At 54.9% G+C, this 56,622-nt stretch carries 57 protein-coding genes (2 of these 57 running past the window's edge); 27 read left to right on the forward strand and 30 right to left on the reverse strand.

The features are described from left to right. The 4 genes in view from rph to BM069_RS11750 are tightly spaced (each overlapping or abutting the next) and all read left to right on the forward strand, a layout consistent with a single transcriptional unit that may run on beyond the window. Window positions 1–346, forward strand: partial view of a ribonuclease PH gene (rph, locus tag BM069_RS11735; protein WP_093323898.1) — the final stretch only. Its footprint begins 368 nt before the window's first position; the window shows 346 of its 714 coding nt (coding positions 369–714); its start codon lies off the left edge, out of view; the stop codon is at window positions 344–346. Beyond that, window positions 343–954 carry an RdgB/HAM1 family non-canonical purine NTP pyrophosphatase gene (rdgB, locus tag BM069_RS11740; RefSeq protein WP_093323900.1) on the forward strand — a complete coding sequence of 204 codons (612 nt, stop codon included), beginning with the start codon at window positions 343–345 and terminating at the stop codon, window positions 952–954. The genes rph and rdgB overlap by 4 nt, the downstream gene beginning before the upstream one ends. Beyond that, entirely contained in the window at window positions 947–2,104 is a 1,158-nt protein-coding gene (hemW, locus tag BM069_RS11745) for a radical SAM family heme chaperone HemW (protein ID WP_093323902.1), read from the forward strand. The genes rdgB and hemW overlap by 8 nt, the downstream gene beginning before the upstream one ends. Next, window positions 2,104–2,457 carry a YbaN family protein gene (locus tag BM069_RS11750; RefSeq protein WP_093323904.1) on the forward strand — a complete coding sequence of 118 codons (354 nt, stop codon included), beginning with the start codon at window positions 2,104–2,106 and terminating at the stop codon, window positions 2,455–2,457. The genes hemW and BM069_RS11750 overlap by 1 nt, the downstream gene beginning before the upstream one ends. Here BM069_RS11750 and BM069_RS11755 read toward each other — a convergent pair. The 7 genes from BM069_RS11755 to BM069_RS11785 form a co-directional block, all read right to left on the reverse strand. Further along, window positions 2,447–3,340: a ParB/RepB/Spo0J family partition protein gene (locus tag BM069_RS11755; protein WP_093323905.1), complete on the reverse strand. Its 894-nt coding sequence runs from the start codon at window positions 3,338–3,340 to the stop codon at window positions 2,447–2,449. The two genes, BM069_RS11750 and BM069_RS11755, sit on opposite strands and share 11 nt — an antisense overlap. Before the next feature lie 13 nt (window positions 3,341–3,353). After that, a complete protein-coding gene (locus BM069_RS11760) occupies window positions 3,354–4,163 on the reverse strand; it encodes a ParA family protein (RefSeq protein ID WP_093323907.1) in 810 nt (269 codons plus the stop codon). Then, window positions 4,156–4,779: a 16S rRNA (guanine(527)-N(7))-methyltransferase RsmG gene (rsmG, locus tag BM069_RS11765; protein WP_093323908.1), complete on the reverse strand. Its 624-nt coding sequence runs from the start codon at window positions 4,777–4,779 to the stop codon at window positions 4,156–4,158. Before rsmG ends, BM069_RS11760 begins: the two co-directional genes overlap by 8 nt. After that, the gene (gene mnmG / locus BM069_RS11770) at window positions 4,779–6,641 is read right to left on the reverse strand and encodes a tRNA uridine-5-carboxymethylaminomethyl(34) synthesis enzyme MnmG (protein WP_093324144.1); all 1,863 of its coding nucleotides are present in this window, start codon (window positions 6,639–6,641) and stop codon (window positions 4,779–4,781) included. The genes rsmG and mnmG overlap by 1 nt, the downstream gene beginning before the upstream one ends. A gap of 24 nt (window positions 6,642–6,665) precedes the next feature. Then, window positions 6,666–7,964, reverse strand: a complete 1,299-nt coding sequence (gene mnmE / locus BM069_RS11775) for a tRNA uridine-5-carboxymethylaminomethyl(34) synthesis GTPase MnmE (RefSeq protein ID WP_093323910.1) — start codon at window positions 7,962–7,964, stop codon at window positions 6,666–6,668. A 10-nt stretch (window positions 7,965–7,974) separates the two neighbouring features. Beyond that, complete coding sequence (rho, locus tag BM069_RS11780) at window positions 7,975–9,246, reverse strand: transcription termination factor Rho (protein ID WP_093323912.1); 1,272 nt, start codon at window positions 9,244–9,246, stop codon at window positions 7,975–7,977. Between the two features lie 121 nt (window positions 9,247–9,367). Continuing rightward, entirely contained in the window at window positions 9,368–9,817 is a 450-nt protein-coding gene (locus BM069_RS11785; RefSeq protein WP_093323914.1) for a CopD family protein, read from the reverse strand. A 411-nt stretch (window positions 9,818–10,228) separates the two neighbouring features. Between BM069_RS11785 and BM069_RS11790 the strand changes: the two genes are divergently transcribed. From BM069_RS11790 to dnaQ, 4 genes are read left to right on the forward strand one after another with little or no spacing between them, the layout of a single operon-like run. Beyond that, complete coding sequence (locus BM069_RS11790) at window positions 10,229–10,828, forward strand: Maf family protein (RefSeq protein WP_093323916.1); 600 nt, start codon at window positions 10,229–10,231, stop codon at window positions 10,826–10,828. Continuing rightward, window positions 10,825–11,658, forward strand: coding sequence for a shikimate dehydrogenase (locus BM069_RS11795; protein WP_093323918.1), 834 nt, complete (start codon window positions 10,825–10,827; stop codon window positions 11,656–11,658). The genes BM069_RS11790 and BM069_RS11795 overlap by 4 nt, the downstream gene beginning before the upstream one ends. Continuing rightward, window positions 11,655–12,248, forward strand: coding sequence for a dephospho-CoA kinase (gene coaE / locus BM069_RS11800; protein WP_093323919.1), 594 nt, complete (start codon window positions 11,655–11,657; stop codon window positions 12,246–12,248). Before BM069_RS11795 ends, coaE begins: the two co-directional genes overlap by 4 nt. After that, on the forward strand, window positions 12,241–12,978 hold the full coding sequence (dnaQ, locus tag BM069_RS11805; RefSeq protein WP_093323921.1) for a DNA polymerase III subunit epsilon: 738 nt from the start codon (window positions 12,241–12,243) through the stop codon (window positions 12,976–12,978). The genes coaE and dnaQ overlap by 8 nt, the downstream gene beginning before the upstream one ends. Before the next feature lie 30 nt (window positions 12,979–13,008). On the opposite strand, the gene secB is transcribed toward dnaQ, so the two are convergent. Together secB and BM069_RS11815 are read right to left on the reverse strand one after the other, a co-directional pair. Continuing rightward, entirely contained in the window at window positions 13,009–13,494 is a 486-nt protein-coding gene (gene secB / locus BM069_RS11810) for a protein-export chaperone SecB (RefSeq protein ID WP_093324145.1), read from the reverse strand. A gap of 57 nt (window positions 13,495–13,551) precedes the next feature. Continuing rightward, complete coding sequence (locus BM069_RS11815) at window positions 13,552–14,043, reverse strand: FxsA family protein (RefSeq protein ID WP_093323922.1); 492 nt, start codon at window positions 14,041–14,043, stop codon at window positions 13,552–13,554. A gap of 105 nt (window positions 14,044–14,148) precedes the next feature. On the opposite strand from BM069_RS11815, the gene BM069_RS11820 reads away from it, so the two are divergent. Genes BM069_RS11820 through BM069_RS11830 form a run of 3 tightly spaced genes read left to right on the forward strand, consistent with a single transcriptional unit; the run spans window position 14,149 to window position 16,423 of the window. Beyond that, window positions 14,149–14,805: a Tim44/TimA family putative adaptor protein gene (locus tag BM069_RS11820; RefSeq protein ID WP_093323924.1), complete on the forward strand. Its 657-nt coding sequence runs from the start codon at window positions 14,149–14,151 to the stop codon at window positions 14,803–14,805. Beyond that, entirely contained in the window at window positions 14,802–15,839 is a 1,038-nt protein-coding gene (mltA, locus tag BM069_RS11825) for a murein transglycosylase A (RefSeq protein WP_093323925.1), read from the forward strand. The genes BM069_RS11820 and mltA overlap by 4 nt, the downstream gene beginning before the upstream one ends. After that, entirely contained in the window at window positions 15,836–16,423 is a 588-nt protein-coding gene (locus BM069_RS11830; protein WP_093323927.1) for a Smr/MutS family protein, read from the forward strand. The genes mltA and BM069_RS11830 overlap by 4 nt, the downstream gene beginning before the upstream one ends. Here the strand turns inward: BM069_RS11830 and BM069_RS11835 are convergent. The 5 genes from BM069_RS11835 to hslV all read right to left on the reverse strand — a co-directional run bounded on the left by BM069_RS11835 (window position 16,420) and on the right by hslV (window position 21,688). Next, window positions 16,420–17,634: an MFS transporter gene (locus BM069_RS11835; protein ID WP_093323928.1), complete on the reverse strand. Its 1,215-nt coding sequence runs from the start codon at window positions 17,632–17,634 to the stop codon at window positions 16,420–16,422. The two genes, BM069_RS11830 and BM069_RS11835, sit on opposite strands and share 4 nt — an antisense overlap. After that, window positions 17,631–18,725: an alpha/beta hydrolase gene (locus tag BM069_RS11840; RefSeq protein WP_093323930.1), complete on the reverse strand. Its 1,095-nt coding sequence runs from the start codon at window positions 18,723–18,725 to the stop codon at window positions 17,631–17,633. The genes BM069_RS11835 and BM069_RS11840 overlap by 4 nt, the downstream gene beginning before the upstream one ends. 67 nt (window positions 18,726–18,792) lie before the next feature. Further along, window positions 18,793–20,103, reverse strand: coding sequence for an ATP-dependent protease ATPase subunit HslU (gene hslU / locus BM069_RS11845; RefSeq protein ID WP_093323931.1), 1,311 nt, complete (start codon window positions 20,101–20,103; stop codon window positions 18,793–18,795). Beyond that, a complete protein-coding gene (locus BM069_RS11850) occupies window positions 20,100–21,125 on the reverse strand; it encodes an aldo/keto reductase (RefSeq protein WP_170846740.1) in 1,026 nt (341 codons plus the stop codon). The genes hslU and BM069_RS11850 overlap by 4 nt, the downstream gene beginning before the upstream one ends. A gap of 5 nt (window positions 21,126–21,130) precedes the next feature. Further along, window positions 21,131–21,688 carry an ATP-dependent protease subunit HslV gene (gene hslV, locus BM069_RS11855; protein ID WP_093323934.1) on the reverse strand — a complete coding sequence of 186 codons (558 nt, stop codon included), beginning with the start codon at window positions 21,686–21,688 and terminating at the stop codon, window positions 21,131–21,133. Window positions 21,689–21,727: 39 nt separating this feature from the next. Here hslV and BM069_RS11860 point away from each other — a divergent pair, with 39 nt between their 5' ends. Beyond that, on the forward strand, window positions 21,728–22,693 hold the full coding sequence (locus tag BM069_RS11860; RefSeq protein WP_244503606.1) for a hypothetical protein: 966 nt from the start codon (window positions 21,728–21,730) through the stop codon (window positions 22,691–22,693). A gap of 50 nt (window positions 22,694–22,743) precedes the next feature. Here the strand turns inward: BM069_RS11860 and trxA are convergent, their stop codons facing one another. The 8 genes from trxA to regB all read right to left on the reverse strand — a co-directional run bounded on the left by trxA (window position 22,744) and on the right by regB (window position 34,554). After that, a complete protein-coding gene (gene trxA, locus BM069_RS11865) occupies window positions 22,744–23,064 on the reverse strand; it encodes a thioredoxin (RefSeq protein WP_093323936.1) in 321 nt (106 codons plus the stop codon). Window positions 23,065–23,105: 41 nt separating this feature from the next. Further along, window positions 23,106–26,504, reverse strand: a complete 3,399-nt coding sequence (gene addA / locus BM069_RS11870; RefSeq protein ID WP_093323937.1) for a double-strand break repair helicase AddA — start codon at window positions 26,502–26,504, stop codon at window positions 23,106–23,108. Next, window positions 26,501–29,428 carry a double-strand break repair protein AddB gene (addB, locus tag BM069_RS11875; protein ID WP_093323939.1) on the reverse strand — a complete coding sequence of 976 codons (2,928 nt, stop codon included), beginning with the start codon at window positions 29,426–29,428 and terminating at the stop codon, window positions 26,501–26,503. The genes addA and addB overlap by 4 nt, the downstream gene beginning before the upstream one ends. Next, window positions 29,421–30,113, reverse strand: coding sequence for a nucleotidyltransferase family protein (locus BM069_RS11880; RefSeq protein WP_093323940.1), 693 nt, complete (start codon window positions 30,111–30,113; stop codon window positions 29,421–29,423). Before BM069_RS11880 ends, addB begins: the two co-directional genes overlap by 8 nt. Beyond that, window positions 30,089–31,108: an aminoglycoside phosphotransferase family protein gene (locus BM069_RS11885; RefSeq protein WP_093323942.1), complete on the reverse strand. Its 1,020-nt coding sequence runs from the start codon at window positions 31,106–31,108 to the stop codon at window positions 30,089–30,091. The genes BM069_RS11880 and BM069_RS11885 overlap by 25 nt, the downstream gene beginning before the upstream one ends. After that, window positions 31,101–31,565, reverse strand: a complete 465-nt coding sequence (tsaE, locus tag BM069_RS11890) for a tRNA (adenosine(37)-N6)-threonylcarbamoyltransferase complex ATPase subunit type 1 TsaE (RefSeq protein ID WP_093323944.1) — start codon at window positions 31,563–31,565, stop codon at window positions 31,101–31,103. The genes BM069_RS11885 and tsaE overlap by 8 nt, the downstream gene beginning before the upstream one ends. A gap of 37 nt (window positions 31,566–31,602) precedes the next feature. Next, window positions 31,603–33,090, reverse strand: a complete 1,488-nt coding sequence (locus BM069_RS11895) for a PAS domain-containing protein (RefSeq protein WP_093323946.1) — start codon at window positions 33,088–33,090, stop codon at window positions 31,603–31,605. Window positions 33,091–33,180: 90 nt separating this feature from the next. Next, the gene (gene regB, locus BM069_RS11900) at window positions 33,181–34,554 is read right to left on the reverse strand and encodes a sensor histidine kinase RegB (RefSeq protein WP_093323948.1); all 1,374 of its coding nucleotides are present in this window, start codon (window positions 34,552–34,554) and stop codon (window positions 33,181–33,183) included. Window positions 34,555–34,638: 84 nt separating this feature from the next. On the opposite strand from regB, the gene BM069_RS11905 reads away from it, so the two are divergent. Then, window positions 34,639–35,265, forward strand: a complete 627-nt coding sequence (locus BM069_RS11905) for an SCO family protein (protein WP_093324149.1) — start codon at window positions 34,639–34,641, stop codon at window positions 35,263–35,265. Window positions 35,266–35,333: 68 nt separating this feature from the next. Beyond that, on the forward strand, window positions 35,334–35,888 hold the full coding sequence (locus tag BM069_RS11910; protein WP_093323950.1) for an ActR/PrrA/RegA family redox response regulator transcription factor: 555 nt from the start codon (window positions 35,334–35,336) through the stop codon (window positions 35,886–35,888). Between the two features lie 147 nt (window positions 35,889–36,035). Here the strand turns inward: BM069_RS11910 and BM069_RS11915 are convergent, their stop codons facing one another. Further along, complete coding sequence (locus tag BM069_RS11915; protein ID WP_093323952.1) at window positions 36,036–37,082, reverse strand: Glu/Leu/Phe/Val family dehydrogenase; 1,047 nt, start codon at window positions 37,080–37,082, stop codon at window positions 36,036–36,038. A gap of 145 nt (window positions 37,083–37,227) precedes the next feature. On the opposite strand from BM069_RS11915, the gene BM069_RS11920 reads away from it, so the two are divergent. Then, complete coding sequence (locus tag BM069_RS11920) at window positions 37,228–37,683, forward strand: Lrp/AsnC family transcriptional regulator (protein ID WP_093323953.1); 456 nt, start codon at window positions 37,228–37,230, stop codon at window positions 37,681–37,683. Here BM069_RS11920 and BM069_RS11925 read toward each other — a convergent pair. Both BM069_RS11925 and BM069_RS11930 read right to left on the reverse strand, forming a co-directional pair. Then, window positions 37,680–38,171, reverse strand: a complete 492-nt coding sequence (locus BM069_RS11925; RefSeq protein WP_093323955.1) for a GNAT family N-acetyltransferase — start codon at window positions 38,169–38,171, stop codon at window positions 37,680–37,682. The two genes, BM069_RS11920 and BM069_RS11925, sit on opposite strands and share 4 nt — an antisense overlap. Before the next feature lie 48 nt (window positions 38,172–38,219). Further along, window positions 38,220–38,783, reverse strand: coding sequence for an HD domain-containing protein (locus BM069_RS11930; RefSeq protein ID WP_093323956.1), 564 nt, complete (start codon window positions 38,781–38,783; stop codon window positions 38,220–38,222). Between the two features lie 328 nt (window positions 38,784–39,111). Between BM069_RS11930 and BM069_RS11935 the strand changes: the two genes are divergently transcribed. Further along, entirely contained in the window at window positions 39,112–39,444 is a 333-nt protein-coding gene (locus BM069_RS11935) for a hypothetical protein (RefSeq protein WP_093323958.1), read from the forward strand. Window positions 39,445–39,502: 58 nt separating this feature from the next. Then, window positions 39,503–40,885 (forward strand): adenosylhomocysteinase, encoded by a 1,383-nt coding sequence (ahcY, locus tag BM069_RS11940; RefSeq protein ID WP_093323959.1) that lies wholly within the window; start codon window positions 39,503–39,505, stop codon window positions 40,883–40,885. A 72-nt stretch (window positions 40,886–40,957) separates the two neighbouring features. Here ahcY and msrA read toward each other — a convergent pair whose 3' ends face one another. Continuing rightward, window positions 40,958–41,620: a peptide-methionine (S)-S-oxide reductase MsrA gene (gene msrA / locus BM069_RS11945; protein ID WP_093323961.1), complete on the reverse strand. Its 663-nt coding sequence runs from the start codon at window positions 41,618–41,620 to the stop codon at window positions 40,958–40,960. A 163-nt stretch (window positions 41,621–41,783) separates the two neighbouring features. Here msrA and BM069_RS11950 point away from each other — a divergent pair, with 163 nt between their 5' ends. The 7 genes from BM069_RS11950 to rfbA all read left to right on the forward strand — a co-directional run bounded on the left by BM069_RS11950 (window position 41,784) and on the right by rfbA (window position 47,589). Next, window positions 41,784–42,698, forward strand: coding sequence for a D-amino acid aminotransferase (locus BM069_RS11950; RefSeq protein ID WP_093323962.1), 915 nt, complete (start codon window positions 41,784–41,786; stop codon window positions 42,696–42,698). Window positions 42,699–42,751: 53 nt separating this feature from the next. Continuing rightward, on the forward strand, window positions 42,752–43,465 hold the full coding sequence (locus BM069_RS11955) for a sulfotransferase-like domain-containing protein (protein ID WP_093323964.1): 714 nt from the start codon (window positions 42,752–42,754) through the stop codon (window positions 43,463–43,465). A gap of 116 nt (window positions 43,466–43,581) precedes the next feature. Continuing rightward, entirely contained in the window at window positions 43,582–44,139 is a 558-nt protein-coding gene (gene rfbC / locus BM069_RS11960; RefSeq protein ID WP_093323965.1) for a dTDP-4-dehydrorhamnose 3,5-epimerase, read from the forward strand. A 5-nt stretch (window positions 44,140–44,144) separates the two neighbouring features. After that, window positions 44,145–45,194, forward strand: a complete 1,050-nt coding sequence (rfbB, locus tag BM069_RS11965; RefSeq protein ID WP_093323967.1) for a dTDP-glucose 4,6-dehydratase — start codon at window positions 44,145–44,147, stop codon at window positions 45,192–45,194. Then, window positions 45,140–45,862 (forward strand): sulfotransferase family 2 domain-containing protein, encoded by a 723-nt coding sequence (locus BM069_RS11970; RefSeq protein WP_244503611.1) that lies wholly within the window; start codon window positions 45,140–45,142, stop codon window positions 45,860–45,862. Before rfbB ends, BM069_RS11970 begins: the two co-directional genes overlap by 55 nt. Continuing rightward, window positions 45,834–46,712 carry a dTDP-4-dehydrorhamnose reductase gene (gene rfbD, locus BM069_RS11975; protein WP_093323970.1) on the forward strand — a complete coding sequence of 293 codons (879 nt, stop codon included), beginning with the start codon at window positions 45,834–45,836 and terminating at the stop codon, window positions 46,710–46,712. Before BM069_RS11970 ends, rfbD begins: the two co-directional genes overlap by 29 nt. A gap of 1 nt (window position 46,713) precedes the next feature. Then, window positions 46,714–47,589 carry a glucose-1-phosphate thymidylyltransferase RfbA gene (gene rfbA / locus BM069_RS11980; protein ID WP_093323972.1) on the forward strand — a complete coding sequence of 292 codons (876 nt, stop codon included), beginning with the start codon at window positions 46,714–46,716 and terminating at the stop codon, window positions 47,587–47,589. Window positions 47,590–47,592: 3 nt separating this feature from the next. Here rfbA and BM069_RS11985 read toward each other — a convergent pair whose 3' ends face one another. The 3 genes from BM069_RS11985 to BM069_RS11995 form a co-directional block, all read right to left on the reverse strand. After that, a complete protein-coding gene (locus BM069_RS11985) occupies window positions 47,593–48,456 on the reverse strand; it encodes a sulfotransferase (RefSeq protein ID WP_093323973.1) in 864 nt (287 codons plus the stop codon). 48 nt (window positions 48,457–48,504) lie between these two features. Then, window positions 48,505–49,209: a sulfotransferase domain-containing protein gene (locus BM069_RS11990; RefSeq protein ID WP_093323975.1), complete on the reverse strand. Its 705-nt coding sequence runs from the start codon at window positions 49,207–49,209 to the stop codon at window positions 48,505–48,507. A gap of 117 nt (window positions 49,210–49,326) precedes the next feature. Continuing rightward, window positions 49,327–52,002: a hypothetical protein gene (locus BM069_RS11995; RefSeq protein ID WP_170846741.1), complete on the reverse strand. Its 2,676-nt coding sequence runs from the start codon at window positions 52,000–52,002 to the stop codon at window positions 49,327–49,329. Between the two features lie 364 nt (window positions 52,003–52,366). Here BM069_RS11995 and BM069_RS12000 point away from each other — a divergent pair, with 364 nt between their 5' ends. Both BM069_RS12000 and BM069_RS12005 read left to right on the forward strand, forming a co-directional pair. Continuing rightward, window positions 52,367–53,569 (forward strand): glycosyltransferase, encoded by a 1,203-nt coding sequence (locus BM069_RS12000; protein WP_170846742.1) that lies wholly within the window; start codon window positions 52,367–52,369, stop codon window positions 53,567–53,569. Beyond that, on the forward strand, window positions 53,566–54,798 hold the full coding sequence (locus BM069_RS12005; protein ID WP_093323979.1) for a glycosyltransferase: 1,233 nt from the start codon (window positions 53,566–53,568) through the stop codon (window positions 54,796–54,798). Before BM069_RS12000 ends, BM069_RS12005 begins: the two co-directional genes overlap by 4 nt. On the opposite strand, the gene BM069_RS12010 is transcribed toward BM069_RS12005, so the two are convergent. After that, window positions 54,795–55,592, reverse strand: a complete 798-nt coding sequence (locus BM069_RS12010; RefSeq protein ID WP_093323981.1) for an ABC transporter permease — start codon at window positions 55,590–55,592, stop codon at window positions 54,795–54,797. The two genes, BM069_RS12005 and BM069_RS12010, sit on opposite strands and share 4 nt — an antisense overlap. Window positions 55,593–55,978: 386 nt before the next feature. On the opposite strand from BM069_RS12010, the gene BM069_RS12015 reads away from it, so the two are divergent. Continuing rightward, window positions 55,979–56,622, forward strand: the 5' portion of a protein-coding gene (locus BM069_RS12015; protein ID WP_093323982.1) for a KpsE/RkpR family capsule polysaccharide export protein. The gene runs 427 nt beyond the window's last position; 644 of the gene's 1,071 nt are visible here — the first part of the coding sequence; it begins with the start codon at window positions 55,979–55,981; its stop codon lies off the right edge, out of view.

Genomic DNA, 56,622 nt, shown 5'->3' on the forward strand with positions numbered 1-56,622 from the left:
TGGCACACGCTGCGCATCAATCACCGGCGGATGGGTCGCCCTGCGTCTTGCCGTAAATGCATTGATGAAAGCCGGCGACGTGAAAACTGACCCTTTGATTTCGCCGGTAGCGGCGGTTTCCTGTGGCATCTATGCAGGCCAACCCGTGCTGGATCTGGACTATCCGGAAGACAGCGAAGCAGGCGTTGACGGCAACTTTATCATGCTCGGCAATGGTCAAATGATTGAGACTCAAATGTCAGCTGAAGGATCGACCTATTCGCGGGACCAAATGAACCAACTTATTGATTTGGCGGAAAAAGGTGTGGCCGAGCTGGTTGCCGCGCAGGAGGCAGCAACCGCATGACCCGCAAGTTTACCGACAAAAAGTTGCTTATGGCGACCCACAACAAGGGCAAGCTGGAGGAGATGATCCACCTGCTTGAGCCCTTTGGTGTGAGTGTGGTCGGTGCGGCAGACATGGATCTTCCCGAACCGGAAGAAACTGAAGACACTTTTGTCGGAAACGCACGCATCAAGGCGCACGCAGCCGCACAGGCAACTGGCCTGCCTGCTCTGTCGGATGACAGTGGGATCACGATTGACGCGCTTGGCGGCGCTCCCGGTGTATACACCGCGGATTGGGCTGAGACTGGCAATGGTCGTGATTTTGTCATGGCCATGACGCGCGCCAACAATGAGCTGGAGGCCGTCAACGCGCCCCACCCCAGATTGGCACAATTTCGGTCCACTTTGGTTCTTGCATGGCCTGACGGACATGACGAAGTATTTGAAGGCGTTGCCCCAGGACATCTGGTCTGGCCGATGCGCGGCAAGGACGGTTTTGGCTATGATCCAATGTTTGTTCCCGAAGGCTACGATGTGACCTTTGCCGAAATGGATAGGTGGGAAAAAAACAAGATCAGCCATCGCGGACGCGCGGTGCAGGCCTTTGTTAAGGGCTGTTTTGAGTGAAGATTGGCAGAACGGCGGCTTTGGGCTTTATGTCCACTGGCCGTTTTGCCAAGCCAAATGCCCCTATTGCGACTTTAACAGCCACGTAAGCCGCGAGATCGACCAATCACGCTGGCTTAGAGCCTATTTGGTCGAGTTGGACAGAGTAGCAGCCGAAACCTCCGGACGAGTACTGAACACCGTTTTTTTCGGCGGTGGTACTCCGAGTTTAATGGACCCCGATGTCGTCGCCGCGATTTTGGAACGCGTTCGCCAGCTTTGGCCAACGTCAAATGACATGGAAATCACCCTTGAGGCGAACCCGGGTTCTGTGGAGGCGGGAAAGTTTGCCGGATTCCGAGACGGCGGTGTGAATCGGATCTCAATGGGCATTCAGGCTTTAAACGATCGGGATCTTCAGCGATTGGGTCGCATCCACTCGGTGGATGAGGCCAGACAAGCATTTGAAATTGCAAGAAAAACTTTTGACAGGGTCAGTTTTGATCTGATCTACGCCCGTCAGGACCAAACGCTTGAAGGATGGACATTGGAGCTTCGGGAAGCTTTGTCGATGGCAATTGATCACTTGTCCCTCTATCAACTTACAGTGGAACAAGGCACGGCGTTCGGCGACCGTTACGCCCGCGGAAAGCTTCGTGGTCTGCCTGAAGATGACCTCGCCGCAGACATGTACGAAGCCACTCAGGAAATCTGCGCTGACGCGGGCATGTTGCCCTACGAGGTTTCGAATTATGCCTCCGTGGGTTCGGAATCCCGCCACAACAAGATATACTGGCGGTATGGCGACTACGTCGGCATCGGCCCTGGGGCACACGCCAGAATGACATTGAACGGCCAACGTTATGCCGTTGAAAACTGGCGCAACCCAAACAAGTGGCTGGAAATGACCGAGTCCGGAAACGGCGAGAGTCTCCGGGAAAAAATCCCACTTGATGGACAAGCCGCTGAATTTTTGCTGATGGGCCTTCGATTGACAGAAGGTGTGAGCATAACACGTTATGAAGCACTGTCCCGTCAGTCATTGGAAGGCCCGCGAATGCAGAACCTAATCGATCTCGGCATGATCGATCATCAAGCGGACACTCTTCGTGTTTTGCCGCAAGGGCGGATGGTGTTGAATTCCGTCTTGGCCGAACTGTTGGCCGACTGATGCGCATTGTTTGGTTGATCGGTGGCCTTCTTGCTCTTGGGTGCGGTTTGATTGGCGTTGTACTGCCTCTCCTGCCGACAGTCCCTTTTCTGTTGCTGGCCACGTTTTGCTTTGCACGGTCCTCCGAGCGGCTTCACAATTGGCTTTTGTCGCACGGGACCTTTGGACCGATGATCGAAGATTGGAATCGCAACGGTGCAATCCGCCCAAGCGCCAAAAGGGCAGCAACACTGTCCATACTGGTCGTTTTTTGCATTTCTCTGGTTTTTGGCGTCAAAACCACCGTTTTGGTCATTCAAGCGGTGGTTTTGAGCGCGGTACTTTTTTTCATCTGGACGCGGCCTAACGGCTAGCGGTCAGAATTCGGCACAATTCATCAAGCTCATCAAGCGTTTGATAAGTAACGGTAATTTTTCCAGATTCTCCGCCGGATACATGATCTACGCTGACTTTCATACCCAAATTCGCCGAAATATCGCCTTCTAGCGCGACCGTATCGGCGTCCTTGTGGGTCTTGGGTCGAGATTTTTTGTTTTGCTCGACGAGAGAGCCCGTTTTTTTGGCCAACTGTTCGGTCTGACGTACAGACAAACCACCCTTGATAACCTTTTTGGCCAGCTCGGACGCGTCGTCAGATGTAATCAATGCACGCGCATGACCAGCGGACAGGTCGCCGGATTTCAGATAACCGAGGACATCATCAGGCAAGTTCAACAACCGCATCAAGTTGGCGATGTGGCTGCGGCTTTTACCAAGCGCCTCTGAAAGTTTTTCCTGTGTGTGCCCGAATTTTTCCATCAACTGACGATATCCCATCGCCTCTTCAACTGGGTTCAGGTCCGCCCGTTGAATGTTTTCGATGATAGCAATTTCCAGAACTTCAGTATCGTCATACTCCCGCACAACAATTGGAAGTTCGTGCAACTGAGCCATCTGTGATGCACGCCAACGACGTTCACCGGCGACGATCTCAAACTGATTGGCTCCCTTTTTGCGAACGATCAAAGGCTGGATGACACCCTTTTCTTTGATCGAACTCGCAAGTTCCTCGAGCTGATCAGGCGTAAAATCTCGTCGCGGCTGGTCTGGGTTTGGGACGATTCTTTCAATCGGCACCACCATATCCGGCCGTCGAGCGGCCTCTTGCGTTTTTTGGCGAGTGTTATCCTCAGTAACATCCGCCATTAAGGCACTCAAACCACGGCCCAAACCGCGTGTCTTTTTCTTTTCTGCCATTCCGTGCCCCCTACTACGCCGCTCTGTTTAGGTGTTTGCCCAAAAGCTCTTTGGCAAGATCTCGGTATGCCTCTGCACCTTTGGACCCGGGATCATATTCCGTCACGGGCTGCGCGAAGGAAGGCGCCTCAGAAACGCGAACATTTCGAGGGATCTTGGTCTCAAAAACCAGATCCCCCAGATTGTCCCGCGCGTCCTGTTCGACCTGCTGAGACAAATTATTGCGGGAATCAAACATCGTAAGAACAATCCCCTCAATTCGCAAAGATGCGTTTGCCGTTTGACGAACTTCGCGCACAGTCAGCATCAATTGGGACAAGCCCTCCAATGCAAAAAACTCACTTTGCAGTGGTATCAAAACCGAATCCGACGCGATCATCGCGTTGACGGTCAAAAGGTTCAAAGACGGTGGGCAGTCGATCAGAATGTAGTCAAAGCCAAAATTGTCCATTGCGGTCTGACGTAGGGCGTCATGCAAGAGAAAGCTGCGCTTTTCATTCGACATCAGCTCAATGTCGGCAGAACTTAGATCGACGGTAGCTGGCACAATGGACATGCCGGCGACACTGGATGTTTGAATTACCTCGTCGAGATCAACTTCACCCAATATCAAGTCATATGTCGTGTATTCTCGGTCCTCGACATCAACGCCAAGACCAGTCGAAGCGTTCCCTTGCGGGTCCAAGTCAACCAAAAGCACTTTACAGTCCTCTTCTGCCAACGAAGACGCGAGGTTAATAGCGGTTGTCGTTTTGCCAACGCCGCCTTTTTGATTGGCTACTGCGATGATCTTGGGGCCCTTGGGGCGCGATGGATCAGACACGTTGGAGCTCTCCGATCTTCAAAATGACTGCCTGTTGCTCTGTCTTACTTTGAACGGCATCCACTTGAAAAGACCACGATTCCTTTGCGGACGTGACTTCTTTTTTCCAATTAGCCCCTTTCGGGAACAATGCGACGCCATTCGAAGCCAAATGTCGTTCAGAAAATTCAAATAGGAGGGATAGATCAGCAAGCGCGCGCGCACTAAGAACCGTGGCGCCTTGAGGATCAGCTTGTTCTATCCGTTCGGTAAGAACTGTGGCTTGCACACCGGTTTCTCGCAATACCGTACGCAAAAACGCACATTTTCGTTGATCCGATTCAATTAGAGTGACCTTTTCGGGCGCTCCAGGCTCATCGCACATCAAGGCAATGACCAAACCCGGAAAGCCTCCCCCGCTTCCGATATCGACCCAATGGGGCGTTCCCGTTGATGAAAGGGAAAACACCTGTGTGGAATCCAATATGTGACGCGTCCAAAGCTCGGAGATCGTGGATTTGGATACAAGATTGATCCGTGGATTCCACTTAACAAGGATCTCTGCCAGTGTTTTGAGCCGCTCAGATGTTTCACGTGAAACATCGAGCGTGCCGAGAATGCGATCCGCATCGGTCATTACGCTGATTTATCCCGTTTTGCTTGGCGCAGTTTGGCAAGAAGAAGCGTTAGAGCGGCGGGCGTCATGCCATCCAAACGCCCGGCCTGTCCCAAATTGGCTGGGCGCGCCGCATTCAGCTTACTTTTGAGTTCATTTGAAAGTCCCTCAATACGGTCAAAGTCGAAATCAGAGGGGATCAACTGACTTTCATCCCGTTTCATCGCCTCCACATCACGCCTTTGGCGTTCGATGTAGTTGGCATAAAGTGCGTCTTTTTCAAGTTGGCCACGGATTTCGGGCTCCACAGAAGAAAACGCCTTATCCAAAGGAAGAAGGTCGTCAAAACCAACCTCTGGGAATGCCAAAACCTGAAACGCGGTACGACGGTTTCCATCCTGATTTACCGTAATACCAGCGGCGTTGATCTCTTTCGGTGTCAGAGCGGCCTTTTCCAACAGTGCGCGTCCAGAGTTCAATTTCTCTTGCTTTTGACCAAACAGGCGTTTCCGCACATCGCCAATCAAACCCAGACTTTCTCCAATCGGGGTCAGTCTCTGATCCGCGTTGTCCGCGCGCAGCGACAGGCGGAATTCGGCGCGGGAGGTGAACATGCGATAAGGTTCACTCACGCCTCGAGTGATGAGATCATCTACCATTACACCAATATAGCTATCAGAACGGCTAAAGTGATGCGGTTCTTTGCCCTGTGCAGACAAGGCAGCATTCAAACCGGCGACAAGGCCTTGCGCGGCGGCTTCTTCATATCCTGTGGTTCCATTGATCTGCCCCGCAAGATACAAGCCAGGCACGCCTTTGACTCCCAAGGCAGCATCCAAAGCCCGCGGATCGACATAGTCGTATTCGATCGCGTAACCGGGCTGTTGGATCTCCACAACTTCAAGACCATAGATCGAGCGTACATAGTCTTCTTGAACGTCGACGGGCAAGGAAGTGGAAATACCGTTAGGGTAAACGGTGTGATCGTCCAAGCCTTCTGGCTCCAAAAAGACCTGATGCGAATCCTTGTCCGCGAAGCGAACAATCTTGTCTTCAATAGACGGGCAATACCGTGGCCCAACACCTTCGATGTGCCCACCATACATGGCGGAACGGTCGAGGTTTTCGCGAATTATGTCGTGGGTTTTGGCGTTGGTGTGTGTGATGCCACAAGCAATCTGACGTGCGGTCGGTCGCTTGTTCAGGAAAGAGAACATCACCGGCTCGTCGTCGCCAGGTTGGCTATCGAGCAAATCCCATTTGATGGTTTTTCCGTTCAGGCGCGGAGGGGTGCCGGTCTTCAGGCGACCAAGCGGTAGTCCGAAGCTGTCGATGCGTTCAGCCAGTTTGACCGACGCGTAGTCACCCATGCGTCCACCGGAGTGCGACACGTCGCCGATATGAATTACGCCACGAAGGAAGGTTCCCGTTGTGAGAACCACCGCGTGGGCAGAAATTTCCGATCCTTCCGAGAGGATCACACCGCGTACAGCCTGGTCTTCCATGCGAAAGTCTGTGGCTTCGCCTTCAATGATGGTCAAGTTGGGCGTGGCTTCAATCTCCGCCAACATCTCTGTGCGGTAGATTTTGCGGTCAGATTGCGCACGCGGCCCCTGCACTGCTGGACCTTTGCGCCGGTTCAACAGACGGAATTGGATGCCCGCTTTGTCCGCGATCCGGCCCATAACGCCATCCAGCGCATCGACTTCACGAACAAGATGGCCTTTACCCAAGCCGCCAATGGCCGGGTTGCAGGACATCACGCCGATGCCGGACTTTTTCAATGTTACAAGGGCGGTTTGCGCGCCCATACGCGCGGCGGCAGCGGCAGCGTCTGCGCCTGCGTGGCCGCCTCCGACGACGATGACGTCAAAATGTTTCACGTGAAACACTCCCTTCCCTCGGTGCTATTTGCCGATGCAAAAGCTCGAAAAGATTTCATCCAACAGGTTTTCAACGTCGACATGACCGACGATTGAATCAAGCGCTCGAATCGCGGTGCGCAATTCTTCTGCTCCAATATCATAATGGTCAGGTCCTAACGCGAGAACCGCACGAGCGGCGCCCAAAGATTCCGATGCACGCTTCATAGCAACGCGATGGCGCTCACGCGTCGCGACGCCAGAGCGTCCAGCTTGCTCGGAAAGTTTCTCAGTGATCTCCGCCACGAGTTCGGACACGCCAAAACCAGTTTTGCCGGAGATGGCATTTTGAGGGTCAGACAGAGTGTCAGCTTTGGCAGCGCGGAGCACGTCGTTCGGCAAAGGTGTAAAATCCGGCTCCTCTCCGTCCGATTTAAGAAAGACGCGCAGATCGGCGGCCTCAGCACGTTCGCGAGCGCGTTGGATACCGATGCCTTCGACATGGTCATCGGTTTCCCGCAGTCCCGCGGTATCCAGCAAGGTCACCGGCAAGCCGTTGAGTTCCATACGAACCTCGATCACGTCGCGGGTGGTGCCGGCAAATTCAGAGGTGATCGCGGCTTCCCGCCCTGCCAACGCGTTGAGCAAGGTGGATTTGCCGACGTTGGGCGCTCCGAGGATCGCAACTTCAAAACCGGTACGGATGCGTTCGGCAGTATCAACGCCTGCGATTTCTTTGTCGAGTTCTGTACCCACACCAGTCAAAAGCTCGGTGACTTCAGGTGTCACGTCGACGGGAACGTCTTCGTCGGCAAAATCAATAGTGGCCTCGATCAAAGCGGCCGCGCGGATCAGATCGGTGCGCCATTTTCCCGCGAGGTTGCCAAGGTCGCCGGACAGAACGCGGAGTGCTTGACGGCGTTGGGCTTCGGTTTCTGCGTCAATCAGGTCAGCAAGGCCTTCGACCTGAGCAAGATCAAGACAGCCGTTTTCCAATGCGCGACGTGTGAATTCACCAGCCTCGGCCAGACGCAACCCATCCAACTCGGAAAGCTCCCGCAAGACCGCATTCACAACGGCGGTTGAACCGTGCAAGTGCAGTTCCAAAACTTCCTCGCCGGTGAAGCTGGCCTTTTTTTCGAAATACAACACCAGCGCTTGATCCAGACGGCGACCTTCTCGATCTTTGAGCAATTTCAAAGACGCAAAGCGCGGTGCGGGCATTTCGCCAAAGAGTGCCCTGCCCGTTTCAGCGACCCGAGAACCGGACACACGAACGACAGCGACCCCCGCTTTACCGGGGGCCGTTGCTAAGGCGAAGATTGTGTCAGGCACGAAGGCCATCGCAGATCCCTTAGGTGTTCATCGAGTCAAAGAACTCGGAGTTGGTTTTGGTCTGCTTGAGTTTGCCAAGCAGGAATTCCACGGCATCGGTGGTGCCCATCGGGTTAAGGATGCGGCGCAATACAAAGGTCTTGGCCAGATCGCCCTTGTCAACCAGCAGGTCTTCTTTCCGCGTGCCGGATTTGAGAATGTCGATCGCCGGGAAGACTCGTTTGTCAGCGACTTTGCGGTCGAGCACGATCTCGGAGTTACCCGTGCCTTTAAATTCTTCGAAGATCACCTCGTCCATGCGCGAACCGGTGTCGATCAGCGCGGTGGAGATGATGGTGAGCGAACCGCCCTCTTCGATGTTACGGGCCGCACCGAAGAAACGTTTCGGTCGTTGCAAGGCGTTGGCGTCGACACCACCGGTCAGAACTTTACCGGAGGACGGCACCACAGTGTTAAACGCCCTACCAAGTCTTGTGATCGAATCCAGAAGGATCACAACATCTCGTTTGTGCTCGACAAGGCGCTTGGCTTTTTCGATCACCATCTCGGATACAGCCACGTGACGCGTTGCGGGTTCATCAAAGGTGGAGGAGATAACCTCACCTTTCACGGAGCGCTGCATGTCTGTCACCTCTTCCGGACGTTCGTCGATCAGCAAAACGATCAAATAACACTCGGGGTGATTAGCTTCGATGGAATGCGCGATGTTTTGCAGGATCACGGTTTTACCGGTCCGCGGTGGCGCAACGATCAGGGAACGCTGACCTTTACCAATCGGCGCAACCAGGTCGATCACACGCGCGGATTTATCTTTGATGGTGGGATCCTCGATCTCCATCTTCAGACGTTCATCCGGATAAAGCGGCGTGAGGTTATCAAAGGCGATTTTATGTTTCGCTTTCTCAGGCGACTCAAAGTTGATGTGAGCAACGCCTGTAAGCGCGAAATAGCGCTCGTTGTCCTCTGGAGCCTTCATAACTCCATCAATGGTGTCACCGGTCCTCAGAGAGAACTGACGGATCATCTCAGGGCTGACATAGATGTCATCGGGACCTGGCAGATAGTTCGCCTCGGGAGACCGCAGGAAGCCAAAGCCATCCTGAAGCACCTCAAGCACGCCGTCGCCAGAGATCTCCCAACCATCGTCTGCACGTTCGCGCAGAATCTGGAACATCATCTCGCCTTTGCGCATCGTGGATGCGTTTTCGATTTCGAGCTCCTCGGCCATTGCCAGAAGGTCTTTTGGGCTTTTCGCCTTCAGATCGCCAAGAGCGAGCTTTTCTTGTGTCATGGAAATATCCTGTGGCCGCCCAGTATGGACGGTTCGCGGTTCTAGTGCATGGAAGACACGTGACCCGGACGGGCCAGTTGTGACATTATCTAAGCTCTGAGTCGATCTGAGTCAATTCAGGTTAAAACTTCACGACGACAGAAAGAACAATCACCACCATCAGAACAGTCGGCACTTCGTTCATCATACGATATTGCCGGCCAGTCAGAGTGTTTTCATCTCTCGCAAATTTTTTCCGCATGATCATCAACCAGTGATCAAACACCGTCATGGCAATCACACAAAAAGCTTTCGTGTATGGCCAAACGGCAGTCCAATCGACGATTCCAGGCGTGAACACCAGTGTTAAACCAGCAATCCATGCCACCACACTTGCAGGCGCCATTATGTAACGCTGAAGTTTGAACTCCATAATCTTGAGAGTTTCGTCAAGATTGTCACCCTTCTCAGCACGCTCAGCATGATACACGAAAAGCCGCGGAAGATAGAAAATCCCAGCCATCCACGAAATGACCGCCATGATGTGCAGGGACAAAACGTACGGATAGATATCGACAAGGAAGTATTCCATGCTTTCGTTCTCTCGATGGCCTGACGTCCTCTCTAAATAAATAAAGAAATATAGAAAAGGATGATGATTTTGTTGGGGAACTGTTTTCTGTGGATTACTGGTTTTTCCCTGCATTTATCCACGGTGGGAAAAACACCAAACAGGTTTTGAACAGCCTTGAGTGCTTTCTACAAAATCTATATTTTTCAAATATTTAGAAAGATGAAGTTCTTTGTGAATCTGGGGATAACTCTGCGGATGGATTAGAGAAAGTCGAGTCTTCCCCATCTCAGAAGTTGTCCCCATCCACTGTGCGGGAATCGCTGAATGAAGTCTTGGCGACAGGAATGAATCCACCGCTTGCAAAATCTCGCACATCTTTCCAGAAAGAATACGCATTGTTCAGGACAATCCGTCCACGGAGTTATCCACATGTCTGCAAAACTTGTTTTGGCCTCTGGGTCAGAAATCCGCGCCACATTGCTTCACAATGCGGGGGTGGTGTTTGAAACCAACCCGGGCCGCGTGGACGAAGAAATGATCAAACGTGGGCTCGAAGCGGAGGCAGCGTCACCCAGAGATATTGCGGACGCTTTGGCCGAAGCGAAGGCGCGCAAGATCAGCGCGAAAATGCCTGGGGCGTTGGTTTTGGGCTGTGATCAGGTGCTGGATTTTAAGGGTAAGGTGTTTTCAAAACCGGCAAGCATAGAGGCGGCGCGAGACCAATTGCAGCAGCTTCGGGGTGAACGGCATATGTTGCATTCGGCTGCGGTGCTATATGAAAACGGTCAGCCGGTCTGGCGATTTGTTGGTGTCGTGCGTCTGTTTATGCGCCAGTTCAGTGACGCGTACCTTCAAGGCTATCTTGATCGGAATTGGGACAGCATTCAGCATTCGGTTGGCGCCTACAAGCTTGAAGAAGAAGGCGTTCGGCTGTTTGAAAAAGTCGATGGTGATTACTTTACGGTTCTTGGCATGCCACTTGTCGAAATACTGTCGTATCTGACGCTGCGAGGAGATCTTGAGAAATGACACTGGCTTCTATTCCACTTGCCGGAGTGATTGGTGATCCCATTGCGCACTCCAAGTCACCGGTACTGCATGGGCATTGGTTAAAAACAATGGGGTTGCCCGGCCACTATGTGCCACTCGAGGTTAAGGCCGATGATTTGGGCAATGTGTTGAAGGCGATGCCAAAAATGGGCTTTGTTGGGTGCAACGTGACGATCCCGCACAAAGAACGCGTAATGCAATATGTCGATCAAATCACGGATCGCGCAACCTTGATTGGTGCTGTGAACACTCTGACATTCCGCGATGACGGCAGCATTCTGGGCGACAACACCGATGGATATGGCTTTATCGAAAATCTGCGACAAGGTGCCCGGGATTGGGACCCCAAGGCCGGACCTGCGGTCGTGTTGGGCGCAGGCGGAGCAGCCCGCGCGGTCGTGTCTTCCTTGTTGGATGCTGGCGTGCCTGAAATTTTGTTGACCAATAGGACGCGGGTGCGCAGCGACAAAATGCGAGAAGATTTTGGCGCAAGGGTTAAGGTTTTCGAGTGGGTACAAGCCGGCAACATTATCGAAGAAGCACAAACCCTGGTGAACACCACATCTCTCGGAATGGCGGGTAAGGCCGAGCTTCGCGTGCCCCTTGATGGTCTACGGCCAGGCACGTTGGTCACCGATCTGGTTTACACGCCTCTGCGCACACCTTTGCTTGAAACCGCCGCTGCTAAGGGCTGCGCAACCGTGGACGGTGTCGGCATGTTGCTGCATCAGGCTGTTCCGGGATTTGAACGTTGGTTTGGTCAACGACCCACGGTGGATTTGGCAACACGACGCGCGGTGCTGGCATGACCTTCAAGCTGGGACTGACCGGTTCGATTGGCATGGGCAAGTCCACCACAGCACAAATGTTCATTGAACAGGGCTGCGCGGTTTGGGATGCGGATGCGGCTGTGCATCGGCTCTATTCACAAGGTGGAGCGGCCGTTGCTCCAATGAGCGCGATTTGCCCTAGTGCGATTGTTGATGGCGCCGTGTCGCGGGATCACTTGCGCGAGGCCATCCAAACGAACCCCTCTTTGCTCGGCAAGATCGAGTCAGTTGTCCATCCGCTTGTGGCGCAGGACCGCGCGGCCTTTGTCAAAAACACAAAGGCCGACATTCTCGTCTTTGACATCCCGATCCTATTTGAGACCGGCGGTGATGCGGCAATGGATGCCGTCGTATGCGTCTCTATTCCCGCGGAACTCCAACGTGAGCGGGTGTTGGCGCGAGGCACGATGAGCGAAGCCCAGTTAGCGCAAATTCTCTCTAAGCAAATGCCGAATGACGACAAAGTGGCCCGCTCGGACTATGTTGTTCTTACGGATACGCTTGACCACGCGCGCATGCAGGTGGAGAAGATCGTTTCAACCATCAGGGGGCAATTGGCAAATGCGTGAGATCGTACTTGATACCGAAACAACCGGTTTTGATCCGTTCAAAGGCGACCGGATTGTCGAGATCGGTGCGATCGAGCTGTACAACCACCTACCGACGGGCGAAACGTTTCACGTCTATATCAATCCTGAACGCGGGATGCCTGACGAAGCCTTTGGTGTTCATGGGATCGGGCCTGACCTTCTGGCTGAACCACGCGCGGCAGAACCGGGTGAAGTGACGTTGCTTGATAAGCCGGTGTTCAAGGCCTTCGGCCAGAAATTTCTAGATTTCATTGGCAATGACAGCACGCTGGTCATTCACAATGCAAAATTTGACATGAAGTTTCTGAATGCAGAGCTAAGCTGGCTCGGTCTGCCGGAAATCCCGATGAACCGCTCTCTGGATACGCTGGCGATGGCGCGCACTAAGTTTCCGGGGTCACCGGCAACTTTGGATGCTCTGTGTCGGCGTTTTGGTATCGATAACTCCTCGCGGACGTTGCACGGCGCCTTGTTGGACTCAGAGATTCTAGCCGAAGTCTACCTTGAACTGATAGGGGGCCGTCAGCCGGATCTTGTGCTTGCGTCAGGTACAGCGGGCAAATCATCAAGTGGCTCAATGCAGGATGACTGGCGCCCTACAAAGCGGCCGCAGGAACTTGCCTCGCGACTGACGCCCGAGGAAGAAGCTGCTCACAAGGAGTTTGTGGAAAAGATGGGCGAGGACGCACTCTGGTCCAAGCTGGGATAAGCGCCGCCCGAAAGGGCAGCGCTTTAGATCTTAGTTGACCGGCTGGCTTTGTTCTTCCTGACGGCGCGCGATTTCCTGACGGTACAGAGCGACAAAATCGATGTTGTCGAGGTTCAGCGGCGGGAAGCCACCGTCACGGGTCACGTCCGACACAATACGGCGTACAAACGGGAACAGAATGCGCGGGCATTCGATCAGCAAGAACGGGTGCAACTGATCTTCTGGAACACCTTCGACGTGGAAAACGCCGGCATAGTCCAGTTCGAGAATGAACATTTCGGTGTCGTCGTCTTTGTTCTTCGACGTGATGTTCAACTTGATCGCGACTTCGAACTGATGATCCACCGGACGTTTTTTGGCATCCAGATTCACCTGCACCTGTACGTCAGGTTGCGCCTGACCAGAGGCACCTTTCTGCGCGAGGATGTTTTCGAAAGACATGTCGCGGACAAACTGGGTCAGCACGTTCATTTTGATCTGCGGCGCCTGTGCGGCTTCGGTGCCGTTTTCGGACATTGGAAACTCCATAAAACTTAGGTTTTGAAGGCTGCTTATCAGGTCAGACCGGCTGCCTCAATGCTTAGTCCAGCCGGAAGGCGGTTGAGTCTGATTTTGGTCTGAATCGACTTCGGAAAACTCTCCGTCGATCACGTCGCCAGCAGCGCTTCTTTGGTTCGATTGATAGCTTGTATGGGTCGTTCCCATCGAAAAGCTTTGCACCGTCACACGGCGGCGCATGTAGTGAAAGACAGAAGACCGGATGGCAGGGATCAAAAGCGAGAACCCGATAGCATCTGTAAAAAATCCGGGAGTGAGCAGAAGAGCGCCTGAAATCAGGATCATAGCTCCATGAGCCAAAGGTTCTGTCGGATCATCCAATTCAGCAAACGACCGCTGTAAGTTGCCGATCGCCATTAAGCCCTGTGTGCGCACAAGCCATGTGCCCAGAAAAGCCGTTAGAACCACAATGGCCAGCGTCGGCCACAAGCCGATTGCGCCGCCTACATTTATGAACAAGGCAATTTCGATTAACGGAACCGCCACAAAGGCCAACAAAAGCCACATGTCTGCTATACTCCAAACGTTACTTGGCCAAGGTGGACTTGACCCGTCGCGTGACTTACATAAGTCGCTACAAGCAATGTTTAAATGCCCTTATACGAGGTTCCGATGAACGCACCCTTTATTCAGCTCTTGGTTTTGGCCGGGATCGCGGTGTTTTTGATCCTGCGCTTGCGCAATGTTTTGGGCACGCGCGAAGGATTTGAACCGCCGCGCGAAGTGTCCGCTACGCCCGAACGTCGGGGGCCGGATCTCGAAGTGATCGAAGGCGGGCCTGATCGTGACATTCTGGATCACGCGGAAGAAGGCAGCGATACGGCAATTGCCCTTGCCAAAATGAAATCGATCGAAGGCAACTTTGGCGTCAGTGACTTTTTGCAGGGCGCGCGCGGCGCTTACGAGATGATCCTTATGGCCTTTGAAAAAGGCGATATGGCATCGATCTTGCCGTTCTTGAGCGAAGAGGTTTACGAGAGCTTTGCCCAAGTTGTTGACGGACGCGAAGCCCAAGGCCTGACAATCGAAGCCGAGTTCATCGGGGTTCGCGAGATGTCTTTGGTGTCTGCGAACTATGATGAACAATCCGGTGAAGGCGAAGTCACCGTTAAGTTTATCGGTGAGTTGACGTCGGTTGTGCGTGACCGAGCGGGCGAAATCATCGAGGGCAGCGAGACCCAGATCAAACGTCAGAAGGACACTTGGACCTTTGCGCGCGTGATGGGGTCTGATGACCCGAACTGGCAGCTTGTTGCCACGGGCGAATGATCCAGAGCATTCGGGCAGCATGCGCCGCTGTCCTTGTGATGGCGGGAGGGCACGCGGTGTCTGAGACATCGCTGAAAATTTTGTCTTTTGACGAACTTGACGGGTGGGCTGCGGACAATCACGAGGCCGCCCGAGAGGTGTTTCTGAACACCTGCGGTGACTTTGAAGCGCCGGATTGGCAGAGTGTTTGCTCTGCGGCATCAGGCATCGAAGATGCTCGCAAATTCTTTGAGCTGTTGTTCCGTCCGGTGTTAATCGAGGACGGAGCGGAACCGCTTTTTACCGGATATTTTGAACCGGAATTGAATGGCGCCCGCAGCCCTTACGGGCAATACCGTTTCCCTGTTTACCGCATGCCGCCCGAGGCCCGCGGAGCCGGTCCTTGGCTCACCCGCAGACAACTGGAAACCTCAGGTGTTTTGTCCGGACGCGGGCTTGAGATCGCGTGGGTTGATGACTCGGTCGAGTTATTTTTTCTGCAAATTCAGGGGTCTGGACGCATTCGTATGTCGGATGGCTCGACAATTCGTGTGGGGTACGGCGGATCAAACGGGCGAAACTATAGCTCTATCGGTGCCGAACTTGTTCGGCGCGGCGTTTACAATCGACATCAGGTGAGTGCCGAAGTCATCAAGAATTGGGTCCGGAGAAATCCGGTCGCCGGTGCCGAATTGCTGCGCCACAATGACAGCTATGTCTTTTTTCGGGAAGTGAGCCGGGTGGCCGCGGACAAAGGGCCGCTGGGCGCGATGAACCGGTCGATTACGACGATGCGCACTGTCGCAGTGGACCCGAAGTTTACCCCTTTGGGGGCTCCTGTCTGGCTGGAAAAAGATGGCGAAGGCCCCCTGCGCCGTCTGATGATTGCACAGGACACAGGATCGGCTATCAAGGGAGCGCAAAGGGCTGACATCTTTTTTGGCACCGGTGATGGCGCCGGAAAGGCTGCCGGTCGTCTCAAGGATCCCGGCCGAATGGTGGTGTTTCTGCCAATTCAGAGGGCTTATGCCATGTTGCCGGAGTCGATTTTGTGAGGCGGCGCAGACTATCTGAGGATGATCTTGAACTTTGGCGCAAGGTGGCAAAGTCAACGGAAAGGCTTGCTCCGGAAGCCAGAACTGTCGATCTGCCTGCGAAATCCAAGCCAAAGCCAAAACCCAATGTGGCCACCGCGCCTTCCATTCCGCAATTTGATGTGGGGTCCAAATCAGGCTTGGGACGTCCTGGACATGACCTGTTGCCGGGCATCTCCGAACGTATGGCCAAACAACCTGTTCAAATGGACAAGAAGGCCTTTGGCAAACTCAAGCGTGGGAAACTGCGGCCGGAAGGGCGGATTGACCTGCATGGCATGACGGCACAGCAGGCGCACGGAGCCCTAAATCGATTTGTTATGCGCGCGCACGGCGACGGCAAGCGGTTGGTTCTGGTCATCACGGGTAAAGGCAAAGACAAGTTCGACGATGGCCCAATCCCGATCCGGCGGGGAGTCTTGAAACATCAGGTTCCCCAATGGCTGGCACTTCCGCCCTTGGCTGGTTGCGTCATGCAGGTGTCTGAAGCGCACATCAGCCACGGTGGCAGTGGTGCTTACTACGTATATTTGCGGCGACGCTAGCGGGTGTTGGCGTAGCGGTTCATACCGATGCTGACCATGACGCAGACCACAACGAAATAGAGCGCGACACCGATATATTGGGTTTCCAAACCAATGTTGAGATCGATGAGTGTGCCTGTGATGGAGGGTCCGATGGCGGAGCCGAGCACCATGACGGCCGCTGCCGCGGATTTGATCGCGCCGATGTGCTTGGTGCCATAGAATTCGGCCCAGAAGGCAGACACCAGCGGGCCGTTTGCCCCTGCGGTCAGCCCCATAAGAACAAGCCCGATGAAGACGCCCATAACCGAGTTGGCCAATGCAAAGACAAGGAAAGTGGCGACCATTGGAAATTGGAACCACGGCAGAAGTTTTGCTGTGCCATACCGGTCCAGCGCCCAGCCGGTCGCGAGCATGGCGGCGATGCCGGTCAGGGTAAAAACCGGGAAGAAGGTAACAAGCTCGATGTGTTGCCAGCCTTTGATCTCGGCGAAATGAACCTGTTGAAAGAAGAAGGCCGTATTGAAGGCCGAGGGGCCAAGCAAGGCGGGGACCATAAGCCAGAACAGGCGATGGGTTAGCGCTTGGCGTCGGGTCCAGTGGCGGTGATCCATGCCGAGGGTTTCGTCGGAGTCCGCCATCGAGCCGGGGGTACGTTCCTGACTGAGGAGCCAGATCAGGGTCGGGATGCCCGCGACTGCCACGCAAGCCGCGATAAGCCAGATTGAACGCCAAGTCTCGGCGGAAAGGATTGAGACAACGGCGATGGGCAGGATGGCTTCGCCGAAAGAGAAGCCAAGACCTGCGATCGCAAGCGCACGGCCACGGGTGGCGACAAACCAGCGGGCCATTGCCACCACAGCGATGTGGCTGAGTATGCCTTGCCCCGTGAAACGCAGAGCGAAGATGATGAACGGTAGACTCCATGCGGCGTTCAAGTTGGACATGGCGATGCAGGCAGCGGCGAGCATGGCCAGCACAACGGCCCCCAGCGCGCGGACGCGGAAGTGGTCTGTCAGCACCCCTGCCCAGACCATGACGATGGCGGAGGCGAGTGTGCCGAGGGCGTAGATGTTGCCCCAAGCGCTGTGGCTAAGGTCAAATGTGTCGCGAATTTCGCCGGCAAACAGTGAGATGAAGAAGGTTTGTCCAAAACAAGACAGAAAAGTCAGCAAAACACCTGGTACCAGCCAGCGCAAATTTGCACGTAGAAAGGTCAAAGTTTCGCTCATTGCGCTCCCGGATCGATTGGTGGAACGAGCTCGATCGAGACTGCATCCCCGAACACTTGAACTGTCTGCTCTAGTGTATTTGGTACTCCAACATCCAGAGTTCGAACAATCGTTTCAAACGTCGTTTGGTCTCTGAAAAGTGAAATAAGCGCCGGGGATTCCGCGAACAAACTGTGGTTGTTGTTTCTTGACAGCGAAAAGTTTGAAACATCAATCAACACAACCGGCAGATCCCCAAGCTGCGAGGCTTCGGTGATCTGTCCTACGCGCAGATTTGATCCGTTTATCCGACTAGAGAACCGAAGCGCTTTGTCTTTTCCTGTGGTCAAAATGAAAAATGGCTGAGGAAGCGTGTCAAAGCGGGACAACGCCCTGTGGAACACATCAAGCGGTTCGTCCGGCGCGATGAATACCAGCGCATCTAGGTTCCGCCGCGACCAGCCCGGATTCTTGATCTCCATCTGTCTCAGTGTTTCCGTGGTCAAAAGCGTACCACGTGAATGCGCCACCAGAACAATGTTTTCGGGTCCGTGACGTTCCAGTGCTCTCAAAAGAGTTTCCAAATCGTCCCGTGCGTACAAAACGCTTTCGCTGTCGTAGTTATAGGCCAGCGCCCTGCCCGCACTGGGCCAGCTAAAGTTAATAATTGGGCTGGGGTTGCCCATGTCCTGCTTTATCTGCGCAGTCCTAAACAGTGAGTTGGCGTATGTGTTATAAAAGCCGTGCACGAACACAAGAACTTCATCACTTGAACCTGTGGATCTGCGGATCTCCTTGGCGAACTCTTCGGCATTGTCAAACGCACGTTGACCCGCAACGACATAGTGCTTTTTGATATTCGGGGTGTTGCTAAATTTTATCGGCTCTCCGGGTTTTCTGTCCTCCGGAAGAGACACAATTGTTTCGAGATAGGTTTGTTTGGTGCTGCGAGAGCGATCAAAATGACCTTCAGCATTTGTGCCGCGATTTGTTGCGACAAAAACTTTCGTTTTTGCTGGCGCTTCCATCGCTTCAGGGACGACTGGGGCGTAAACTGGGGCTGAACAGGCAGTCAGCCCCACGAAACTCAACACACAGAATAGGTAACGCATAAAAAAGTCCCAGCGTTGTTAACGCCGGGACTATGCGGGGAATTCGTGTGAGTTTCCAGCACTTCAATCAAAGGACATAACGACTGACGTCCGTGGATTTAGCAAGGCTGCCGAGATGTTTGTCGACAAAGGCAGCATCAACCGTGACCTCAAGGCCGGATTGATCCGGAGCGGTAAAGCTGAGGTCTTCGAACACGCGTTCCATCACGGTGTAGAGTCGCCGAGCACCGATGTTTTCCACCGATTGGTTGACCTCCGCCGCGATCGCCGCCAGCGCATGGATTCCGTCGTCGGTGAAGGTCACTGTGACCTCCTCGGTCTGCATCAGTGCGGTATACTGAAGAGTGAGCGCATTGTCGGTTTCCGTGAGGATGCGTACAAAGTCGTCTTCGGTTAGCGCGCGGAGCTCCACGCGGATTGGCAGACGGCCCTGCAATTCAGGCAGCAGGTCAGAAGGTTTCGCAATATGAAACGCGCCTGAAGCGATGAACAGGATGTGGTCGGTTTTCACCGCGCCATATTTTGTCGATACGGTGGTGCCTTCGATCAGTGGCAGCAGGTCGCGCTGCACACCCTCGCGGGACACATCCCCACCGCGGGCTTCCTGGCGGGCGCAGACCTTGTCGATCTCGTCCAAAAACACGATGCCGTTCTGCTCAACGCTTTCCAGCGCGGCACGGTTGACGGTTTCGTCGTCCAACAGCTTGTCAGCTTCATCCGAAATCAGGATTTCATAGCTTTCTGCCACGGTCATGGATTTGCGCGTCGTGCGCCCGCCCATGGCTTTGCCAAACAGCTCGCCCAAGTTCATCATGCCCATCTGACCGTTCGGTTGCCCGGGGATATCGAACATGCCGCCCATTGGATTGGAGGTGTCAGGCACCTCAAGCTCGATCACCGTGTTATCAAGTTCGCCGGTCTTGAGTTTCTTGCGGAACATCTCGCGGGTACCTTCGCGAGCGTCAGAACCCGCAATGGCCTCGATCACGCGATCCTCGGCGGCTTGGTGGGCGCGGGCTTTCACGTCTTCTCGCATGTATTCGCGGGTTTGCAGGATCGCTGCGTCCATCAGATCACGAATGATCTGTTCCACATCGCGGCCAACGTATCCAATTTCGGTGAATTTTGTGGCCTCAACCTTGATGAATGGCGCTTTGGCCAGTTTTGCCAATCGACGGCTGATTTCGGTTTTGCCGACACCTGTCGGCCCGATCATCAGAATGTTTTTCGGATAGACCTCGTCGCGCAGATCATCAGACAGCTGTTTGCGCCGCCACCGGTTGCGCAAGGCCACAGCCACGGCGCGCTTGGCGTCGTTCTGGCCAATGATGAAACGGTCGAGTTCGGATACGATTTCGCGGGGGGTCAGATCGGTCACGAGAGCGCCTTTGTGAATTGTTCGTCGGTCATCATGTCGTCAAACCACTCGGGGTAACGACGGGCGGGAGCAGCTGCGGCATCGATAGCGGCCATTTCTGCCTCGGAGAGGGAGATATTGGCAGCGTCGATCGCGGAATCAAGCTGGCTGATCTTGGAAGCGCCGATTATCACGGTGTGATCCCGACGTTTGTTCAAAATCCAAGCCTGTGCGATTTGAGCGGGCGAGGACTTGTGGGCCTCGGCAGCAGCGTTGAGGGCATCAAGCGCCGCGGTGGCTTGTGCGGGGGAAACTTGCAGGAAGTTGCCTTTGGTCAGGCGTCCCTCGCCTTTTTCAAGATCCGCAGGGTCGTATTTGCCGGTCAGTAGACCACCAGCCAGAGGCGACCAGGACATAAGGCCGACACCCATGTCTTGACCCAGCTTCAACACGTCAACTTCGATGTCGCGGCCAACAGCGTTGTAGAGGTACTGTCCAGCCACAAATTGCTGCATGCCGTTGTCTCGTTGAAACTGGATCGCGCGGGCGAGCTGCCAAGCGGGCCAGTTGGACACGCCAATGTGGTGGACTTTGCCTGCATCGATCAGCGTTTGCAGCGTGCGCAGGGTTTCTTCCATTGGTGTGGTGAAATCGGTTTTGTGTAGCACCAGAAGGTCGATCCAGTCGGTGCCAAGCCGTTGAAGACTGCCCTCAACCGAAGCAGTGATGTGGCTGCGAGACAGGCCAGCGTCATTCATGCGGCCGGATTGACGGAAGCCGAGTTTGGTGCAGACCACCGCCCCGTTACGTTTGCCTTTGAGGGTTTTGCCGAGAATATCTTCGGCGGCTCCACCTGAGTAATCGTCCGCAGTGTCAAAAAAGTTCACGCCGCGATCCAGCGCAAGATCGACCATCTGCTGCGCGTGTTGCAGATCAACCTTGGCAACACCAGGGATCCAGTCCGAGCCATGCGTAAAGGTCATGGTGCCAAACGCCATACGCGAGACAACAAGCCCCGAATTGCCAAGGCTGGTATAGCTCATGTCCGTCATTTCTTGATGGTCTCCACCGTCAGGTTGCCATTGGTGTAGACGCAGATGTCACTGGCGATCGCCATGGCTTTGCGTGCGATCTCTTCAGCCGACAAATCGGTATCCATCAGCGCACGTCCTGCGGCCAAGGCATAGTTGCCGCCCGAACCAATCGCGGTCACGTCGTGTTCAGGCTCCAACACATCCCCAGCGCCGGTGATCACAAAGATGTCCGCGCCATCGGACACAATCAGCATCGCCTCAAGCTTTTGCAGGTATTTGTCGGTCCGCCAGTCCTTTGCAAGCTCCACAGAGGCGCGTGCCAATTGGCCCGGAGTGGCCTCAAGTTTGACTTCCAGCCGCTCGAGCAAAGTAAAGGCGTCCGCAGTCGAGCCGGCAAATCCGGCCACAACGTCATAGCCCCCAGGGGACAGGCGACGCACCTTGCGTGCGGAGCCCTTGATAACGGTTTGACCAAGCGAAACTTGTCCGTCGCCCGCAATCACAACTTCGCCGCCCTTTTTCACGCCCATAATTGTGGTGCCGTGCCAGCCAGGGAATTGATCGTCAGCCATAAAACGCTCCTCGTTATTCTAGCCCTATATGAGCCTGCCATGCGTGTGAGGCAAGGGCGGGTCTTGCCCGTGCGCCAGCTTGCGCTTAGCGTCGCTGGCATGAGCAGCCAAAACAAAGTCCGGTTTTATCTTCCCGAAGGCTTGCGGCAGAGTGTCGAAGCGGGAGAGCATAATTTCCTGAACAAGGTGGCTGATGTGTTGCGCGCGGCTGAGTTCGAAGTGCTTTTTGAGGCGCCGCAAATGGCCGACCCGCGTCGTTCCGGCTATTCACTTTTTCACATGGAGCGGCCTTTTCAGCGCGATTCAGTGACCGTTCGGCGAAATTACTATTACCCGTTCTGGCAAATCGAGCGCACCAATGAAAGGTGGCACTGGGACGTGGCCAATGCGCGATTTGACCCCGAAGGCATCGACCCCGAGGAAGCAACGCGGTTTTACCGGTTCTGGCAAAAACGGCTCTACGAAGCACCGCTGCAAAATGTGGGTCATGACGGGTTTGCCTATGTTCCCCTTCAGGGCAAACTATTGGAAAAACGATCGTTTCAGCATTGCAGCCCTGTTGAGATGATAGGTCATACTTTGGCGCAGGAACCGAACCGCAAGGTGATCGCCGCCCTGCACCCCAAGGAAAGCTATTCCGAGGAAGAATTCGCCGTGCTGGAAAGATTGGAAGCAGAATACAGCCAACTTGAATTGCGCATGGGCGACATGGAAGAGCTTCTGGCACGCTGTGACTATGTGGTGACGCAAAACTCCAGCGTAGCATTCGCAGGGTTCTTCTTTGGCAAGCCCTGTGTGCTATTCGGATTGATTGATTTTCATCACATCGCAGCCAACGTGGAATTGCTTGGCGTTGCCGAGGCATTCACATCGGCACGTGCATCAGCACCGGACTATGCGCTTTATGTTTGGTGGTTCTTGCAGAAGATGTCGATCAACGCTGGTCGTCCCGAGGCCGAAACACGCATTCGGGCACGGTTTCAGGCGCTGGGCTGGCCGGTGTAAATAAAAAAGGCGCCCCGAAAGGGCGCCTTGGAAATTACATCGCAGTACGATCAGACAGATTCATCAATCCAGCTTTGCAGGGCGGCCTTCGGCGCTGCGCCCGCGCGGTTGGAGATCACCTGACCGTCTCTAAAAATAAACAGCGCCGGAATGCCGCGCACGCCCAGAGCAGCCGCTGTGCCTGGGTTGCTGTCGACGTCGACTTTGACGATTTTTACTTTGCCGTCGTAGTCGGAGGACAGCTCTTCGAGTGCCGGGCCGATCTGTTTACAGGGGCCACACCATTCGGCCCAGAAATCGACGACCACGGGGACGTCGGAGTTGGTGACTTCTTGTTCGAAGGTGGCATCGGTGACAGCGACGGTTGCCATGTGGGATCTCCTAAAGAGGGAAGCGTTGGGTTCGCAAGAAACTAGGTTTGCGGCGGGTTGGCGTCAAGGTATCCTGTGGTCATCAGCGATTTTGTCACAAGATCGTGTGTCAGCGGCATGAAAGTGGCCGTCCGCGTCCACAAAATTCCCGTTTGAATTTCGTGGCTTGGATAGATCTGGCTCAAAGCATGCGCATAGGCTCCCATTTGCCGGAGCACCCCTTCTGGTGTGGCTTCGGGAGACGTTGGCACTGTGGCATTTGTCTTGAAATCGACGGCGACGACGCGACTCTCGGACACAAGCAACCGGTCTATGATACCGCGCAATTTGCGGTCTCCAAGATTGGCTGTCAGCGGCACTTCCACAAGCGCTTCATCCTCAAAAAGCCACGCCAGTTCCGGAGTTTTCAAAGTCGCCACTGCCTCCTGAAACACATCGTCCTTCGCCAGCTTTGAGTCCGGCGCCAGCTCTCCCTGCAGCAGCGCATCTGCGACCTGCGGCCAGTTTTCCTGAGGGTGGGCTGGCAAATGTTCCAACAGCAAGTGGATCTGCGTGCCGCGCATTTTGGCCGCCTCCTCGTCCAACCCTGCGTCCCCCGCGAGCGCCTTAGGCCCACCGAGATCCGAAGGAGACAAAGGCAGCGGCGCTCGCAAGGGTTCGGGTGCTTCTTCTGAAAGGTACATGGGTAATTCGGACACGCGAATTTTTTTGCTTTCCGTCGGGTGTTCCACCGGACCGGACCAATCGCCGTGATTGATCCGTAGTCCGTCGCCACCTGGCATTTTGTGCGTCATCGCGCCTGAGCGTTGCATTGCCGTGCCGATGGTTTCGTACCAGCTCTTGCCGTCCTTCCCGAGGTCTCCGGCCGCGGCGATAATCAACCATTTCTCGGCACGGGTCATGGCCACATACAGCAGGCGCAGACGTTCCGCTTCCAATTTGGTGGCCATTGCGTCGCGAGCGTCATTCAACCGGTTTGGCGACAAATCTTTGGCCGCGTTCCAAATGGCAGTGCCATCAACATCAACGATCGGCACATCCGTTCTGGTGATGCGCCGACCGGTGTCCGGCATGATCACAATGGGTGCCTCAAGTCCTTTTGAGCCATGCACGGTCATCACGCGAATTCGGTTCGACGCGCTGTCCATTTGCCGCTTGATTTCTAGATCGTCGGTTTCCATCCATTGCAGGAAACCGGTCAGACTTGGCACCGCAGATTTTTCGTATGACAAAGCCTGAGACAACAGGGCATTGATGCCGTCCTCTGCCTCGCCTCCCAGTCTGGAGAGCAATTTGTGACGGCCCTGATGACGGGTCAGGACACGTTCGATCAAATCGTAAGGGCGCAAGAAATCGGCCTGTCGGCGCAAATCGTCCAACACGGACAATGTGTCTGGGAATTCGTCGCGCCGCTTGCGGAGCGCTTCCCAAAGATGCTGCCTGCCAGCGCGCCGATGCGCGAGTTCAAAAAGCTCTTGTTCGGACCAGCCAAAAAGTGGTGATCGTAGAATTGTCGCTAGCGACAGGTCGTCCTCGGGTGTGGCGAGGAAACTGAGAAGGGCACCTAGGTCACGCACGGCCATCTCGGCGCCAACCTTCAACCGATCCGCACCAGCAATCGCCAGTCCTTCGGTTTTGCAGGCTCGTATGATTTCGTGAAACAGATCGGACCGCCGCTGCACCAGAATAAGGAAATCCCCTTCCTTCACAGGGCGCTGAGCAAAGACGCCGCTTTCGGTTTTGCTCGTGGCAATGGTCGCACCTTGGTCGATCATTCTGCGAATTTCACAGGCAACGCGCGTGGCGAGGATTTTCATGTGGTGCGTATCGGCAATCCTATCCACAGGATCGAACCAGTCGTCTTTTTCGGGCTTTGGCGTTGGATCAACAACCGGCCACAAATCAACCCGACCTGGCATCTGGTCGTGGAACGCAATGTGGCGGTTTCCTTCCGGAAAACCAGCCGACTCCCGCTCTTTGAAAGTCTCATCCACGAGACTGAGCACCGCAGGCGAAGAGCGGAACGAATATTCCAAACTCAAATCCTGCAACGCGTGGTCAGACGATTTCAGCCGCACCGCAAATTCGTCGCGCATGCGATCAAACTCTGCGGGGTCGGCCCCTTGGAAACTATAGATCGACTGCTTTTTGTCCCCCACCACAAAAATCGTACGCGTGATGTCCGCGCGGGCCCCCGTGCCCGACGTGAATTCCTGTGCCAGCCGTTCAATGACTTGCCATTGCGCCGGACTGGTGTCTTGCGCCTCATCCACCAGAATGTGATCGATGCCACCATCAAGACGGTAAAGCACCCATTCGGCCACTGCCGGATCAGAAAGCAAACCGCGCGCTCTCAAAATCAGGTCGTCAAAGTCGAGCCAGCCCCGCAGTTGTTTTTGGTGTTCGTAGTGCTGCACGAACCGGTGCCCAAAGGCATTGAGCGCAGCGCTGCGTTCTACCGCAGCCAACGAAATCCGGCTTTCCCGCGCGGCCTCGACCCGAAGCATCAAGGGTTTCAGTTTCTCAATCAGATCGGGATTGGCTGCCTGCAATTTTTTTGTCGGAAACGAGCCCAGCTTTGCAGAAAACGGATCCTTTGCGCTGCCTCCGGTTAGAAACACACTTTCCATAATTGCGATCGCCGATGTGTCACAGGACGCGATGAGTTTCAGCTTGTCCGCCGCCTTGTTGTCGTTTGCACCGCCTGTGCGCAGCAAGGTGATCAGATTCCGAACAAGGTCCAGCTCCCCACCTAAAAACACCGACCCAAGCAAGGTGTCGTCGTCAAAATCTGGGGACAGGCCAAAAAACTCACACAGGGTTGAGCGGGATTTTGGCAAACGGAAAAGATCCGCTTTGCGCGCGATGTCACCGGTGAGATCTTCCAGATCCTGTCCAGTGAAATGGCGTGCCAAAGCCTCGATCAACGGTGCGTCTTTGCCGCTGGCCATGCCTTCAACGATTTCTTCTCGCAAAAGGGCAGCAGCGCGATCTTCCATTTCGGAAAACAGTGGAGACACCCCTGCCTCCAAAGGAAAGCGGCGTAGCAGGGACGCGCAAAACGAGTGAATGGTTTGGATTTTCAATCCACCAGGGGTCTCGATCGCCCTCGCAAAAAGCGTTCTGGCGTTGGCCAAATCATTGGCTGTCGCCTCTGCCCCCGCCCCAAGTTCCGCGAGTTCCGTCGCCAAGTCTGCATCGCTTTTCATGGCCCAGCTGCCAAGGCGTGCAAACAACCGGTTCTGCATCTCGCTGGCGGCGGCCTTGGTATATGTCAGACACAGGATGTGTTGCGGCAGCACGCCCTCAAGCAGCAACCGCGCAACGCGGTCGGTCAGAACGCGGGTTTTTCCCGATCCCGCATTTGCCGACAACCATGTGCTCGCATCCGGCCGCGCGGCTGTGATCTGGCGTCGCGTGGCATCGTTCAACTGGCTCATGTCAGCGCCTCCGGCTCTGGGTCATCCGTCGCGTCCCATTCTCCGAACCGAGCAAGTTGATCATAGTCCCCATCGTCTGCTTCCGACCGCATTGCGCGACGAGAGGTGAAGCCTTTTCCGTCGCTCAAATAGGCCGCAATCAGTCGGGTGAAATCTTCCCAAACATCTTCTATTGGCTTTTCGGACAAAGGCGCAGGCTGGTCTTTGGGTTTGGGGCCAAGCCCGATATAGACCGCGTCAGCCACTTTCGCCGGATCAATGTCGCGAAACCCGCCTCGCTCCGCCATTGCCGCCTCAAGCAGCAACTGTTTGTCAAAATGGGTTTGCTCGTCTTGGCTTGGTGGCGAACCGGTTTTGTAATCATAAAGGATCAGATCCCCTTCCGGCGTGCGGTCCAAACGATCCGCTGTTCCGGTCAATGTGAAATCCAAAACTTCGATGCGATCCTTTGCGCGTGCTTCAAAAGCAACGGGCGTTGCTCGCATCCTGCGCTGGGCTTCGCCCGCCACAATATGATCCGAGATTCTCTCCAATCGCGCTTTCCAGAGAGCGCGCGCCGTTGGCCAAGGCACATTTTGGGCAAGAACAGTTTCTGAAATTTCCAGAATACGCTGTCGCGTGACCGCAATACCTTGTTCCACGCTTTCTTTGATCAACTGCTCCAAAATTTCATGAACAATGATCCCACGCAGGAGCGCATCCGGGGTTCTCATCAAGGGATCAAGGGGCCGAAGTCGCAGTACATGTTTGGCATAGATTGCGTATGGATCGCGGATCAGTCGCTTGATTTCTGTCACTGAAAGCTGCCGAGGGCGCGCGGCTTGCGGCGGGATCGGTGACGGCCTTGCGGCAGGTGTTTCCTCTCGGAAGGTTTCGAGCGTGTGTATGCGATCAATCCATTCCTGCCCCCTTGCCCGCATCTCTTGCAACGCGTCCGCGCCGCCCTGTTCGGGCAGACCGCCCATCAGATTGAGCAGGCGGTTTACCCATCTTGAGGGAACCGTTTCCGCCTCGTCTGAGCGGATGGCGCGGGTGATCCAGACTTCTGGCGCGCCAACGGCCTGTTGAAAATCATGGGCAGACAATCCGATGCGGCGTTCGGGCAAAAGCAGTCCGGCGTCGTGGCGCATCTTCCGATTGAGCCAAGGGTCGGGGCTTGGGGCTTCCGGCCAACTGCCTTCGTTCAATCCCCCGAGGATCACCAAATCCGCGCCCTGAACACGCGCCTCCAAGGTGCCCCAGATCAGGATATGCGGATGCCCCTCGTCGCGGTCCCGCACTTCTTCATGGGCCAAGACCGCCCCGAACAAATCACCATAATCCTGCGCGGTGATTGGGCCAGCAACACTGGCATGTGTCTGCAAATCATCTACGACCTTGCGCGCCTTGCGTCCTGCCGCTTCCTGCCATAGTCCGCCGGACCCGTCACTCTGCCCTGCCGCAATGCGTTCCCCTAGGGTGATGTGCTCCTCAAGCCGATCTGACAGCTCAATTTCACCATGCAGTTCCTTGTCACAGAAACAGTCAGCAACCCATTCAATCCAGCTGTCGTCAACACTGTCCAACGTCACGGCGCACATTCGAAGGGTGTTCGCGTCAGGATAAGTCACTGCCTTGCGCCTGATCCAAAGCTCCAGTTCGCGAGTCCACAAAAGATGGCTCCCGCGATCAGATCCACTGTGTGTCAACGGATGTTTTAATTGAGTTAAAAGTGCCTCAGACGTCAATTTTCGCTGAAATAGGGTCGAAACATGCCGCAAAAACCGCCCTGGTGGAGAAAGCTGCAAAGGTTGGCCTGCACTGTCATCGGGCACAATTCGCCAGCGATCCAGCGCGGCTGTCACCTGACGGGTGAGCATCCTGTCCGGACTGATCAGGGCGCAGGTCTGACCGTCTTGCGCTGCTTTGCGCATACGCGCTGCGATGACCAAGGCCTCTTCACGCTGTGTTGTGGCTTCAATCAGGGTGATGTCCTGACTGGCTTCCGAAAGTGGCCCAAGGCTTGGACCTTCGGAGAGCCACTGATCCGTGACTGGAGCAGGCCGCATTGCCAGAGACACCAATCGGTTTCGTACCGCGCTGGGCGGCGTACATGGGTGCCACTCAGCGACGTCTTGCGCACCGATGGACAAGTTATCCATCAGTTTGCGGAACCGATACTGCGGGTGATCTTCTGCTTCCATCGCATCCGCCATCTGAGTCCAGACAGATGTGGGCATATCGGTGTCGAATCCAGGCAGAACAATAGCTCCCTGTGGAAGCTTGGCGACAGCCTGCATCAAAAGCATCATCGTACCACGAGATCCGGTCGATCCCGCAAGAATGACCGGATGATGCGGGGGGGATGTTTCCCATTTGGTGGCAAGGCGCTCAATTGCCATCCGTTGACGGGCCTCTGTACCGGGCGCACTGTCGACGTTTTCTAGAAAATGCCGTGCAATCGCAAAAAAGTGCTGCGCGCGCGCCCAATGGCCGGATTGGTCCGACACATCCAATGCTTCGATCGCGTCTACGGCAACACCTTCACCAGACATCTCATCAAACAGACCCGCAAGGCTGTCAGCGAGGTCGTAGATTGACGCGCGTGACGCGAGATCCGGTTCCCGTTCCAACAGGCGGGTGATCAGCTGGATCAACTCAAATCTCTGCCGCAAAGGCGAGGCCGCAGGCGGCAGGTCCGCCGAAACGTCTCTGGAAAAATCTCCCAGCAATCGCAATCTCGGCAATAGCGTCGTAGCGCCGTCGTCGAACAGTGACGAAATCCGTCGGGCCATGCGCGCTGTGTTCACAATAACTTCGACGCGCGCCATTTTGTCTGGTGCTTCCCCTGCCATTCGCGAGCGCAGGCCATCTACCAACACCTTGGGAAAATCCGCTCCAGGAGGGACACCGTAAACTCTTGGTTTTTCAGTTGGCTCAAACATCGGGTTCAATCAGCATCCGTTCCGCGAGCAAAATGCCATCTTGCGATCCAACATCGCACCATTGCCCAGGATAGGAGACTCCGAACAGCCGACCCTTGGCAAGCAATTGATCCCACAGCAGGTTGAGAGAAAAGGCATCCTGTTCGATTTTTTCCAATCCTTCGGTGCGCAGAATTTGGACACCGCCGTAGATCACGCCCGGCCCGCGGGAAATGCGCCCGTCCGGCGCCAATGTGAAATCCCCCTGCCCTTTGTGACCGCGCGCCTGATCCTGCGGGACGCAAACAAGAAGTCCGTCCATGTCTTCCGGCCGCCATGCACTAAGCGCGACCTTAAACGGGTTGGCTCCGCGCCAGATTGCGTCTGTGTTGGAGGTGAAAACCGGCCCGTCCCCCAAGACCGGCAATGCGTTTCGCAACCCGCCGCCGGTTTCAAGAATGTCGGGCGTTTCGTGACATAAATGAACACCCGTGTGCGCCAGATGCGCAGCCATTTGATCGTGCAAGTAGTGCGTGTTTGCGACCACGGTTTTGGGCGCAATCGCATTCACATGATCCAGCGTATGATCGATCAATGCCTTTCCGGCCACTTTGATCAATGGTTTCGGCCTTGAGCGCGTAAGCGTGCCCATTCGGGTGCCAAATCCGGCAGAAAAGAGCATTACAGCGTTGGGAAAGTCGCGCATTTGTCTTTCAGTTCTTTCAGGATTGCGGGGGTGGGTTCCGGTAGCGCATCATGCAACAGTCCAGCCACCGGAGACAGCGCCGGATGATCCAGATCACGCATCAACACGCCATAGACCCTTGGAATGAAATCCACGTAATGCGGTTTGCCAAAGTGCAGAGACAATCGTGCGAAAATGCCGAGAATGCGCAGATTTCTTTGGGCGCCAAGCACATGATATGCTGCCGAAAACTCGCTCTCTTCCACGTTTGATCGTGCCACATAGCGTTCGATCATCGCCGTTTCCAGATCGGCGGGCACGTCCCTGCGGGCATCCTGCAACATCGACACAAGATCATAAGCCGGATGCGCGAACTTTGCGTCCTGAAAGTCAATCAAGCCAACACGGGCCACGCCATCGCGGTCCGGCAGCCACAAAAGGTTTTCCGCATGATAATCGCGATGCATCAACACCGAAGGTGGCGCGACGGTGCTTGAGAGAACCTGAGCAAACCGCGGCTGAAAACGCTCGTAAGATGCCCGCCATTCCTGCCCTGCCCCCATTGCGTACCAACTGAATCCGAGGTCGACCATTTCTGCCATCATTGACGTGTCAAATGGTTCCAACTCTGGCGCAGCATGAGAGTGAATATGGAGTAACACATCCGTCGCAGCCTCATACAGAGGCCGTTCCATATTGGGCGCCCTTGGGATCTTTCGGGCAAACAAATCATCACCAAGGTCTTCGATGATCAGAAACCCATTTTGTTGGTCACGGTCAAATATGCGCGGTGCAGACAGTCCGATTTCAAGCAAGTGTTCTGCGATCCTGCAAAAGGGGCCCACGTCTTCGCCTTTATCAGGCGGAGCGTCCATGAGGATCGCCGAAGATCCATCCCTTTGTTGCAGCCTGTCGTAGCGCCGATTGGATGCATCACCGGCGACCAGAGACCGCTCGGCATCTGACCAATCTGATTTGGCCAAAAACGCCGCCAACAATGCGTCACGGTCAGCCATCTTGCAGCTCTCTGACAACGGTCGCCCAGCGATCTGAATCAAAGAGAAATGAAAGTGCGCGCGAACCGATGTCGTCGCCGAGTTCAAATCGCATCGTCAGCGCGTTTTCGGGGCGCAGGTCCGATAATCTGTCCGGCCATTCCACCAGACAGATCGCATCCTCAAAGGCGTCGATCAGCCCCAGTTCCACCACTTCGTCCGGTGACGTCAGTCGATAAAGATCCGCGTGCCAGATTTCCGCATTTGGCGTGTCGTACATTTGCACCAGCGTAAACGTGGGCGAGGGTACGTCCTCGGGAACCTCCAACAAGGTTTGAATTACACTGCGGGCAAAATGCGTTTTTCCCGCTCCGATGTCTCCTTCAAGTAGGACAACATCGCCGGGCACAAGTTCTGTGGCGATGCGGGCCGCCAACTCGGAGGTCTCTTCGGCTGATGTGAGTGTGATGGATGACATGGCGCCACACTACAACGCTTGGGCTTGCCTGCAACCATCAAGCGGGCTGAGTGATCTCTTGTTCAATTGCGCGTCGGAACTCAATCATGGTCGCGCCACCGGAAATGGGTGTCAGCTTGGCGTGCATCAAGCCAAGCTGTTGCAGGGCCAAAACGCCCGCCCAAGGACGTCGCGGTTCCGAATTTCCTATGGCTTCTTTGAAATCCTGCCACGCCGGTGTGTCGCAAATTGCCGCTTCCCACAAGGCTGTAGCGTCACGGATTGTATAGTTCGCAAAGGTAGAGTCCGGGTCTACCTGCCAGAAGCTGCGATACGCGTTGTTGCACAGCAAATGATCGCCTGCCCGTGAAAACAAAACCACCGGATCACCCAAACCGTCCAGTGCCGCATGGGCAATTTCAATTTCGGCGCGAAACCGCCGTGTCAAAGCCATTTCTGCGGAAATATCATCGATCAAGAGGGCGATTGCCCCATCCTGTTGCGGGCGTCCTGAAACGCGGTAAGTTTTGCCGTCGGGCAGTTCCCATGTGTCGCCATAGGTGCCTTGCTCCATGGCGCGAATAATTGTGCCGACGTGAGATTGCCATGAAACGGCGCGTTTGGGTTCCGGTGCGATATGGCGCGCGCGCAGTTTGTCAAAAAACTCGGTTATGCTGGGGTGCAAGGACAACTCGGTTGGAGATAATCCGCTCAACTGTACCAATGGAGGGTTGAACAACACCAGCCTTCGGTCCCTGTCAAACACCGCCAAACCTGTGGGGAGATGGGCAAACGTCCTTGAAAGCGTCTGCACAAGGTTGCGTTGTGCCAGTTCGGTATCCACCGCGGTATTGGCATCCACCGCAAAAAACACGCGATCCTGATCCAGAGCGACAGAGGTGACATCAAACCATTGCGGCGTCCCGTCCGCAGAGAAGAGCCCAAGTCGACGGGAGGCTGTGAATTCTTCGCCATCTGTCATTTCAAACAGCATTGGGATTTCGGGATCGAGCTTTTTTCCCTGTTCCTGTGCGAGGTTCTCATAGGCGACGTTGCACCAAATTATTTGCGTGTCGGCGCGACAAACCCAAATGGGATAAGGCGCCCCATTTGAAATATCCGAGCCAAAGGTCACCGTCGCGTCTTCAGGCTGGACATCAGATACAATTGTGACCCGAGCAACGTCATTCCACTGGTCAATGGTAAGAAGCGTTCCGTCGTGCATCTTTGAGGACGTCAGAACCTTGGTATCTTGCATGTCCGTCGCACCTTGGTTCTCCGGAAAATCGGGGAAACGCTCGGCAAGCAGCCGACGCAGCGCCCGCCAGTTAGTCTCCTTCCCGCCGCGTCCTGCCAACAGTCGCAGGCCCTCGGTGTTTGCTTCCACCAAGCTGCCGTTCCGATAAATGCAAATCGCTTCTTGTGTTTGTGGTCCACCAGCGTCCTGCGGGATGCGTCGCAACAGGAATGTCAAAACGCCGAGAGAGAGAAGAAGGGCGGAAATGCCCAAAGTAACAATCAAAAAATCAATAACCGAATCAAACATAGCGACCCCAAAATCGGTGAAGTGCCGTGGCAAGGATCACAGACTTGAGGTTAACAGATCGTTAACCAAACGATTTTGCTTTGCTTTCGCTTACCCTTCAACGAGTGGGTTTTGCCCAAGCGATCCGCTCGCGGAAGCATCTGCGAATTGGCCTCTGGACCAGATCACTTCGACGATGGCTCCGAGATGCTCATCTTCTTCGTCAATCTCGCTGCTATTTCCGTTCGCAAAGCTCAGATCAGCGCCTGATCTCTCCAGCAGCGTCTTGGCAATAAACAACCCTAAACCCATCCCTTCATAGCCCGGTCGCTCTGATTTTTCACGGTCCGCTCGACGTTTGCGGATAAAGGGATCACCTATGCGTCCGATCAAATGCGGGGGGAATCCCTTCCCGTCATCCATGATGCGTACATAAATCCGGTCTTCGTCCCAGTCGGTTTCTACCCAAACGGTGGATTTTGCGAAATCGACCGCGTTTTGAATCAGGTTGCGCAATCCATGTACGATTTCCGGCTGTCGCAAAATTTCTGGGCCATCCACAAGGTCGAGATGTTCAAAGAAGATGGTTTTTCCGCGGTTCATGTGGGGTTCCGCGGCTTCCTCAACCACGGTCGAAAGCGGTGCGCGACGCAGATGCAGATCGTCCTTCCCTGCCCGTCCCATCGACTGGAGAATATCGCGACAACGATCAGCTTGCTGCCGGATCAGCGCGGCATCCTCTTTTAGTTCGGGATTGTCGTCCAGTTCCTCCATCAGCTCGGCACTGGTAAGCTTGATGGTCGCCAGAGGTGTTCCCAATTCATGGGCTGCAGCTGCCACTACACCGCCAAGATCTGTCAACTTTTGCTCCCGAGCGAGAGCCATTTGTGTGGCGGCAAGTGCATCTGACATCGACGACATTTCCGTGACGACCCGCCGCGAATAGAGCGACGAAAAAAGAATGGCGATCACGATGGCGCACCAGTTCCCGTACAAAAACATGTCCGGAACCTCGAGGGTGATGAACTCCCTGACCCTAAGCGGTAGATGGAAATTCAACAGAAGCGTCACGATAATGATGGCCAGCGTGGCAACAGCAAGAGCCGATCGCACCGAAAGAACCAAAGCGGCAATTGTCACCGGGCCGACGATCAGAAACGAGAACGGGTTGTTCAATCCACCGGTCAGGAACAGCAAAAAACCGAGCTGTAAGATGTCGAAGAGGATCATGAACATGTTCTCGACGCCGCTCAGCAACTTGTTTTCGGGGAACACGAAAATGGCAATCAGGTTGCCGATAACCGAGATGCCGACCGCCATATAGCAAAGGCCATATTCAATATTCAGCCCGAACCCGAATTGCGCGACCAAAAGGGCCACCGCCTGCCCTGCAATCGCAATCCAGCGCACCATGATGATGGTCCGTAGGCGAACCCAGTTGCTACGCCGATTGTGGGAGATGAGTTCGGTTGAGAAATCGGACATGTGATGTTGTTTGCTCTTGAGTTCGCGTTTGTAATTGTTAGGTGTCCGTCAACCATCAATCAACTTGGCATTGGGAGCGCTCCTATGATGCGTACTGTGGCCGCTGTGGCTGTTTTTGTCGTGATCCTTGCGTTGGGCGGGATGTGGTATGTGTCACAGTCCGGTGACAAGGATCAGTTTGCGCAATGCCGCACCAGTCAGGTCGCCGGCGGCACCAGCGCGATCGGCGGGCCGTTCACGCTCGTGGATGGCGACGGCAACACGGTCACTGATCAGGATGTCCTCACCGAGCCGACACTGATTTACTTTGGGTATACATTCTGCCCAGATGTCTGCCCTCTGGACGCGGGCCGCAATGCCGAGGCAATGGACCTGCTTGAAGACCAAGGAAAGATCGTCAACGGCGCCTTTATCACGATTGATCCTGAACGGGATACGCCTGAGGTGGTCAAAGACTACGCCGGCTATCTCCATGACCGCATGATTGGCCTTTCCGGCTCGCCTGAACAGGTCAAAGCCGCCTCGCAGGCCTACCGGACTTACTTCAAAAAGCAGGAGCCGGAAGAGGGCGATGAGGAGTACTACCTCGTGGATCACTCTACTTTTACCTATTTGACCCTGCCAGGTTATGGCTTCGTTGAATACTTCCGGCGTGACATAACGCCAGAGGATATGGCCCAGCGGGTCGGGTGCTTCGTAGACAACATGTAAGATGCGGGTGGTTTGACCCTTTTTGTCTCTCCCGCTAATACTTGTGAAATACTAAAGGGATGAGGCAAATGGCGGACAAAGAGCTGCCGGAGATCGGGCCGGACAAGACACTTCTTCTCGTGGACGACGACGAGCCTTTTTTGCGTCGCTTGGCAAAGGCGATGGAGAAAAGAGGATTTGAGGTGGAGACCGCTGGATCGGTTGCCGCCGGCAAGGCAATTGCCACTGCTCGACCACCGGCATATGCCGTGGTCGATTTGCGTCTAGAGGATGGAAACGGGCTCGATGTGGTCGAGGTGCTTCGCGAAAAACGCGAGGAATCACGGGTGGTTGTGCTGACCGGATACGGCGCTATTGCAACGGCAGTTGCCGCGGTAAAGATTGGCGCAACAGACTATCTGAGCAAGCCCGCCGACGCCACGGACATCATGCACGCGCTCCTGAGTGCTGACGACGAATTGCCGCCTCCGCCGGAAAATCCGATGAGTGCTGATCGAGTGCGTTGGGAGCATATCCAAAGAGTTTATGAATTGTGTGATCGCAATGTGAGCGAGACCGCGCGGCGTCTGAATATGCATCGCCGTACCCTGCAACGCATTCTGGCCAAACGCAGCCCACGGTGATCAAAAATCCTGTCTGCATCACGTCGGTAACGCGTTTCTCAAATTCCGTCCAAAGAAAGAACCGGCCCCAAGTTGAGGCCGGTTAGGAAAGTCCGCAAATGCGGGACTGCGCTGATGCTTCTTTGACACCAGCTTTTTAGACAGGACTCACGCGGCTTTTGCTGCAAGCATCTCGTCAACAATGGAGGTCGCGACTCTGTCGGGGCTGCAATCCATCTGCATGGCACGGGTCAGGATCGCATCAAGAGTCACATCCAACGTGTCCAGTTTCTCATCGACATAGGCCGCACGATCGTCGATCGCGAGGATTTCTGTGGCAACATTGATGATACCGCCGGCATTGGCGACAAAATCGGGTGCATAAAGGATTCCGCGGGCGTGCAGGCGGATACCGTCTTCGCTGGTGGCGAGTTGGTTGTTGGCGCCGCCGCAAACCGCGTCCACGTTCAATGCAGCAATCGATTCTGAGTTCAAAATGGCACCGATGGCACAGGGGGCAAAAATGTCGGCCTTGGCGGTCAGGATGTCATCAACTGATGCGGCGACTGCTCCGTAGGCTGTGCAGATTTCCTTAACCCGATCGGCGTCGATGTCAGCCGCGATCAAATTCGCACCATCCTCATGCAGGAACTGGCAAAGATATCCACCTACATGGCCGAGGCCCTGCACTGATACAGTGCGGCCACTCAGGTCGTCTGTGCCAAAGCGATGGCGGGCCGTGGTTTTGATCGAATTGAAAATTCCGCGTGCCGTGATCGGGGACGGATCACCAGACGCATGTGCGCCATTGGGGAGCCCGGCCACAAATTGCGTCTGTCGGGTCATCAGTTCCATATCGGCAGGGCTCATGCCCATGTCTTCCGCGGTCCAGTACCGGCCCTCAAGAGATTGCACAGCGCGCGCAAAAGTCAGGAGCTGAACGGGCGTCTTTTCAGAGGCATTGCCCATAATCACTGCTTTGCCACCGCCCAATGGAAGGCCAGCGGCGGCGTTTTTATACGTCATGCCGCGGCTCAGGCGCAAAGCATCGGTTAGCGCTGCGTCTTCGCTCGCATAGGCGCGCATGCGCAGCCCGCCTGCGGCTGGGCCAAGATGGGTGGAATGCACCGCGATGAACCCTGTAAGCCCGATGTCCGCGTCGTGCACACGCAAGACGGTTTCATGGGTTGGGGTCGAAATGGGCGTGATTTGCATCTGCGTTTCCTTTGGGTCAGCCTGGTCGCGAAGTGCAGCGAATTTGACACAGGGGCAATGGGGATTTTTGCTAAATTTCGCTTGAAAATGCAGTTCTGTTGAGGTTTTTCATCCAACGATTCGAGAAAATTTGGGGAATTTCACTATGGATGGCATAGACCGCAAGATTTTGAGTGTTCTGCAGCGAGATGGCCGGATGACGCTGTCGGATTTGGCAGAAGCGGTCGGACTGTCCGCGACACCCTGTGCTCGGCGGGTTGACCGTTTGCAATCTGACGGGGTGATCACCGGTTATGGTGCCAAGGTGGATGCCCGCAAGCTTGGCTTGCCAGTGACCATTTTTGTATCGGTTGAATTGGAAAAACAGGGATCGGAAGCGATAGAAGCTTTCGAGCGCGCCATCCGCCCGTTGGAAGAGGTGATGGAGTGTTATTTGATGTCAGGCTCGCGGGATATTTTGTTGCGAGTGGTGGCCGCGGATCTTGATGCGTTTGACGCTTTTCTTGAACATCGCTTGATGGCTGTCAAAGGCATCCGGAATATGCGGTCAAATTTTGCCCTAAGAGCCATGGTGCAACGCGATGTTCTCCCCAGTGCCTAAAGTCGGTAGCGCTTGAGGCATTTGCCGACAACGGTGCCATTGTCCAACGCCACATCGTCTTTGCGTCTGTAGTCTTCAAAGCCACGTGACTGATAATAGGCCAGTCCGCCGGTGTTGTCGGCGCGGATTTCGGCGTCGATCCAAAAATACCCTATCTCACGTGCGGCAGCTTTTGTGGCTTCGAACAATTGGCTGCCGATGCCAAGGCCGGTGCGGCCAGCTTTGACAAAGGTTCCGATTTCACAGGCCTCGGGTGGGAGGTCACCCCAAGGGCCGATCCATTGAAACCCTAGAATTGTGCCGTCATTTTCCTCGGCAATATGCCAAACCGCCCGCTCAGGTGTTGCCATCAGCCAGCCTGCCAGATCTTCGCGGGACAAGGGCTTTGTGATTGCGGTGGTGCCTCCGATGACGATGATTTCGTTTAAAAGGTCGAGCGTCTGGCGCAAATCGCCTTCGCCTCCTTGGCGGACTGAAATTCGGGTCATAGAGAAGGGCCTGTTGAGGTCAAATATGAGACTAATACACCGGAAAACCTAGATCTGGGACAACAATTCCGCGTGTCGCGAGGTGTAATCATTGCGCGCCTCCACCGGAGGACGCAAGCGGATGGTCAATCCTTCGATCACCTTCGGATCCGGTCTGCCAAAGAGCTTGTTGGATTCGGTTACGGAAAACCCCGCAATCTGCGTCGCTTCCATCCACGCGCTGATTTTGTCGGCCTTCTTGATCTGTGCCTTGATCCGTTTCGGCGTCGCTGCGGGTAGGCCAAACCGGATGTGGATCGCGGCCGTCAGACGATCATCCAATTCGCCATAAGATGGCCCGACAGCAGCCTTCACCGGCGAAATCATGTCGCCGATCACGTATTCAGGTGCGTCATGCAGAAGCGCAGCAAGGCGCCATTTCGCGGGTGCAGTTGGATACATGCGCCCAAAAAGCTCTTCTACCAAAAGCGAATGCTCGGCGACGGAGTAGGCAAAATCGCCATGAGTCTGTCCGTTCCAGCGTGCCACAAACGCGAGGCCATGGGCAATATCCTCGATCTCGATATCAACCGGCGTCGGGTCCAACAGATCCAGCCTGCGCCCGGAAAGCATGCGTTGCCAAGCTCGTGCCACGGTAAAATCCTCTTGGTTTCGGATGCATCTTGGTTAGCGCTGCGTCAGGGTGCGTGCAACGGGGTTTCCTTCCGCAACCGGACTCACAGGCATAGCCACAACAGACGATGCCCAAAAAAAGCCACATTTCGATGGCATGGTTTTTGAACATGACGGGATCGCGTGCTGCCAGCAAAATAACGTGATCAACCGTGTTTTGAAAACCGGCACGGCGATACCGACATCAATAGCGAGGGGGGCACGTTCAATGCTTCCTCCCGCGTGTCCTCCTCACATTTTCTGAACCTGAAATGAGCAGGAGGTCGTCATGTTCAAGCGACTGATATGTGGGGGCGTGCTTCTTGGCATGACCGCAACCGCACAGCCTGTTGCCGCTCAGAATTTGCACTGTGCCGCGCGGGATCGCATGGTGGAGCGGTTGGAGAGCAAATATTCCGAAGTTCTCACAGCCGGCGGTCTGCAAGGCTCCACCGCCAACGCAACATTGATCGAGGTCTGGGCCTCGCAAAAGACCGGCACCTTTACGGTCATCATGACCAACCCACAGGGCGTAAGCTGTATCGTCGCGGCTGGTACCGACTGGCATCAGGAAAAACTGTCCCGCTTGGATCTGGCGGAATCCGACGAGGTGCCGTTGTAGAAAAGGCTCTTCGGTGTTATCTGGGCGCAAATGGATAACCCGTAAGGAGCTGGGCGCAATGGCGACCGACTATATTGTAAAAGATATCTCTCTGGCCGACTTTGGCCGTAAGGAACTGGATATTGCCGAAACCGAAATGCCGGGCCTGATGGCGCTGCGTGAAGAATTCGGCGAAAGCAAGCCCTTGGCCGGTGCGCGCATTGTCGGATCGCTGCATATGACGATTCAGACGGCATGCCTGATCGAAACGCTTGTCGCGCTGGGCGCGGATGTGCGCTGGGCAAGCTGCAACATCTTTTCCACCCAAGACCACGCCGCCGCAGCGATTGCGGCCTCTGGTGTGCCGGTATTCGCGATCAAAGGTCAGTCGCTGGAAGAGCATTGGGATTATCTGGACAAGTCGTTCTTGTTCCCCGAGGGCCCCAACATGATCCTTGATGATGGCGGCGACGCGACACTCTACGTCCTGTTGGGCGCCAAGGCAGAAGCCGGCGAAGACCTGGGTGTTGCGACTTCCGAGGAAGAAGAAGCCATTCATGCGCAGATCAAAAAGCGTATGGCCGAAAGCCCCGGTTGGTTCACCAAAACTCGTGAAGCGATCATGGGTGTTTCTGAAGAAACCACCACCGGTGTTCACCGCCTTTATGATCTGCACAAAAAAGGCGAGCTGCCGTTCCCTGCGATCAACGTGAACGACTCTGTGACCAAGTCGAAGTTCGACAACAAGTACGGCTGCAAAGAGTCGCTGGTTGACGGCATCCGCCGCGCCACCGACACGATGATGGCCGGCAAAGTGGCTGTTGTTTGCGGCTACGGCGACGTGGGCAAAGGTTCCGCAGCATCGCTCGCAGGCGCGGGCGCACGCGTGAAAGTGACCGAAGCCGACCCGATCTGTGCGCTTCAGGCGGCGATGGACGGCTTTGAAGTCGTGCTGCTCGAAGAAAGCCTCGACGCGGACATCTTCATCACCACCACCGGCAACAAAGACGTGATCCGCATCGAGCACATGCGCGAGATGAAGGACATGGCGATTGTTGGCAACATTGGCCACTTCGACAATGAAATTCAGGTCGCAAGCCTGAAGAACCACAAGTGGACCAACATCAAAGAGCAGGTGGACATGATCGAGATGCCGAATGGCAACCGGTTGATCCTGCTGTCCGAAGGTCGTCTATTGAACCTTGGCAACGCCACCGGCCACCCGTCGTTTGTAATGTCCGCGAGCTTCACCAACCAGGTGCTGGCGCAGATCGAGCTGTTCACCAAAGGCGAGCAGTACAACAACGAAGTGTACATCCTGCCCAAGCATCTCGACGAGAAAGTGGCTGCGCTGCACCTCGCCAAAGTGGGCGCGAAGCTGTCCAAGCTGACACCAGAGCAAGCGGCTTATATCGGCGTGACGCCGGAAGGCCCGTTCAAACCGGAGCACTACCGCTACTAAGTGGCTGTGACGTAGAAACAAAAAACGGCGCTCCCAATCGGAGCGCCGTTTTTGTTTGGAATAACTGCAGGATCAGTTGCCGACAAAGGGCGCTGCGCTTCCCCAAAGCGCTTTGACCTTGGCGTCGCGCTTGCAAGCTTTGCGATACCGTTTGTAGGCTTCGCTCTGTTTCTTGGGCCCGAACCGCGTCAGGACGATGTTGTCGCCCTTGTAGTAATCCTGATGATAATCTTCGGCGTCATAAAACCGGCTGGCGTTCAGGATCGGTGTGACAACTGTGCGCCCAAGGGCAGCCTGCGCCTCGGATTTGGCGGCCTCTGCCAAAGCTTTTTCCGCTTTGCCGGAGGCAAAAACAGCGGTGCGATAGCTGTCACCACGGTCACAAAACTGTCCGCCGGCATCGGTTGGATCAACCGACCGGAAAAACAGGTTCAACAGTTCTTCGCGGCTCACTTTGGCGGGGTCAAAGATGATTTTTACCGCCTCATAGTGGCCAGTGCCGCCTTTGGTCACTTGCTTGTAGGTCGGCTTTTTGGTGGTGCCACCCGTATAGCCGGATACGGCTTCTTTCACACCTGGGACACTTTCAAAATCGCTTTCAACGCACCAAAAACACCCCCCCGCAACAATCAGAGTTTCGCTGCTGGCGGCATTTGCCTGTTTGCCGTTGGCCACAGCGCCGATCAGGATCAACACAAAGAGGGCGGCGGCTTTCAGGTTCTGGATCTTTGACATCTCGTATCACTCCTTTGAACCCACACTGCGCCACTGTCTAAGGACCCTCAATCCTGTGAAATCAAATGTCACGTCGTGGTGATCAGCTTTGATCACAATTTCCGACTTGGCCTTCTTGACGCGTGGCACTAGCGTCTCGTGACACAAGAAGGAAAGAGCGCTCATGACCGATCACGTCACCACACATCAGGCCGCCGAGGATGCTCGCAACGAAGACATTCTGATCTGGCTCAATGGCCGTGTCGTGCCAAAAGCGGAGGCCGTTGTGTCTGTTTATGACAGCGGCTTTATGCTCGGGGATGGCGTGTGGGAAGGGCTGCGCCTTTACAATGGGCATTGGGCGTTTCTGTCTGAACATATCGACCGTCTGTTTGAGGCCGCCAAGGCCATTGATCTGGACATCGGGCTTGATACGGCTGGCGTCATTCAAGCATTGGAAGACACCCGCGCCGCCAACAATATGACAACCGACGCCCATGCCCGCCTTATGGTGACGCGCGGCGTCAAAACACGTCCGTTCCAGCATCCTGGGCTAAGTCGTCAAGGCCCGACGATGACCATCATCATGGAACATTCCAAACCCTCTCTGCCGCGTCCGATCCGCCTTGCCACCGTGCCGCACATTCGCGGCCTGCCGATGACGCAAGACCCTAAGTTGAACTCCCATTCTAAGCTCAATTGTATCCTTGCCTGCATTGCCGCCGAAAAGGCCGGTGCTGACGAAGCGCTGATGCTCGACATCAATGGTTTTGTGAACACGACCAACGCTTGCAACTTCTTTATCGTGCGCAAAGGCGCCGTTTGGACTTCGACGGGCGATTACTGCATGAACGGTATCACCCGCCAAAAGGTGATCGACGTCTGCCGTGCTGACGGTATCCCGGTTTTCGAGCGCAATTATTCTCTGGTCGACACCTACGGCGCGGACGAGGCATTTCTTACCGGCACTTTCGGTGCCCAAACACCCGTAAGTGAAATCGACGGACGTCAGATCGGGACCGGTGAAATGGGCGACATGACCAAACACATCCGCGCACTCTATAAAGATTTGGTGGCAAAAGACGCCGCCAAATCCTGAGTAAAGAATTCACCGACGCAATACCGACACGATACCGACAGGAGTTTTGCCCCGTGAAAATCGCAATGTGGAGCGGCCCCCGAAACCTTTCAACCGCGATGATGTATGCCTTCGGAAACCGACCGGATTGCACAGTTGTTGATGAACCGTTTTATGCTGCCTACTTGTCGATCACCGGCCTTAATCATCCGATGCGCGATGAAATACTGGCCGCGCAAAACCGGAATCCCGACGCCGTGGCCGAGATGTTGCTTGGCGTCCATCCGGACGGAAAACGAGTTTATTATCAAAAACATATGACACAGCACATGATTGAGGGCGTGCCCCGAGACTGGATGCGGAATGTGACAAATGTTTTTCTAATCCGTCACCCTGCTCGCGTGATATCGTCATATGCCGCCAAGCGCGAAAACCCGACGCTGGCAGATATCGGATTTGCGCAACAATCAGAGTTGTTCGATTTGGTGGCGTCGTGGGGGCAAGATCCCGTAGTAGTTGACAGCCATGACATCCGCGATGATCCACAAGGTATGCTGGAAAAGCTTTGCGATTCCATTGGCTTGTCATTTTCAGAGGCGATGTTGTCGTGGCCGGAAGGTGGTCATAGGAACGACGGCGTTTGGGCGCCGCATTGGTACGGATCAGTGTGGAATTCCACCGGTTTTGACGGCGCCGAAGGTCCACTTCCGATGGTGCCAGACCACCTTCAAAGTGTGCTAAACGCCGCATTGCCACTCTATGAAAAGATGAAGGCCGCCAAACTTTAACCGGCGCCATATGGGGCTCATTGCCTATGAGGGACCACTCAAACCGTCTGTAGGGTTTTCCTAAGTGGTAGCGGCGTGTATGTATTTGGCAATGCTTATTTTTTGGACCCGATATTATGTTGGATGTAGTGGCCCTTGGATTGCCGGGTGTCGTGTTGCTGACCCCCGCTCGTTTTGGCGATAATCGCGGATTTTTCTCGGAAAGTTGGAACCGCCAGCGTATGGCGGAAGCGGGATTGGACATCGATTTTGTTCAAGACAACCATAGCCTTAGCAGCGAAGCGGGTACCATTCGCGGCCTGCACTTTCAAACACCACCTCACGCGCAGGGCAAACTGGTGCGATGTGGCCGTGGTGCTCTGTTTGATGTGGCGGTCGATATTCGTAAAGGCAGCCCGACCTATGGTCAGTGGGTGGGCGAGGAGCTCACCGCGGAAAACGGCAAACAGTTGTGGATCCCCCCAGGATTTGCGCATGGCTTTGTGACCCGCGCGCCCGACACGGAAATCATCTACAAATGCACGGACTACTACGCGCCGGATTGTGATGCCGGCTTGCGTTGGGACAGCTGCGGGGTCGATTGGAGTTTTGACGGCGCACCGATTTTGTCCGAGAAAGACACGCTCGCACCGACATTTGAGGGCTTTGATAGCCGTTTCAACTACGAAGGCTGATCGAAATGAAACTCTTGGTAACGGGCGGCGCAGGTTTCATCGGATCCGCAGTGGTGCGATTGGCGGTGTCGCGTGGACATGAAGTTGTGAACCTGGATGCGCTGACGTATGCGGCATGTCTTGAGAATGTCGCGGAAGTCGCCGAAAGCCCTCTTTATCATTTCGAAAAAGCGGACATTCGCGATCGCGCAACCCTTGATCGGGTTTTTTCAGAGCAGAACCCAGATGTCGTTATGCACCTTGCGGCGGAATCGCACGTGGATCGATCCATTGATGGGCCTGGCGATTTTATCGAAACGAATATCACTGGCACCTATAACATGCTTGAGGCCGCCCGCAGTTATTGGGTGAGTGCCGGAAAGCCCGACGGGTTTAGATTTCACCACATCTCGACAGACGAAGTTTTCGGCTCTTTGCCAGCAGATCCGGACGTACAATTTACAGAAACCACAGCTTATGATCCGCGCAGTCCGTATTCCGCGTCCAAGGCGGCTTCTGACCACCTTGTTCGAGCTTGGCAGGAGACCTATGGACTGCCGGTTGTTCTGACCAATTGTTCCAACAACTATGGCCCATACCATTTTCCAGAGAAGCTGATTCCGGTGATCATTCTCAACGCTTTGGCAGGCAGGGCGCTACCAATTTATGGTGATGGGTCCAACGTCCGAGATTGGCTGTTTGTAGAAGATCACGCCGATGCCCTTTTGCTTGTGGCTGAGAGGGGCGCATTGGGCCGAAGTTACAATATTGGCGGCGAGAACGAGCGTTCCAATCTGGAATTGGTAAAGACTCTGTGTGCCATTCTAGACGAGAAACGCCCGAAAGTGGGCGGGGATTCGTATGCGGACCAGATCACATTTGTAACCGATCGACCGGGCCATGATGAGCGGTATGCGATTGATCCCACTCGAATTCGCGAGGAACTTGGCTGGCGCCCGAGCGTGACGGTTGAAGAAGGCCTTGCGCGGACGGTGACTTGGTATCTGGACAATGAAGATTGGTGGCGCCCGCTTCAGGAGCGGCACGGTGTTGGTCAGCGTTTGGGTGCGGGGTAGTCGATATGCCAATCGCTCGGATCGCCGGTAAACTTGTCTATTTTGCTCATGTGCCAAAGTGCGCAGGGACGGCGATCGAGCACTATTTGGAAGCCCGGTTTGGCTCGCTGGCTTTCAAAGACAGCGCTTTTGGCTCGCTGGAGGCCAAAGGTCGCTGGAACAACAGTTCTCCGCAGCACATTCCGCTGGATGCATTGTCGAGGTTGTTTCCAGATGACTTTTTTGACGCCAGCTTTGCGGTCGTGCGCCACCCGATCGACCGTGTCGCATCAGCATTTTTGTTTCAGCGGGAAATAGAGGGTCGGATTGCGCCCGAAACAGGGTTTGGGCCTTGGCTGAGTAACTTGTGTGCGGAGACTCAAAAAGAGCCTTTTTTGTATGACAATCATGTGCGTTCATGTGCGGACTTTATTCCAGAAACAAGCACCGTGTTTCGACTGGAAGATGGTTTGCAGAAGGTTGTTGACTGGCTTGATCGCTTAGCGGGCAACGAAGATGGCCCGCGCCAAATCGGAAACAGCAACGCTTTGATTGAGCGATTGAAGTGGCAAGATCGTGATCCGGTGAAATTCTCACTGAGTGATGAAGAGCGCTCACAAGTTCATGCGCTGTTTGCAGCGGACTACGAAAGGTTCGGGTATGACCCAGACGCCAACACCCGCTATTGATGCGCCAATTCTGGTTTTTGGACGAACCGGGCAAGTCGCTACAGAACTAAGACTACAAAGCGACCGTGTGATCGCGCTGGGTCGCGACGAGGTCGATTTATCTGATCCGGCGGCCTGTGCGAGGGCGATCAAGGAGGCAGATGCGGGAGCTGTAATCAATGCAGCGGCATATACGGCCGTGGATCGCGCAGAAGAGGAAGAAGCCCTTGCCACTTTGGTCAACGGTGCCGCTCCGACGGCTATGGCCGAGGCCTGCGCGGCTCGGGAATTGCCGTTGGTGCATATCTCCACTGACTACGTTTTTGATGGTCAAGGTACTAGCGCGTGGAAACCAAACGATTTGACCGGTCCATTGGGCGCATATGGCCGCTCAAAACTTGCTGGTGAGCAGGGCATTCGCAACGCGGGAGCACACGCATCAATATTGCGCACAAGCTGGGTTTTTTCGGCGCACGGCAACAATTTTGTAAAAACAATGCTACGTGTGTCGGAAACTCGGAATGCGCTGACTGTTGTGGCTGATCAGGTTGGCGGCCCGACGTCGGCCGCGGATATAGCTGCGGCCTGTCTTGTTATGACGGACGCGATGATTGTGGGACAGGCCGGCGGCACTTTCCATTTTGCCGGCGAACCGGATGTAAGCTGGGCAGAATTTGCCCGTGAAATCTTCGCTCAGTCTGGGCGAGAGGTGACGGTCACGGACATACCAGCGTCTGACTATCCTACACCTGCGAAACGCCCTTCAAACTCGCGTATGGACTGTACTGACCTGGAGCGGGAATTTGGAATTGCGCGCCCCAATTGGCGGGCCAGCCTAGCGGTTGTTTTGAACGATTTGAAAGGTAGCTGACATGAGCAAGCGTAAAGGCATCATTCTGGCGGGGGGCTCTGGCACCCGACTTTATCCAATCACAATGGGTGTGTCGAAACAGCTCCTACCGATTTATGACAAGCCGATGATCTATTATCCTCTCAGCGTGCTGATGCTGGCGGGTATCCGAGAAGTGGCGATCATCACCACACCAGAAGATCAGATCCAGTTTCAACGACTTTTACAGGACGGCGGCCAATACGGCATGCAGTTCACCTATATCGTGCAGCCAAGTCCTGACGGATTGGCACAGGCGTTTATTCTGGCAGAAGATTTTCTTGATGGCGCCCCCTCCACATTGGTTTTGGGGGACAACATCTTCTTTGGTCATGGTCTTCCGGAACTGTTGGCGAGCGCGGATCAAAAGGAAGCTGGCGGCACCGTGTTCGGATATCGCGTTGCTGACCCGGAGCGTTATGGTGTCGTTGATTTTGACGACGAAGGGCGGGCGGTGTCGATTATAGAAAAACCGGAAGTCCCACCGTCGAATTTTGCGGTCACCGGTCTCTACTTTCTGGATGGAAGTGCCTCTGAGCGCGCCCGCAAAGTGCAGCCTTCGGCGCGCGGTGAGCTGGAGATAACCACGCTTCTGGAGATGTATTTGCATGAGGGCAATTTGTCGGTGGAGCGCATGGGACGTGGCTACGCGTGGCTGGATACCGGAACACACGGGTCGCTCTTGGACGCTGGAAATTTTGTCCGAACACTGGAGCAACGCCAAGGCCTGCAATCCGGCTGTCCTGACGAAATTGCCTTTGACCAAGGCTGGATCACGCGGGATCGGCTTGAAGAGCGTGCCAAGCTTTTTGCCAAGAACGCCTATGGCCGGTATCTCGAAGGACTTCTGAAAGGCTGATCGTCACAGCCAACTTGCTGGAGGTTCAAGGCCAAGGTCGGTCAGTTCTGATTTGATCCGTTCGACATCCTCTGTGAACAGGTCGGGAAAGAACTCTGGCATCGGACGCTTGACCGATTCCGTCATGCGTTTGTCCAAAATCTGTTGGGGATAGTCGAAGTTCGAGATATCGAGAAAGTCTTCGATTTTCTTGAGCGTCCCGCGCTGATCTTCGTGTAGGTCTTCGTAAAACAACGGCATCCATGTGCCTTCGGGCAATCCCTCTTTCACGCGCCTTAAGACCGCTCCGTATTCTGCGTTGTCCCACAGGAAGTCTTTTTTCGCAAAGGCCTGAAACTCTTCTGGTGTCCATGTATCGAGCTTGTCGACCTGATTGGTGACTTGCAGGTGGAATTTCGTATGACTCCAGAGGCGTTTGATCGGGTCCCTCATTGTGTACAGGACGCGTAGTTTGTTGCAGTCATCATGAATGCGCGGCCAGGCTTCTACTGGGACGTGAGCCGTAAGATTTGAAAACTCGCAGGCGTATTTTTGGTTGCCGCGCAGCTCGAACAAATTGCGAAACCAGTGATCATCAACCGGACGGCTGAGGTAGGCGCTAACCCAGTGCAGGTTGTGGCGAATGCGGTCGATATTGGCGCGATCAGGATCAAAGCGATTGAGGTATTGCTGCTTGGCGTTTCTCATGCGCCTTTGATCGCTTAGCAATCCAGAATTGACGTAGCGATGATAGAAATAGTGGATTTCTTTCTCGAGCGAAAAATGCAACTCGGGGTGTCGCGAAAGCACTGTATAGAGCCATGTGGTGCCGGCCTTCATGGCGCCGATACTCAGGAAAAGATTTCCAAAAAGCTGTTGTTGGCTCATTGTTCGTTCTCCACGAAAGAGGCCTCAATAATGTGAGGACTGTCGCCCTCAAATGTCCCAATCAAAACTACGCCCAAGCAAGGCTTCCAACGTCTGAATGTCCTCACGGAAAATACTTTTCAGGCGTTTCATGTCGTCAGGCAATACGTCAAGTCGATTGGGCGTTGGAGATGTGGTTGTGTCCAACAATGATCGGTCAATCAAGTCATAAACACCGGGTTCAACGCCGACGTGAGTCGCGACTTTCTTGAGCACGGCTCGACCGTCTACCTTGATCTCATCCTGGGTCAGAACCAGCAATTGATCTTTGGAGAAATGAGCCAGCCACCGGCCCAAATGTTTTCCGTACAGTCCGCCTTCCGTGGTGTTGCGAGAGAACAGGGGGTTTTGAGAGCCTTCGTTGTTTCTGATAGCCTGCGCCGCGGCAGAAATCGCCCTTTCGACGGGATTGCGCAGAATGACCATAAGACGCAGGTCGGGTGCCAACTCTTTCAGCTCCGCGATGCGAGCGTCGGTGATGCGCAAATATGCGGGGGTTATTTCGCCGGTTTTTCCGCCGATGTGATCGATCTGTTTGCCGCTGAACATCCTTTGGTATTGGACAATCTTGCGTCCCATTTGGTCGCGGCGATCCCAAAAATGGATCTCTTTGCCACGAGGAAAATAGATGTCTGGGTGCATGCAAAGGCGCTTGAAAAGCCAGGTCGTTGCGGCTTTCTGTGCGCCGATACCTACGAAATCAGGTCGCGACATACCCCGTCCACACCTCCTAAATGAGCGTCATATCTGGAGTAACAGGCGCTGGAAGAACAGCGCAACCTCTTTTTAGAAACACCCGATGACATTAAAAGTAGGTACAGTGATATTTGGCTAAAAAAGAAAGTCAGATGAGTCCAGTTGATCCAGCTGCACACCAATGAGGGTGATTTGCCCGTTATGCCCCGTGTCGATCACAACATTCCCGTTTGCGGTTGAAAGAATGTGATTGGCCAACAGGTCCTGAATAGACGTGATGGCTGCAACGCCCCGTAGGTCAATGGTTTCATTCGCATTGGCTGCATCGAAGTCCATGATGGTGTCCTGTCCGTGTCCGGAGGCAAACACAAAGGCATCGCCATTTTGACCGCCGGTGAGGACGTCATCACCGACACCACCGATCAATGTGTCAAATCCGCCCCCGCCGAACAGTGTGTCGTTGTCGCCGCCCCCACGTAGGTGATCGTTTCCGGCATCGCCACGCGCGATGTCGTGACCGGCGCCTCCAACAAACGTGTCGTTGCCGTTGCCTCCCCAAAAACGATCATGACTGTTGCCCCCATCAGCGCTGTCATGTCCGTTGCCACCATATAGCCAATCGGTGCCACCGCTGCCGATCAGCGTGTCATTGCCCTGTTGACCAAAAAGGGTGTCTGCATAAACACCGCCGTCCAGAAAATCATTGCCTTCGCCGCCACGTAGCATGTCATAGAGATTGCCGCCGACCAATGTGTCCGACCCTGCGCCACCATCGAGTGTGTCGTCGCCGCCATTGCCGCGCAGCAAGTCATTTCCGGCTCCGCCAAAAAGGCGGTCGCGGCCGAACTCTCCCAGAAGCGTGTCGTTGCCATTGCCGCCATAAATCGTGTCGCTGTCACGTCCGCCGTGCAGGCGATCCGAACCTTCGCCTCCCTGAAGCAAATCATTGCCAACCCCGCCGCGCAGCGTGTCGTTTCCGGCTTCTCCAAATAGGCTGTCGCGTCCATTGCCACCGAGGATGCTGTCGTTGTCACCGCCGCCTTCGATGGTGTCTTGTTGACCGCCACCCTCGATGGTGTCGTTTCCTGCGCCACCGCGCAGTATGTCCTCTCCGCTTCCTCCGATCAGCCGGTCGTTGCCTGTGCCACCATAAAGCGCATCGTTTCCAATCCCACCTCTCAGCAGGTCATCTCCGGCCAGACCCGCGAGTGTGTCATGCCCTGCGCCTCCTTCCAGATTGTCGCCGGCAGCGGTGCCAATAAGCGTATCATTTTCTGAACCGGGCACCGGCTCAGGGTCTGGGTCCGGTTCGGGATCTGGATCGGGTGTTGGAGGCTGGGTTACGGGCGAAGTCGCAGGATGGTCGATGACGCCGACCAGTGCGGCATGTAGGGTTGCCTCTGTGAGTCCGGCCCCCGAAGCGATAATTTCCAATATGTCGTTGCCATAGGTCAGAATGGCACCGGTCGAGGTGATTGTCGTAAAGATTTGGCCGATGGGATAGGACCCGAGTGCGAAGGTGAGGTCGATTCTGTCTACGCCAACTTGGAAGTCTGCAATCACATCTCGTTGTCCATCAGCGCCAAACACAAAAACGTCCACACCGTCGCCGCCGGTCAATGTATTCTGCCCATTGCCATCGCGCAGAATGTCGTCACCTGCGCCGGCGGCAACAGTTCCACTTCCTTCTATTGCGAGCGTGTCGTTTTGGGGCGTGCCGATCAAATGGCCCGAACTTCCCACGACAAGATCGCCCAGGGCGGCAATATTTATCACCAGATGGGTCACACCGGCCTCTGACCCTGAACCGACAAACACGTGAATGTCACTGCCAACTACACTGGAAGAAAGGGCGGAAACGGAGTGAAGGCTTGTGTCGCCGGTGTCGATAAGCGTGTCCAGAGCTATAAGGGTGCCGTCCGGCAGAAGGGTCAACAGCGTTACGCCGCCGTCAGAGCCTCCCGCGATGACAAAGACATGGTCTCTGACGGATATTACATCGATTTCCGTGACGTTTTGGAACCGGCTTAGACCGGTGTCCAACGCGTGATCGGTGAGCACCAAATTACCGTCGCTTGCCACTTGAAGCACGGAAAGGCTTGACGTGCCCGACGCTGCAACAACGAGAAAATCTGCACCGTCTATTGTTGCTGGCTCGATGGCTGTGATGGTGTGCACCGGTAGTCCGTCGGCCGCACCTAAAGAGCCGTAGTGTTGAAGCTGCCCAGAGGCGGAAACTTGATATATGTCGATCCCGTTGGACAAAGCAGAACCGGTATAGAGAAAGCTGCCTTGATCAGTCGCGAGACGCGCCATGGTGGAAATGCCATTTGCGAAGGGGCTCACGGTACCGGAAATGGTTTGCACTAAGGCCAGTGTTCCCGACGTGGTTTCTTGATAGACTCTCAGGCTCGTGCTGTTGGGTTCTGATACATAGATGAGTGTGGCTGAACTGGATTGATCCGCGAGCACAACGCCTGCGTTTCCATAGTGATCTCCATTGGAAAGGAACGTTCTGATTGATCCTGCGGACGTTGCGGTGGCCTGCTCGATGAGGGCGTCAAGCATGGTGCGAGACAGGCTGAGAAGTGAGCTGTCAGAGCCCAGCGAAATTCTGTTGTCTGTCAGGCTGTGTTGGGTCGTGACAGATGCACCGCCGCCGACGGGTGTTGAAATCTCGGTTGCGGTGCCCAGCCCATGGTGAAAAACCGTCACTCCCGAATTGGAGGACATGGGTGTGAAGGACAGCGTGTCGGACGCAAAGCTGAAACTACCACTGGTCAACAGACCGGTGAAACTGAATGAGAGCATAAAAAATACCTGCGCCGGATCGGCAAAAATGGTGCCCAAATATGTCGGAAACAGCCGAATTCGCGCGGGCGGAAATGTGTTGAAATCGTGGAAGATAGAACAGAAGCGTCGAGAATTCATCGCAATTTTTAGTACTTCCCAATCGGGGTGCTATGCGGAATTTTGGTCAAAAGAGATCGGCAGATTTAGGGTTTCTCCAATCGGGAGCGATGGTTAAGAAGGGGCAAGTGCATTAAGGTTTGGGCGTGCGATGCTTTTGATCGATATGTTTAAACGCGACAAACTCTCGAGATTTTCTAGAGCAATTCGCGAAGAGGGATTGTCTGGCGCGTTGGCCCGGACAAAGCAATACGTTAGCAATCGTATGGCAGGGCGCGGGTACTCGGCGTTAATCCGCAGCGGTCGGGAACGGCCGAAAGCGCCTTCGGAGTACCTGTCCTCCCTTTGGTTGGATCTTGCCGAAAACGACGGCTTCCACATTTCACAACCTCCGGCGATTTTGAACAAACGCCGCAAGATCGCGATGATCGGTGATCTGAACTTACCGCAATGCCGCAAGTATCGGGTCGAACAGTTAGATGAAATCTGGCGGCTTGCTGACGTGGAGTACATTTATTCCCACTATGAGGACGTGACGCGTTCGACCACGATCATGCAAGATGCCACACACGTTATGTTCTATCGGTTGGCCACAACGCCTTTGACCAGCATGCTGAGCTACGAGGCGCGGCGACTAAGGTTGCCCATTCTGTATGATCTTGATGACCCGCTGTTTTCCGTTTCTGCATATGGCACCTACGAAAACATGAAGGCGCTGCCTGTTTGGCGGAAGACGCATTTCATGAACGAGGCGCCGAAGTATCTGGACGTCATGAACAGTGCAGACATGATCAGCGTGTCCACTCCGGGAATGCAGGCGCATGCAGGGCTTTATTCAACGCGCCCTGTCTTGATGCGCCGAAACTTTGCGGATCAGCAGGCGTTGGAGGCCGGCACGCGCGCGATTCAATCCCGTACCAAAAGAGATGGATTTCGTGTTGCTTTTGCCAGTGGGTCACAGGGTCATGAAATCGACTTCAACCTAATTGCGGATGATGTGACAGGTTTCCTTTCGGAGGGCGGGGATCGCAAGCTTGTCATTTTGGGGCATTTTGACCGCAAGCTGCTGCCTGCCGAGTTGCGAAGTCAGGTAGAAACCCACCCCTTCAGGGACTACGAAACCTACCTGCGGACACTGTCGACGGTGGATTGCGCGGTGATGCCGTTGACAGATGACATCTTCAATCGCTGCAAGAGCGCGGTGCGCGTGATTGATGCGGCATCTGTCGGTGTTCCGAGCATTGTCGGGTCGGTGAGCGACATGGCTGAGGTGGTGGACCATGGGCGCAGCGGACTGGTCCTGAACGCCACTGACGGTTGGGCGGAAGCGCTCGATCGGATGGCTCGGGATCGCTCCGAGACTGCGGAAATGGGGCGTGTCGCCCGCGAATTGCTCGAGAGCCGCTGGAGTGCGCGTCTTGATGCGCCGGTTGTTGATCCTGAACTGATCCGTTGGGTGAAGGCATGACGCGGGGACAAGCGCCACACGTTCTTGTCATCAATGTATTTTTTGCGCCTTTTACTTATGGCGGCGCGACGGTGGTGGCGGAACAGGTTGCGCAGCGCCTGAAAGCCGAACACGGGTTTCAAGTCACAGCGATTTCAGCCACCTGTCAGGAGCACATGCCGCCATACGTGGTCATCAAGACCGAAAAAGCCGGCATCGTGAACTATGTCATCAATCTGCCGTTCCATCGTAACTATGCTGAGTCCTATGACAATCCGCAGGTCACCGAGGTGGTAGAGAGGCTTTTGCGCACGATTTCTCCCGACGTAGTGCACATGCATTGCGTGCAAGAGGTCGGCGCTGGAATCATGCCAATGATCCGGCGGCAAGGGGTGCCGATGGTTTTGTCGACGCATGATTTTTGGTGGCTGTGTGAGCGGCAGTTCATGATCCGGATGGATGGGCGCTATTGTGGGCAAGACCCGGTTCGGATTGAAAACTGTCGCGGTTGCGTGGATGATTTTGATCGGACACGCAGCCGAGATAGTCGCCTAAAGGCCGCCGCAGCCATGGCGGATGTCATCACCTATCCCAGCGATTTTGCGCATGACTTGAGTGCGCGATCAGGATTGACTGCTAAGAGATCTATGGTGTGGCGTAACGGGGTCAAAAAACCTTCGCCACGCTTTTTTGAGAAACAGGCAAATCGCAGAGCAGCAACCGGAGGGCGCGTGGCCTTTGGGTTTGTGGGAGGGCCGTCCCACATCAAAGGCTGGCCGTTCATTCGAAAGGCATTTGAGACGATCGAGCGGGAAGATTTTGATGGCTATCTCGTTGACGGCAGTATGGACGGCAGTTGGTGGAGCGATGTCGATCTCAAGAAACTGAAGGGGAACTGGTCTGTTTATCCTCGGTTCTCGCAGGACGAAATGGATAGGTTCTACGCCAAAATTGATGTGCTGTTGTTCATGTCCCAGTGGAAAGAAACCTTTGGTCTGACGATCCGCGAAGCACTGGCCCGCGGGATCAAAGTCATTCAAACTGACAGTGGCGGCACCACGGAGCATGCTGCTATTGAGGCCTCTGAGCTTTTGCAGATTGGTCAGGGGGCCGATCATTTATTGCCCCACATTGTCAGGGTTCTTGAGCCGGACGGTGCCGCGCAAGAGCCGATCGACGTCACAAGTTTTTCTGATCAGGCGACCGAGATGGCGGCGTGTTTGCGGCAGGTTTTGCAGGACAACACTTAGCGATACAGCAGGTCGCGAGAGTTGCGGTGCAGCAGCAGCAAACCAAGCAACAGACAACTTAGGGCGATTGTCGCGACATAGAGCGGCGAAACATAAGCCGCGTCGTAGTTGTAGTAGATGCTTCGGCGCATCATTCCGGTGACGTGGACCATGGGGTTGTACCACAGATAGTCACTGTAGGGTGGTGGAACCGCCTCGAATGTGTAGAAAACACAGGAAATAAACAGAAGAGGTCGGGTCAAAATTCCCCAGATCTGTTCCCAGAAGGGGAACCGGAGAAACAGATAGCAGTTTAGGGTTCCGATACCGGCTCCGAGGCCCAGCAGCATTGCCCAGCCTGAGAGCATCTGGCCGATATGGATATGCGGGGATTGGTTGTAAAAAAACATGATACAGCCCAACACGACAGCGAACACCATCACCTGAGTCAAGCCGTTGATCAGCCACCTCGCGATCAGAGCGTCCAGATAGGACACTGCTGGAAAGGCAAGCAGGGCTCGGGAGAAATCCAGCGCCTTGGCCAGTTTCCCAGCCACATCCAGAAACGCCAGCAAAGGCAGAAGACCAGATGCGTAAAACAGGGGAAAGTTGGTGCCCAGATCAGGTTTACGCAGGGCAATGGAGAAGACAATAGTCAGCAGCATCACACCGGCTGCAGGTTGCAGGATCGCCCACAAATACCCAAACGCTGTCCGACCGTAAGTGGTCGACATTTCACGCAAAACCAGAGCGATAATCGTTCTGGAGCTACGGAAGGACCGTGGTTTTTGAGCGACAAATTCAGTCTCTGACATGGGTAGGAGTACTGGCTTTCTATCTGTCACGTGTTAAGCTTTGAGTAGTGTATTTTGCTTTGCGAGTAAACGAGAGAGCTGTTTTGAATACGAGCAACCCCCAGCCAAATGCGCGTGTGGCGCGAGGCAAACAGGAAACTGATATGTCCGAGAACGCCTCTGCCAAACCTGCCAGCGTCAAGAAAAACGAGACGGGTGAAAAGCGTCCGGGGCAACAGCAAACTCAACAAGGGAACGGGAACCGGAATAAGCAGCCCGGACAAGGAAATCGTGCACCCAATCAGGGGGGCAATGGAGGAAGGCAAAGGTCCGCTGCGAACAAGCCGGACAGCGTGGTTCAAACTGTTGCAGGACCTGCTCGACCCCGCCGACGTCATGTGCGGCTCATGTTGTTTTTTCTGTTGTGGGTGGTGGTGCCGTTTGCGGTGGTCATCTGGTACCTCTATTGGGTGGCGCATGATCAATACGCCTCTTACGTAGGCTTTACTGTCCGTTCAGAGGAAGCCAGTTCCGGCTTTGAATTGCTTGGAGGCATCACGGATTTGTCGGGCAACAGTTCCGGCGACACGGATATTTTGTACAAGTTTATCAGCTCGCGTCAGATGGTAGAGGCCGCGCATAGGCAGCTGGATCTTGGGTCAATTTATGAAAACCCCGAGGATCCATATTTCGGCATGAAGCCAAACAGCACAATTGAAGAGTTGCAGGACTATTGGCAGCGGGTTGTGACTGTTTACTATGATACTCGCAGTGGTTTGCTTGAGTTGCGCGTTGTGGCGTTCACGCCTGAAGACGCGCAGAGGGTGGCACAGCTTGTCGTGCAGGAAAGCACCCGCATTATCAATGATTTGACGGCCATTGCCCGAGAAGACACAACCCGATACGCCCGAGAAGAACTCGACCGCACGATTGAACGCCTGAAGGTAGCACGCCAAGATATCAATAAGTTCCGCGCGCGCACGCAGATCGTGGATCCTTTGGCCGATACACAAGGCCATTTGGGTCTATTGAACAATTTGCAGACACAATT

This window comes from Shimia haliotis, assembly GCF_900114415.1.
Lineage (GTDB): Bacteria > Pseudomonadota > Alphaproteobacteria > Rhodobacterales > Rhodobacteraceae > Shimia > Shimia haliotis.

Coding starts and splice junctions, on each gene's coding strand:
- BM069_RS11995 (WP_170846741.1), bottom strand. CDS start 52,002: ATGCTCTCATTCAGTTTCACCGGTCTGTTGACCAGTGGTAGTTTCAGC.
- dnaQ (WP_093323921.1), top strand. CDS start 12,241: ATGCGTGAGATCGTACTTGATACCGAAACAACCGGTTTTGATCCGTTC.
- BM069_RS11835 (WP_093323928.1), bottom strand. CDS start 17,634: ATGAGCGAAACTTTGACCTTTCTACGTGCAAATTTGCGCTGGCTGGTA.
- BM069_RS11795 (WP_093323918.1), top strand. CDS start 10,825: ATGACACTGGCTTCTATTCCACTTGCCGGAGTGATTGGTGATCCCATT.
- rdgB (WP_093323900.1), top strand. CDS start 343: ATGACCCGCAAGTTTACCGACAAAAAGTTGCTTATGGCGACCCACAAC.
- BM069_RS11850 (WP_170846740.1), bottom strand. CDS start 21,125: ATGAGCTATACCAGCCTTGGCAATTCGGGGCTTGTTGTCTCGCGTATG.
- BM069_RS11880 (WP_093323940.1), bottom strand. CDS start 30,113: ATGCGCGACTTTCCCAACGCTGTAATGCTCTTTTCTGCCGGATTTGGC.
- msrA (WP_093323961.1), bottom strand. CDS start 41,620: ATGTCAAAGATCCAGAACCTGAAAGCCGCCGCCCTCTTTGTGTTGATC.
- BM069_RS11905 (WP_093324149.1), top strand. CDS start 34,639: ATGATGCGTACTGTGGCCGCTGTGGCTGTTTTTGTCGTGATCCTTGCG.
- BM069_RS11935 (WP_093323958.1), top strand. CDS start 39,112: ATGTTCAAGCGACTGATATGTGGGGGCGTGCTTCTTGGCATGACCGCA.
- BM069_RS11860 (WP_244503606.1), top strand. CDS start 21,728: ATGCGTGTGAGGCAAGGGCGGGTCTTGCCCGTGCGCCAGCTTGCGCTT.
- BM069_RS12000 (WP_170846742.1), top strand. CDS start 52,367: ATGGCAGGGCGCGGGTACTCGGCGTTAATCCGCAGCGGTCGGGAACGG.
- rfbB (WP_093323967.1), top strand. CDS start 44,145: ATGAAACTCTTGGTAACGGGCGGCGCAGGTTTCATCGGATCCGCAGTG.
- BM069_RS11920 (WP_093323953.1), top strand. CDS start 37,228: ATGGATGGCATAGACCGCAAGATTTTGAGTGTTCTGCAGCGAGATGGC.
- secB (WP_093324145.1), bottom strand. CDS start 13,494: ATGTCCGAAAACGGCACCGAAGCCGCACAGGCGCCGCAGATCAAAATG.
- rsmG (WP_093323908.1), bottom strand. CDS start 4,779: ATGACCGATGCGGATCGCATTCTCGGCACGCTCGATGTTTCACGTGAA.
- BM069_RS11925 (WP_093323955.1), bottom strand. CDS start 38,171: ATGACCCGAATTTCAGTCCGCCAAGGAGGCGAAGGCGATTTGCGCCAG.
- BM069_RS11910 (WP_093323950.1), top strand. CDS start 35,334: ATGGCGGACAAAGAGCTGCCGGAGATCGGGCCGGACAAGACACTTCTT.
- BM069_RS11840 (WP_093323930.1), bottom strand. CDS start 18,725: ATGCGTTACCTATTCTGTGTGTTGAGTTTCGTGGGGCTGACTGCCTGT.
- mnmE (WP_093323910.1), bottom strand. CDS start 7,964: ATGGCCTTCGTGCCTGACACAATCTTCGCCTTAGCAACGGCCCCCGGT.
- BM069_RS11755 (WP_093323905.1), bottom strand. CDS start 3,340: ATGGCAGAAAAGAAAAAGACACGCGGTTTGGGCCGTGGTTTGAGTGCC.
- BM069_RS11990 (WP_093323975.1), bottom strand. CDS start 49,209: ATGTCGCGACCTGATTTCGTAGGTATCGGCGCACAGAAAGCCGCAACG.
- rho (WP_093323912.1), bottom strand. CDS start 9,246: ATGACACAAGAAAAGCTCGCTCTTGGCGATCTGAAGGCGAAAAGCCCA.
- BM069_RS11820 (WP_093323924.1), top strand. CDS start 14,149: ATGAACGCACCCTTTATTCAGCTCTTGGTTTTGGCCGGGATCGCGGTG.
- BM069_RS11790 (WP_093323916.1), top strand. CDS start 10,229: ATGTCTGCAAAACTTGTTTTGGCCTCTGGGTCAGAAATCCGCGCCACA.
- coaE (WP_093323919.1), top strand. CDS start 11,655: ATGACCTTCAAGCTGGGACTGACCGGTTCGATTGGCATGGGCAAGTCC.
- hslV (WP_093323934.1), bottom strand. CDS start 21,688: ATGGCTGACGATCAATTCCCTGGCTGGCACGGCACCACAATTATGGGC.
- BM069_RS11985 (WP_093323973.1), bottom strand. CDS start 48,456: ATGAGCCAACAACAGCTTTTTGGAAATCTTTTCCTGAGTATCGGCGCC.
- BM069_RS11930 (WP_093323956.1), bottom strand. CDS start 38,783: ATGCTTTCCGGGCGCAGGCTGGATCTGTTGGACCCGACGCCGGTTGAT.
- trxA (WP_093323936.1), bottom strand. CDS start 23,064: ATGGCAACCGTCGCTGTCACCGATGCCACCTTCGAACAAGAAGTCACC.
- ahcY (WP_093323959.1), top strand. CDS start 39,503: ATGGCGACCGACTATATTGTAAAAGATATCTCTCTGGCCGACTTTGGC.
- BM069_RS11915 (WP_093323952.1), bottom strand. CDS start 37,082: ATGCAAATCACGCCCATTTCGACCCCAACCCATGAAACCGTCTTGCGT.
- mltA (WP_093323925.1), top strand. CDS start 14,802: ATGATCCAGAGCATTCGGGCAGCATGCGCCGCTGTCCTTGTGATGGCG.
- BM069_RS11895 (WP_093323946.1), bottom strand. CDS start 33,090: ATGTTTGATTCGGTTATTGATTTTTTGATTGTTACTTTGGGCATTTCC.
- BM069_RS11815 (WP_093323922.1), bottom strand. CDS start 14,043: ATGTGGCTTTTGTTGGCCTTTGTGGCGGTTCCGTTAATCGAAATTGCC.
- rfbC (WP_093323965.1), top strand. CDS start 43,582: ATGTTGGATGTAGTGGCCCTTGGATTGCCGGGTGTCGTGTTGCTGACC.
- addB (WP_093323939.1), bottom strand. CDS start 29,428: ATGTTTGAGCCAACTGAAAAACCAAGAGTTTACGGTGTCCCTCCTGGA.
- BM069_RS12010 (WP_093323981.1), bottom strand. CDS start 55,592: ATGTCAGAGACTGAATTTGTCGCTCAAAAACCACGGTCCTTCCGTAGC.
- tsaE (WP_093323944.1), bottom strand. CDS start 31,565: ATGTCATCCATCACACTCACATCAGCCGAAGAGACCTCCGAGTTGGCG.
- regB (WP_093323948.1), bottom strand. CDS start 34,554: ATGTCCGATTTCTCAACCGAACTCATCTCCCACAATCGGCGTAGCAAC.
- rfbD (WP_093323970.1), top strand. CDS start 45,834: ATGACCCAGACGCCAACACCCGCTATTGATGCGCCAATTCTGGTTTTT.
- addA (WP_093323937.1), bottom strand. CDS start 26,504: ATGAGCCAGTTGAACGATGCCACGCGACGCCAGATCACAGCCGCGCGG.
- BM069_RS11750 (WP_093323904.1), top strand. CDS start 2,104: ATGCGCATTGTTTGGTTGATCGGTGGCCTTCTTGCTCTTGGGTGCGGT.
- BM069_RS11785 (WP_093323914.1), bottom strand. CDS start 9,817: ATGGAATACTTCCTTGTCGATATCTATCCGTACGTTTTGTCCCTGCAC.
- BM069_RS11950 (WP_093323962.1), top strand. CDS start 41,784: ATGACCGATCACGTCACCACACATCAGGCCGCCGAGGATGCTCGCAAC.
- BM069_RS12005 (WP_093323979.1), top strand. CDS start 53,566: ATGACGCGGGGACAAGCGCCACACGTTCTTGTCATCAATGTATTTTTT.
- BM069_RS11885 (WP_093323942.1), bottom strand. CDS start 31,108: ATGGCTGACCGTGACGCATTGTTGGCGGCGTTTTTGGCCAAATCAGAT.
- rfbA (WP_093323972.1), top strand. CDS start 46,714: ATGAGCAAGCGTAAAGGCATCATTCTGGCGGGGGGCTCTGGCACCCGA.